The organism is Staphylococcus epidermidis (genome assembly GCF_006742205.1).
Lineage (GTDB): Bacteria > Bacillota > Bacilli > Staphylococcales > Staphylococcaceae > Staphylococcus > Staphylococcus epidermidis.
Map to the genome: position 1 here is coordinate 1 of NZ_AP019721.1, position 57671 is coordinate 57671.

The window sequence follows — 57671 nt, forward strand, 5'->3', positions numbered from 1 at the left end:
ATGTCAGAGAAAGAAATTTGGGATAAAGTTTTAGAAATTGCCCAGGAAAGAATTTCAAACACTAGTTATCAAACGTTCATAAAAGATACGCAACTCTACTCACTTAAAAATGACGAAGCCATTATATTAGTAAGTCTGCCTTTCAATGCGAGTTGGCTTAATCAGCGATATTCAGAAATTATGCAGGCTATTATTTATGATGTCATCGGTTATGAAGTGAAACCACATTTTATTTCAGAAGATGAACTTGCATCCTACAACAATGTAAATACACAAGAAGTTCAAGAACCCCAAGTACAACATTCTTCTATAGATGATAAGACTTGGGGAAAAGAACAATTTAATATGCACAATACATTCGATACATTTGTCATTGGACCTGGTAACCGTTTCCCACATGCTGCAAGTTTAGCTGTTGCAGAAGCACCGGCAGAAGCTTATAATCCATTATTTATATATGGAGGCGTAGGTCTAGGTAAAACACATTTAATGCATGCAATTGGGCATCATGTTCTTAGCAACAAACCTAATGCTAAAGTCATTTACACTTCTAGTGAGAAATTCACAAACGAATTTATTAAATCAATACGTGATAATGAAACTGAAGCATTTCGTGAAAAGTATCGTAAAATTGATGTTTTATTAATTGATGATATTCAATTCATTCAAAATAAAGAACAAACGCAAGAAGAGTTCTTCCATACTTTTAATGAATTACATCAAAATAATAAGCAAATCGTTATTTCAAGTGATCGTCCACCAAAAGAAATTGCTAAGCTGGAAGACCGTCTTCGCTCTCGTTTTGAGTGGGGACTAATAGTTGATATCACGCCACCTGATTACGAAACAAGAATGGCAATATTACAAAAGAAAATTGAAGAAGAAAATCTTGATATTCCGCCAGAAGCTTTGAATTACATCGCCAACCAAATTCAATCAAATATTCGTGAACTTGAAGGCGCATTAACTCGACTTTTAGCGTACTCCAAATTACAAGGAAAACCTATTACAACCGAACTCACTGCAGAAGCGTTAAAAGATATCATTCAGTCACCTAAGTCTAAAAAGATTACAATTCAAGATATCCAAAAGGTAGTTGGTCAGTATTATAGTGTAAGAATTGAAGATTTTAGTGCCAAAAAACGTACAAAGTCAATTGCTTACCCACGACAAATAGCTATGTATCTATCTAGAGAATTAACTGATTTTTCATTACCTAAGATAGGTGAAGAATTTGGAGGTCGCGATCATACAACAGTTATCCATGCCCATGAAAAGATTGCAAATGATATCAAGTCTGATCCTACATTTAAGCAAGAAGTAGAAAACTTAGAAAAAGAAATTAGAAATCAGTAATGGGAAATAAATCCATATTGAATAAATTGAAAATTAGCAGATTGTAAACTGTCTTTTAGGGAATAATTACTATGTAAATCAATTCCTAAACACTTAAAAAGATGGGGAGTTGTCCCTCTGAATAACAATAGCAATTGTGGATAATGTGAAAAAATAATACACAACATACACAGTTTATCCACATGTGTATAACTGTGCTATTCGTAAGTTTTTTAGACTTATCCACCAATCCACAGTGCCTACTACTATTACTATGAATTTAAAACCTATATAATTATATATAAACGACTGGAAGGAGTTTAAATTTAATGATGGAATTCACAATTAAAAGAGATTATTTTATTAATCAACTTAACGACACATTAAAGGCTATCTCACCTAGAACAACTTTACCGATTTTAACAGGTATCAAAATTGATGCTAAAGAAAATGAAGTCATTTTAACTGGGTCAGATTCAGAAATATCAATAGAAATCACTATTCCAAAACAAGTTGATGGTGAAGAAATTGTTGAAATTACAGAAACAGGATCAGTTGTACTTCCTGGTCGTTTCTTCGTTGATATTATTAAAAAACTTCCTGGAAAAGAAGTTAAATTATCAACTAATGAACAATTCCAAACGTTAATAACATCAGGTCATTCAGAATTTAACTTAAGTGGACTAGATCCTGATCAATATCCATTATTACCTGAGGTATCACGAGATGACGCTATTCAATTGTCAGTTAAGGTACTAAAAAATATCATTGCACAAACTAATTTTGCAGTGTCCACCTCAGAAACACGACCAGTACTTACTGGTGTGAACTGGCTTATACAAGATAATGAATTAATATGCACAGCAACAGATTCACACCGCTTAGCTGTAAGAAAATTACAGTTAGAAGATGAATCAGAAAATAAAAATGTCATCATTCCTGGTAAAGCTTTATCTGAATTAAACAAAATTATGAGTGACAGCGACGAAGATATTGATATTTTCTTTGCTTCTAACCAAGTGTTATTCAGAGTGGGGAATATTAATTTCATCTCACGTTTACTTGAAGGTCATTATCCAGATACGACACGTTTATTCCCAGAAAATTATGAGATTAAATTAGGAATTAACAATGGAGACTTCTATCATGCAATTGATCGTGCATCTTTATTAGCACGTGAAGGTGGAAATAATGTTATTAAATTAAGTACAGGTAATGAATTAGTTGAACTTTCATCTACTTCTCCTGAAATTGGTACTGTTAAAGAAGAAGTTAACGCTAATGATGTAGAAGGCGGAAACTTGAAAATTTCTTTCAACTCAAAATACATGATGGATGCTTTAAAAGCCATTGATAATGATGAAGTAGAAGTAGAATTCTTTGGTACAATGAAACCATTTATCTTAAAACCAAAAGATGATGATTCTGTAACGCAATTAATTCTGCCTATTAGAACATATTAATAAAAATTAAAGTTACAATCGGATTAGATTGCTAAATCTCTTATACAAAGGAGCCTGTGCATTTGTTGCATAGGCTTTTTTATATTGATATCAAATCTCATTTCAAACATTCAAAGCTTAAAATAGACAAATGAGATAATTATCGTGAATGTAGAATTAATTTTAAATGTACTGAGCGCTTTTCAAAGCAATAATAAATATATTTGAGTATTCAATTACCCTTGTGGAAAAAGTGTGCTAAAAACCACTTTAAATTTAAAATTCAGTGTAAGTTTTTAAAATGATTGTAAGTAAATTATAAAATTTGTAGCAGCTTTTGATAAAATAAAATATATATCAAAGTAAACGATTTCATTCTTTATTTTAAATGAAATTCAAAGTAAAAAACGGTATAATATATTAATGACACATATAGAAACGGAGTGAGAAATTTTGGTTCAAGAAGTTGTTGTAGAAGGAAATATCACTTTAGGTCAATTTCTTAAAACTGAAGGAATCATAGAATCAGGTGGACAAGCTAAATGGTTTCTACAGGATTTTGAGGTTTTAATTAATGGACAACGTGAAACAAGACGTGGCAAAAAATTAGAACACAACGACCGCATTGATATTACAGATATCCCTGAAGATACGGGTTCCTTTTTAATCATCCATCAAGGTGAACAATGAAACTTAATACACTCCAATTAGAGAATTATCGTAACTATGAACAGGTGACATTAGATTGTCATCCCGAAGTGAATATCCTTATTGGTGAGAACGCACAAGGAAAGACAAATTTACTTGAATCAATTTATACCTTAGCGCTTGCTAAAAGTCATCGTACGTCAAATGATAAGGAACTCATACGTTTCAAGTCTGATTATGCTAAAATAGAGGGTGAGCTAAGTTATAGACATGGTACGATGCCGCTTACGATGTTTATAACTAAAAAAGGTAAGCAAGTTAAAGTAAATCATCTTGAGCAAAGCAGACTAACTCAATATATTGGACATTTAAATGTCGTCTTATTTGCACCTGAAGATTTAAATATCGTTAAAGGTTCACCACAAATACGTCGACGATTCATAGATATGGAGTTAGGACAAATATCTGCTGTCTATTTGAATGATTTAGCTCAATATCAGCGTATTCTAAAGCAAAAGAACAATTACCTTAAACAGTTACAAATTGGGCAGAAGACAGATACAACAATGTTAGAAGTCTTAAACCAACAATTTGCTGAATATGCACTGAAGGTTACGTTACGTCGAGAGCACTTTATAAAGGAATTAGAAACACTTGCACAACCCATTCATGCAGGTATCACAAATGATCGAGAGACACTGACACTCGATTATGTTCCAAGTTTGAAGTTAAGTAATTATGAAGCCAATCAATCTGAGTTAATTGAAGAAGTATTAGCATTGTTAAATGACAATTTACAAAGAGAAAAAGAACGAGGCGTATGTCTCTATGGCCCACATCGTGATGACTTAAGTTTCAATGTAAATGGCATGGATGCTCAAACGTATGGTTCACAAGGTCAGCAACGTACCACTGCGCTGTCAATTAAGTTGGCAGAAATTGAATTAATGAATATTGAAGTAGGAGAATATCCAATCTTACTTTTAGATGATGTCTTGAGTGAGCTTGATGATTCACGTCAAACACATTTGTTAAGTACGATTCAACATAAAGTACAAACATTTGTGACAACTACGTCAGTTGAAGGAATAGATCATGAAATAATGAATAACGCTAAGTTATACCGTATTAGTCAAGGTGAAATACTAAAGTAACGAGAAAGTGATGGTGAATACATTGTCAGATGTAAACAACACAGATAATTATGGTGCTGGACAGATACAAGTTTTAGAAGGTCTCGAAGCGGTTCGTAAAAGACCGGGTATGTATATTGGTTCAACTTCAGAAAGAGGGTTGCACCATTTAGTATGGGAAATTGTTGATAATAGTATTGACGAGGCATTAGCAGGTTATGCTAGTCATATTGAAGTTGTAATTGAGAAAGACAATTGGATTAAAGTTACTGACAATGGCCGTGGTATTCCTGTTGATATTCAAGAAAAGATGGGACGCCCTGCTGTCGAAGTTATCTTAACTGTACTTCACGCTGGAGGTAAATTCGGAGGTGGCGGATACAAAGTATCTGGCGGTCTTCACGGTGTTGGATCTTCAGTTGTTAATGCACTCTCACAAGATCTTGAAGTTTATGTACATCGTAATGGCACGATTTATCATCAAGCCTATAAACAAGGTGTGCCACAATTTGATCTTAAAGAAATTGGCGATACAGATAAAACAGGTACAGCTATTCGATTCAAAGCCGATAAAGAAATCTTTACAGAGACAACAGTTTATAACTATGAAACACTTCAAAAGCGTATACGTGAGCTTGCTTTCTTAAATAAAGGTATTCAAATTACTTTAAAAGATGAAAGAGAAGAGGAAGTTAGAGAAGACTCATATCATTATGAAGGCGGGATTAAATCCTATGTAGATTTATTAAATGAGAATAAAGAACCTCTTCACGATGAACCTATATATATCCATCAGTCTAAAGACGATATTGAAGTGGAAATTGCACTTCAATATAACAGTGGATATGCAACCAACTTATTAACGTATGCGAATAATATTCATACATACGAGGGTGGTACGCATGAAGATGGCTTTAAACGTGCTTTAACACGCGTTTTAAATAGCTATGGTACGCAAAGTAAGATTATTAAAGAGGATAAAGATAGACTTTCAGGTGAAGATACACGGGAAGGTTTAACAGCAGTCGTATCAATTAAACATGGCGATCCTCAGTTTGAAGGACAAACTAAAACAAAATTAGGAAACTCTGAAGTACGTCAAGTTGTTGATAGATTATTTTCTGAACACTTTGAACGTTTCTTATATGAGAATCCATCTGTAGGACGCATTATTGTTGAAAAGGGTATTATGGCTTCACGCGCACGTGTGGCTGCCAAAAAAGCACGTGAAGTTACGCGTCGTAAATCAGCATTAGACGTTTCAAGCTTACCAGGTAAATTGGCAGATTGTTCTAGTAAGAACCCTGAAGAAAGTGAAATTTTCTTGGTAGAAGGTGACTCTGCCGGGGGGTCTACTAAATCTGGTCGTGATTCAAGAACACAAGCCATTTTACCTTTAAGAGGTAAAATTTTGAATGTGGAAAAAGCACGTTTAGATCGTATCTTAAACAATAACGAAATTCGTCAAATGATTACTGCATTTGGTACGGGTATTGGAGGAGAATTCGATATATCAAAAGCACGTTATCATAAAATCGTAATCATGACTGATGCCGATGTTGATGGTGCACATATACGTACGTTATTACTTACATTCTTCTATCGTTTCATGAGACCTTTAATTGAAGCGGGCTACGTTTATATTGCTCAGCCGCCTTTATATAAACTAACACAAGGAAAACAAAAATATTATGTATTTAACGATAGAGAACTAGACAAGTTGAAACAAGAATTAAACCCGTCACCAAAATGGTCAATTGCACGTTACAAAGGTCTTGGTGAAATGAACGCAGACCAATTATGGGAAACGACTATGAATCCTGAACATCGCTCTATGTTGCAAGTGAGACTTGAAGATGCAATTGATGCAGACCAAACATTTGAAATGTTAATGGGCGATGTAGTAGAAAATCGCAGACAATTTATCGAAGACAATGCAGTTTATGCCAACCTAGATTTCTAGACACTATGAACTGAACTTTTGAAGGAGGATCTCTTGATGGCTGAATTACCTCAATCAAGAATTAATGAACGAAATATAACCAGTGAAATGCGTGAATCATTCTTAGACTATGCTATGAGTGTTATCGTTTCTCGTGCATTACCTGATGTTAGAGACGGATTAAAGCCAGTACATCGTCGTATTCTTTATGGTTTAAATGAACAAGGTATGACGCCCGATAAACCTTATAAGAAATCTGCACGTATAGTCGGGGATGTCATGGGTAAATATCACCCTCATGGTGATTCTTCAATTTATGAAGCAATGGTAAGAATGGCCCAAGACTTTAGTTATCGTTATCCACTTGTAGATGGTCAAGGTAACTTTGGCTCTATGGATGGTGACGGGGCAGCCGCAATGCGTTATACCGAAGCACGTATGACTAAAATAACATTAGAACTTTTACGTGATATCAACAAAGACACAATTGATTTTATTGACAACTATGATGGTAATGAAAGAGAGCCGTCAGTCTTACCTGCACGTTTCCCTAACTTACTAGTAAATGGTGCGGCAGGAATTGCCGTAGGTATGGCTACAAATATTCCTCCCCACAATTTAACTGAAGTTATTGATGGTGTGCTCAGTTTAAGTAAGAATCCAGACATCACAATTAATGAGCTGATGGAAGACATCCAAGGTCCTGATTTTCCTACAGCCGGTTTAGTACTAGGGAAAAGTGGTATTCGTCGAGCTTATGAAACAGGTCGTGGGTCAATTCAAATGCGTTCTCGTGCTGAAATAGAAGAACGTGGTGGTGGCCGTCAACGTATTGTCGTAACGGAAATACCTTTCCAAGTCAATAAAGCGCGTATGATTGAAAAAATCGCAGAGTTAGTTAGAGATAAGAAAATCGACGGTATTACAGATTTACGTGATGAAACAAGTTTGCGTACAGGTGTAAGAGTAGTTATTGATGTACGTAAAGATGCAAATGCGAGTGTTATTTTAAATAATTTATATAAACAAACTCCATTACAAACATCATTTGGTGTGAATATGATTGCTTTAGTGAATGGTAGACCTAAACTAATCAATTTAAAAGAAGCACTTATCCATTACTTAGAACACCAAAAAACAGTGGTTAGACGACGTACTGAATATAATCTTAAAAAAGCAAGAGACCGTGCCCATATTCTAGAAGGTTTACGAATAGCACTAGATCATATTGATGAAATTATCACAACAATTCGTGAATCGGACACTGATAAAATTGCGATGGCAAGTTTACAAGAGCGTTTTAAACTAACTGAACGTCAAGCTCAAGCAATTTTAGATATGCGTTTAAGACGTTTAACTGGATTAGAAAGAGATAAAATAGAATCTGAGTATAATGAACTTCTAGAATATATTAAAGAGTTAGAAGAGATTTTAGCTGATGAAGAAGTACTATTACAATTAGTTCGTGATGAATTGACTGAAATTAAAGAACGTTTCGGCGATGAACGTCGCACTGAAATTCAATTAGGTGGTCTAGAAGATCTTGAAGATGAAGACTTAATCCCTGAAGAACAAATTGTTATTACATTAAGTCATAATAACTATATTAAACGTTTACCAGTATCTACATATCGTTCTCAAAATCGTGGTGGTCGTGGCATACAAGGTATGAACACGTTGGATGAGGACTTCGTTAGTCAATTGGTAACAATGAGTACACATGATCATGTTCTGTTCTTTACGAATAAAGGTCGTGTATATAAACTCAAAGGTTATGAAGTTCCTGAGTTGTCACGTCAATCCAAAGGCATACCTATTATTAATGCGATTGAACTCGAAAATGACGAAACAATAAGTACGATGATTGCAGTTAAAGACCTTGAAAGTGAAGAAGATTATCTCGTATTCGCGACAAAACAAGGTATCGTTAAACGTTCATCATTAAGTAACTTCTCCCGTATTAACAAAAACGGTAAAATTGCAATTAACTTTAAAGAAGATGATGAATTAATTGCAGTACGTCTAACAACAGGTAATGAAGATATTCTTATTGGAACTGCACATGCATCATTAATTAGATTTTCTGAATCTACATTACGCCCATTAGGCCGTACAGCAGCAGGTGTGAAAGGTATTTCTCTACGTGAAGGGGATACTGTCGTTGGTCTTGATGTTGCAGATTCAGAAAGTGAAGATGAAGTATTAGTAGTTACTGAAAATGGTTACGGTAAACGTACACCTGTTAGCGAATATCGTTTATCAAATCGTGGTGGTAAAGGAATCAAAACTGCGACAATTACCGAGCGTAATGGTAACATCGTTTGTATCACAACTGTAACCGGTGAAGAGGATTTAATGGTTGTAACTAACGCTGGTGTTATTATTCGTCTTGACGTTCATGATATTTCTCAAAATGGACGTGCAGCACAAGGTGTACGCCTTATGAAACTCGGAGATGGTCAATTTGTTTCTACTGTTGCTAAAGTAAACGAAGAAGACGATAATGAGGAAAATGCAGATGAAGCGCAACAATCTACTACTACTGAAACAGCAGATGTAGAAGAGGTAGTGGATGATCAGACACCAGGCAATGCGATTCATACAGAAGGTGATGCAGAAATGGAATCTGTAGAATCTCCTGAAAATGATGATCGTATTGATATCAGACAAGATTTTATGGATAGAGTGAATGAAGATATCGAGAGTGCTTCAGATAATGAAGAAGATAGTGATGAATAATTAAAAAGGGAGTAAGACAGAAACATAGGGTTCGTTGTTCTGCCCGTAACTCTTAATTAAACTATCTGTAGATTTTATGAACAAAAGTTTATATAGGGAAGTCGGACTAGAGTTGTAATGAGGTTATTTTCTAACTCAGTCATCGACGTCCAATACGCTAAAATGCATGAGACATAGCTATGTCTCATGCATTTTTTAATTTCTTGTTTATATTAAATTGATTTGTCCTTTATAACCTCTGTAGCACCATACATTGAGGATAAATGAATAATCATTTCCATACATTTAGACCCCCTTCAATAGAGGGTGTCTAAAATATAACTGTCTCTTTCAACAATGTTCTTTCTCAATTTACCACTACTGATAAACACAGTAATTAATTCTGATATCTGTTAACCTTCAAGTTGTTTCATCACATACGGTATTTCACTAATTAGACGTGAAGGTGGAACAACATACATTGTGTCAGATAATTTTTCACCGATAAAACTATGCATGTAAGTTGCACTTGTAACAGCTTCTTTAAAATTATCAAATTGGCCTACGAAGCTTGTAATCATGCCCGCAAGTGTATCACCCATACCACCTGTAGCCATAGCAGGTGTGCCAATAGGTAATTTATAGACATCATCATTGCAGAAATAGATTTCCGTACCATGTTGTTTTAATACTACTGTCGCGCCAATACGTTCTACCGCTTCAAGGTTACGTTCATATGTCTGTTCTTCAATAGGTATACCGCTCAAACGCTCCCATTCCTTTTGATGTGGGGTGAATATAACACGACATGTAGGAATTTGAGGTTTTAACTTACTGAATATTGTTATAGCATCTCCGTCAACAATTAAATTTTGATGTGGTTGTATATTTTGAAGTAAAAACGTGATGGCATTATTACCTTTGAAATCTACTCCAAGACCTGGACCGATAAGGATACTATCAGTTGCTTCAATCATTTTCGTAAGCATTTTAGTATCATTAATATCTATAACCATCGCCTCAGGACAACGAGAATGTAGCGCAGCATGATTATTTGGGTGTGTTGCTACAGTAATGAGCCCACTTCCACTATAAACGCAAGCGCGTGCAGCAAGCATGATTGCGCCACCCATATTGGCTGATCCACCGATTAATAAAATTTTACCATAGTCACCTTTATGTGTTTCGTCTTTTCTTATAGGAATATTAACAGAATCTAACGTTTTCATAACGATATAACCTCCCATAACATGTTATTTCTTAAAATGTTGTAAGTCTTATGTTTGCTTTTATTTCACGAATCTTTTTATTTATTTCAAACAATTGTTTACATGTGATTTTAAATCATCTCTTCTAAATACAATTAAGAATACTATACCTGTATCTGACATTCGTCAATAGTTAAATGAAACTCTATTCACATCGTCATGTATCATTCATTATTTTAGTAGACTGATAGCATAATGTAGCAGTTTTATTTATTTAATTAAAAATATTAAATGGAAATAGAACGTAAGGTGACATTACAAGCAGTTAATTATAATAATGTTGAAATTCTCCCGCCTCTCATCCGAGAAAATTTGTATGTATATCGTCACAATGTATCTACTATTACACAGAACAAAATATTTAGTTTCAACAAGTTGTAGAAGCGGGACACTAATTATTTAAAAAGTGTTGCATATAAGCTCATCTAAATATGACGTAATTGTTGCAAATTTAAAATAACTTGAAATGTGATAATGACTTTGCTATATTAAAATTAAGTTAATAAAGTATTGTTCGTAGGACAAGTAGCATAGATAGTTCGATTTCAGAGAGCTTGTGGTAAGTGAGAACAAGTAATCGACATTCATGTGAATCTACCTACTATATGTGAACAATCGGTAATAACCGTTATTTTAGTTAAGCGCAATTTGAGGTAAATGCTTTTAATTTACTTGAAATTGTTAAATAGGGTGGCAACGCGTAGACCACGTCCCTTGTCTGGGATGTGGTCTTTTTTTATTGTTTTATCACACGAAGTCATCCATAAAATTGAATATATTTTATTTGGGAAAGGATGAAGGTTACATGTTAGACATTCGTTTATTTAGAAATGAACCTGAGAAAGTGAAGAGCAAAATTGAATTAAGAGGCGACGATCCTAAAGTTGTCGACCAAGTTTTAGAATTAGATGAACAACGCCGTGAATTAATCAGTAAAACTGAAGAGATGAAGGCGAAAAGAAATAAAGTGAGCGAAGAAATAGCTCAAAAGAAACGTAATAAAGAAGACGCTGATGACGTCATTGCTGAGATGCGTCATTTAGGTGATGAAATTAAAGATATCGATAATCAACTTAATGAAGTAGATAATAAAATTAGAGATATCTTAATTCGTATTCCTAACTTAATTAATGAAGACGTACCTCAAGGTGATTCTGATGAAGAAAACGTTGAAGTTAAAAAATGGGGTACGCCACGTGATTTTGAATTTGAACCAAAAGCGCACTGGGATTTAGTTGAAGAATTAAAAATGGCTGACTTTGAACGTGCTGCTAAAGTATCTGGTGCTCGTTTCGTATACTTAACTAAAGATGGCGCATTACTTGAACGTGCTTTAATGAATTACATGTTGACAAAACATACAACGCAACATGGTTATACTGAAATGATGACACCTCAATTAGTGAATGCTGATACGATGTTTGGAACAGGTCAATTACCTAAATTTGAAGAAGATTTATTTAAAGTTGAAAAAGAAGGCTTATATACGATTCCAACTGCAGAAGTACCTTTAACAAACTTCTATAGAGATGAAATTATTCAACCAGGTGTACTACCTGAATTATTTACAGCTCAAACTGCATGTTTCCGTAGTGAAGCAGGATCAGCTGGTAGAGATACTAGAGGGTTAATTCGTTTACATCAATTTGATAAAGTTGAAATGGTTCGTATTGTACAACCTGAAGATTCTTGGAATGCTTTAGAAGAAATGACACAAAATGCTGAAGCTATTCTTGAAGAATTAGGTTTACCATACCGTCGTGTTATCTTATGTACTGGCGATATTGGTTTCAGTGCTAGTAAAACATATGATTTAGAAGTTTGGTTACCAAGTTACAATGATTATAAAGAAATCAGTTCTTGCTCTAACTGTACTGATTTCCAAGCACGTCGCGCAAATATCAGATTCAAACGTGATGCTGCTTCTAAACCAGAATTAGTACACACATTAAATGGTAGTGGTTTAGCAGTAGGTCGTACATTTGCAGCCATCGTTGAAAACTATCAAAACGAAGATGGTACATTAACAATTCCTGAAGCATTAGTACCATTTATGGGTGGCAAAACTAAAATTGAAAAACCAATCAAATAATCATATAAACTTAACTAGATGATTACAATATTAAAAAGTTATTTAACTGTCGATAAGATTCTATAAACTTATCGACAGTTTTTTAATATATAAAGGCGAAATTGGTATTTTTATATTCAATTAGGGATGGATGTCTAAAATAGTTTAAAATGATTTTCACGATTTAAAATACTGGTATAAAAGCGATTTTATAGATACGGTTGTCTGACGTCACACAAACGAATGTCTAAAAAATAGTGAATATTTATTGTCATAGATTGAGTTATAAAATCATGAAAATAGTACATGAAATAGCAAGTATTTATCTTTTAGATAACGCCTGTAAAAATATAAAATAGTGGAAATTGATTTTTTAAACGTTATCATTCATATTCAAAATATTTAACTTAGTTTGTCAAACAACGTTTATTTTTATATAACCATAAAATAATATCATAAAGAAGCTATATGAAATTCGAAGTATAATGCCAATGTTTCATATAGCTCCTATTCTAAATATTAAAATTTAATAATTAAATGTATCAATCGTCCTATTCATTTGATGCATAGCCTGAGAGTGGGTAATGATCTGAGTAATCATTGTATTTGTATGTTTTTCCCCAAGATTTCACGGACCATTCTGGTGACTTCACTCTATGTGTATCATTATGCCATGAGCTTGGTTGTGCATGGTCACGATCTAATAAAATATAATCTAAGTGTTGAGGTTCTAATTTAGGATAATTATATTTCGCAATACTATTACTGCTAGTATCCCAACTATATGCATTACCATCGAATTGAGTAGGTAATGAAACATTTAAGTTATTTGCCATTTGTTGATATTCATCTGAATCTTTAATGACATTTAAGTCACCACCGATATAGACGGGTTCATTTTTAGGGATATTCTTGTCTTTTATAAACTGTTTAATTTCACTCATTTGACTCTGTCTAATGTCTTTATCTTTTCCTTTAAAGCATGTTGGATCTTCAGCTTGTAGATGTGTTCCGATAATATGGTGGTATTTGCCATTCTTATTAATTTTAATGTAGGCAAAGCCTTTATTACCTGCCATATCAGCCCCACAACCTTTTTTATAAATATGTTGTTCTTGTTGTACGATAGGCCATTTACTCACAATACCAACGCCACCACTTACTTTTTTAATTTTTCTATAAGTACCAGAAGTATTTTGCCAACCTTCTGTACCTTTACCAACGATAGGTGTTTGATAAGGGTACTGTGAATGTAGACGTGTTGACAATCTTTTTGAAGCTTTTTTATCAAATAATTCATTTAGAATCACGACATCTTGATTTTGAATGTAATCTGCTTTTGAAATTAAATCAGCGCGCTGAGATTGTCCCCAATTAGGGTAGATAGCAGTAGGTAAGAAATACACGTTATGTGTAGTGATTTTAAGACTGTCTTTAAAATCACGTTCACTCGCATATGTGATAGTCGAAAATACTAAAAATAAACTACTTAAAACCAACAAAGTAGTTAGTATACATTTACGTTGCCAATTCAATATTGTTACACCTCGTTTCATTTGATGGTGTGATTATATCAAACAAAATTAAGTATCTTTTGAAAATTACTATTTCTAAATAAAATTTTAATAAAAAATTAAAAATCAATGATGTTTTAAAGAGTTGCAAAAGTTCAGTAACTATTATTTTTTGATAATTTTTAAAAGTAATGTTGTAAACATTTTGATTTTAAAGCTAAAAGTTAAAAAGAGGGTCTAAAAATAAGAAAGAAAATTCTGAAAAATAAAACCTTTACATATTAACTTCTTTAGACATCGGTATGTATGACGTCACACATACCGGTCTTTAAATATATTGAATAAAATAATTAAGTGTATTAGACTGATTTTATTATTTTATTGGAGAGACTGGGGATGATAATATGACTCACCTTACGTTTAAACAAGGTGTGAAAGAGTGTATTCCCACGTTACTTGGTTATGCTAGTGTAGGACTATCGTTTGGAATTGTGGCAGTCTCCCAAAATTTCAGTGTTTTAGAAATTATTTTATTGTGTCTGATTATTTATGCTGGTGCAGCCCAATTTATTATTTGTACATTAGTGATTGCAGGCACCCCTATTTCTGCAATTGTGCTTACAACACTTATCGTTAACTCTCGAATGTTCTTATTAAGTATGACTTTAACACCTAATTATAAGCAATATGGATTTTGGAATAGGGTAGGGCTTGGAACGTTATTAACAGATGAAACTTTTGGCGTTGCTATAACACCATATGTTAAAGGTGAAAAAATTAACGATCGATGGCTACACGGACTAAATATTACTGCTTACTTATTTTGGACTGTTTCCTGTGTAATCGGTGCCATTTTCGGAGAGTATATTTCAAATCCTGATGCGCTTGGCCTAGACTTTGCCATTACCGCAATGTTTATTTTTTTTATGTATATCTCAATTTGAAGGGATTAAGAAATCACGATTGAGAATATATATTGTACTCATTGTATTTGTGATTGTGATGATGCTTCTTCTAAGTTCAATTCTACCTTCATACGTAGCAATTTTAATAGCCGCAATTGTTGCTGCATTGTTAGGGGTGGTGATGGACAAATGACGACAGATTTACATACATTAGTACTTATTATTTTATGTGGCGTGGTCACATTACTCATTAGAGTTATTCCATTTGTTATGATATCGCGTGTCAACTTACTAGCAATTGTAATTAAATGGCTTTCTTTTATTCCTATCACTTTATTTACAGCTCTTATTATAGATGGTGTAATTCAACAACATGATCATGCATTTGGTTATACGCTTAATTTACCTTATATTATTGCAATCGTGCCAACTGTGATGCTCGCTATTTTCACACGTAGTCTAACAGTGACAATTCTCGTAGGTATATTTGTCATTGTTTGCTTACGTTTAATCTTTTAATCTTTGGAAATCATATCAATTCATTGAACTTACAGAAAAAGTTAGTTAAAATTAAAATAATTAGAAAATTTAGACTATTAGAGACGAAATACATTTCTACATCACAATACAATTAAATTACCTAACCTTATTTTGAGAAGCAGAGGGATTTGGCCCGTAGAAGCTTCAGCAACCGACTTTAAATAGCACGGTGCTAATACCAACGAGCAACTCGAATGATAAGTACGATAAGTGCCTTTACATCATTTGAGTAAGGCACTTTTTTAGTTGAAGGAGGTATGGAACTATTATGACGAATTACACGGTTAATACATTAGAACTAGGTGAGTTTATAACTGAATCTGGTGAAACGATTGATCATTTACGTCTACGTTATGAACATGTAGGACTTCCTGGTCAACCCCTTGTAGTTGTTTGTCATGCACTTACTGGCAATCATTTAACATACGGTACGGATGCGCAACCTGGCTGGTGGCGAGAAATCATTGATGGTGGCTACATTCCAGTTCATGATTATCAATTTCTTACATTCAATGTCATTGGAAGTCCATTTGGTTCGAGTTCTAAATTAAATGATGACAACTTCCCAGAATATTTAACATTGAGGGATATCGTTAGAGCTATTGAGTTAGGTATACAAGCATTAGAATTTAAGAAGATTAATATTCTCATTGGAGGCAGTTTAGGTGGCATGCAAGCGATGGAATTGCTTTATAATCGTCAATTCGAGGTGGAAAAAGCAATCATATTAGCCGCTACTGATAAAACGTCCTCCTATAGTCGTGCTTTTAACGAGATTGCAAGACAAGCTATACATATAGGTGGTAAAGAAGGTTTAAGTATCGCACGTCAACTCGGCTTCCTCACGTATCGATCGTCTAAAAGTTATGATCAACGTTTTACACCAGATGAAGTAGTGAGCTATCAACAACATCAAGGTGATAAGTTCAAAGAATATTTCGATTTAAATTGTTATTTAACACTGCTAGACGTCTTAGATAGTCATCATTTAGATAGAGGGAGAGATGATGTTGATGAAGTCTTTCAATCGTTGGAAACGAAAGTACTAACTATGGGCTTTATTGATGATTTACTTTATCCTGATGATCAAGTAAGAGCTTTAGGAGAACGTTTTAAATATCATCGTCATTTCTTCGTACCAGATAATGTTGGACATGATGGTTTTCTTCTAAATTTTAATGATTGGGCGCCTAATTTATATCATTTCTTAAATCTGAAACAATTCCGACGTAAATAGGAAAGTTTTATAATAGAACAAAATCCCCATGAGCACGCATAAGAAATACTAAACAGTGCAGAGTAGGTAAATTTTTCTTTGGAATAAGATAAGTATTATTTGGCATAAAAATAGTCCTACAGAAGATTATATAAGCAAAGCATATTTCATATGTCGTACTTATGCATAACCTGTCACTGGTAGTATGACTTTACTTTATTGTTAAATTTTAGCAAAGAGGTTAAAATAGGAGTTATAGTCAAAAAGTATGGGAGTGGCGTATGTGTTTTCAAAAATACAACCTAAAGCAACTATTTTAGCAATTATTTCATTATTAGTAGTCGCTTTAGTAACACATGTATTACCTGTTCTCGGCTTGATTTTATGTTTATTTGCAACGATTCCCGGTATTGTTTTATGGAATCGTTCCATACAATCATTCGGAATTAGCGCATTAGTAACAGTTGTACTTACAACATTATTAGGTAATACATTTGTCTTAAGTATGATGGTCTTAATCTTATTATTAAGTGCGATTATTGGACAATTACTTAAGGAAAGAACATCTAAAGAACGAATTCTTTATATTTCAACAGCTTCATTAAGTTTAGTTACACTTATTGGATGGATGTTATTACAAACATTCGATAAAATCCCGACGGCAGCTGTATTAATTAAGCCTTTTAAAAATGCAATGCATCAGGCTTTCTTAACAAGTGGAATCGATTCAAACTATAGACAGATTCTTGAGGAAAGTTTCCGACAAATGACGGTCCAACTCCCTAGTTTTCTAATTATAGTTATTTTCATTTTTGTCTTAATTAATCTGATTATTACATTTCCAATTTTACGCAAATTTAAAGTAGCAACACCTATTTTTAAACCTTTATTCGCATGGCAAATGAGCCGTAATTTACTATGGTTTTATCTTATAGTACTTATTTGTGTCATGATTGCAAGTGAACCAAGTACGTTCCAAAGCATCGTGTTAAACTTTGATGTTGTGTTATCATTAGTGATGTACATCCAAGGATTAAGTGTCATTCACTTCTTTGGTAAAGCTAAAAGATGGCCGAACTTCGCAACAATTCTTGTTATGGTAGTAGGGACACTTCTTACACCGGCAACGCATATTGTTGGATTACTTGGGGTAATTGATTTATGTATTAATTTAAAGAAAATAATAAAAAAATGATGATTAAAAAGTGATTAGAGGTGGAAGAATGAACCGTCAATCCACTAAAAAAGCTTTGCTCATACCGTTTATTTTAATGGTACTCACTGCCATAGCACTTGTCGTCGTGTGGTTTATTTTTAACCAATTAGTAGCAGGTATTGCTACAGCTATACTCATTGTGATGATTATTATTAGTGGCGTGTTATTGAGAAAAGCATTTCTAAAAATGGATAGTTATGTGGATGATTTAAGTGGTCACATCTCGGCAAGTAGTAACAAGGCGATTAAGCACTTGCCTATAGGGATGATTGTGTTAGATGAAGATAATCACATTGAGTGGATGAACCAATTTATGACAGATCACATTGAAACGAATGTGATTTCTGAAAATGTCAATGAAGTCTTCCCTAACATATTAAAACAACTGGAAAAAGTTCAAGAAGTAGAAATAGAAAACAACAATTATTACTATCATGTACGATATTCAGAAAACGAGCATTGTTTATACTTCTTTGATATGACTGAAACTGAACGTACAAATGAACTATATGAAGATTCCAAGCCGATTATTGCAACAATATTTTTAGATAATTACGATGAAATCACTCAAAATATGAACGATACACAACGTTCTGAAATTAACTCTATGGTGACACGTGTGATTAGTCGTTGGGCACAAGATTACAATATTTACTTCAAACGTTACAACTCAGATCAATTTGTAGCTTACTTTAACCAAAAAATATTGGCTGAACTAGAAGATTCTAATTTTGAAATCTTAAGCCAATTAAGAGAGAAGAGTGTGGGTTACCGCGCACAACTAACATTAAGTATTGGTGTAGGTGAAGGCACGGAGAACCTTATTGATTTAGGTGAATTATCACAATCTGGTTTAGACCTCGCGTTAGGTCGTGGTGGTGACCAAGTTGCAATTAAGAATATGAACGGCAATGTAAGATTCTATGGTGGTAAGACTGACCCTATGGAAAAACGTACGCGTGTACGTGCTCGTGTGATTTCACATGCCCTCAAAGATATTCTTACTGAAGGCGATAAAGTTATCGTTATGGGACATAAGCGACCAGATTTAGATGCTATAGGTGCAGCTATCGGAGTTTCGCGCTTTGCATCAATGAATAATTTAGAGGCATTTATCGTTCTTAATGATTCTGATATTGATCCGACATTACGTCGTGTTATGGATGAGATTGATAAGAAACCGGAACTAAAAGAACGCTTTGTAACATCGGATGAGGCTTGGGATATGATGACTTCTAAGACGACTGTCGTTGTTGTAGATACACATAAACCTGAAATGGTCTTAGATGAAAATGTCTTAAATAAAGCAAATCGCAAAGTAGTCATTGATCATCATAGACGTGGCGAAAGCTTTATTTCAAATCCATTACTTGTGTATATGGAACCTTACGCTAGCTCAACTGCTGAGCTCGTAACGGAATTACTAGAATATCAACCAACTGAACAGAGATTGACTCGTTTAGAATCAACTGTCATGTATGCAGGTATTATAGTAGATACAAGAAACTTTACGTTAAGAACAGGTTCCAGAACATTTGATGCCGCAAGTTATTTGCGTGCACATGGCGCTGATACAATCTTAACGCAGCATTTCTTAAAAGATGATGTCGATACGTATATCAATCGTTCAGAATTGATAAGAACAGTTAAGATACAAGATCAAGGTGTAGCCATTGCACATGGTTCAGATGATAAAATTTATCATCCTGTAACGGTTGCACAAGCTGCCGATGAGTTGTTAAGTTTAGAAGGCATTGAAGCATCTTATGTAGTAGCTAAACGTGAAGACAACCTGATTGGTATCTCAGCACGTTCTTTAGGTTCCATAAATGTTCAATTAACAATGGAAGCGTTAGGTGGCGGTGGCCATCTGACAAATGCTGCGACACAAATAAAAGGTGCGACAATAGATGAAGCAATAGAACAATTACAACAAGCAATTACAGAACAAATGAGTAGGAGTGAAGACGCATGAAAGTAATTTTCACACAAGATGTTAAAGGTAAAGGTAAAAAAGGCGAAGTTAAAGATGTACCAGTAGGTTACGCAAATAACTTCTTACTTAAAAATAAATATGCTGTAGAAGCAACTCCTGGTAACTTAAAACAATTAGAACAACAAAATAAACGTGCCGAAGCAGATAGACAACAAGAAATCGATGATGCAAAAGCACTTAAAGAACAGTTAAAAGATATCGAAGTTGAAGTATCAGCTAAAACAGGTGAAGGCGGCAAACTATTTGGTTCAATCAGTACGAAACAAATTGCCGAAGCACTAAAAAAACAACATGATATTAAAATCGACAAACGTAAAATGGACTTACCGCATGGTATTCATGCACTAGGATATACTAATGTTCCAGTGAAATTAGACAAAGAAGTCGAAGGTACAATCCGTGTGCACACTGTAGAACAATAATTTAAAGATATGACGCGAGGATAGTACATGATTACTATTATAGGTGCAATTATATAAGATGTATGACTTATACAATTTGTTAACCTCTGAAATATCTGTAGTGTATCTCGTGACAATATCAGATGACGATAAAATAAAAGATGGATTGAAATAAGAGGTGTAAGTAGATAATGGATGGAATGTATGAGCAAAATCAAATGCCACATAGCAATGAAGCTGAACAATCTGTCTTAGGTGCCATTATTATAGATCCAGAACTCATTAATACTACTCAGGAAGTCTTGCTTCCTGAGTCGTTTTATAGAGGCGCCCATCAACATATTTTTCGAGCAATGATGCACCTAAATGAGGATAATAAGGAAATTGATGTTGTCACATTGATGGATCAATTATCAAGTGAAGGTAGCTTGAACGAAGCGGGTGGCCCTCAATATCTTGCCGAACTATCGACGAGTGTACCGACAACACGAAACGTTCAGTACTATACGGATATCGTTTTTAAACATGCGTTGAAACGGAAACTTATTCAAACCGCTGATAGTATAGCGAATGATGGCTATAATGATGAATTAGAATTAGATACGATTTTAAGTGACGCCGAACGACGTATTTTAGAACTATCTTCTACTAGAGAAAGTGATGGTTTTAAAGATATTAGAGATGTCTTAGGACAGGTATATGAGACCGCAGAAGAACTCGATCAAAATAGTGGTCAAACACCAGGTATTCCAACTGGTTATCGTGACTTAGATCAAATGACTGCTGGTTTTAACCGTAATGATTTAATCATTCTAGCGGCACGTCCTTCAGTAGGTAAGACTGCCTTTGCCTTAAATATTGCGCAAAAGGTTGCCACACATGAAGATATGTATACTGTCGGTATTTTCTCACTTGAGATGGGCGCCGACCAATTAGCAACACGTATGATTTGTAGTTCTGGTAACGTTGATTCCAATCGTTTAAGAACTGGGACGATGACTGAAGAAGATTGGAGTCGCTTTACGATTGCGGTAGGTAAGCTATCACGAACTAAAATCTTCATAGACGATACGCCAGGTATCCGTATCAATGATTTACGTTCTAAATGTCGTCGGCTCAAACAAGAGCACGGTCTTGATATGATTGTGATTGATTATCTACAATTGATTCAAGGAAGCGGATCACGTTTCTCAGATAACCGTCAACAAGAAGTTTCAGAGATTTCACGTACACTTAAGGCGATTGCACGTGAATTAGAATGCCCAGTTATTGCACTGAGTCAGTTATCACGTGGCGTTGAACAGCGACAAGACAAACGTCCTATGATGAGTGATATTCGTGAATCTGGGTCTATAGAACAAGATGCCGACATTGTCGCTTTCTTATATCGTGATGATTATTATAATCGTGGTGAAGGTGATGAAGATGATGACGATGCTGGTTTTGAACCACAGACAAATGATGATAACGGTGAAATTGAAATCATCATCGCCAAGCAACGTAACGGTCCAACAGGTACTGTGAAACTTCACTTTATGAAACAATATAATAAATTTACAGACATTGATTATGCTCATGCAGATATGTCATAAAAAATATTTTTCCGTACAATAATTGTTGTAAACTGTTTATTGTACGGTTTTTATTTTGTTTTTCTCTTTTAAAAATGTTGGAAGTATGTGTATATGTTTTACTTAGATGTCCTTTGAATAACTGTCATAGAAACGTTTGAAAGTGATTTTGCACAGAAAAAATACTGAAAGATGATGCGTTATCGAACGCTAATTAATGTTCGATTTTTATTTGCAAATTCAAAATCATATTGGTAAAATACCTAGTGGTTAAACGAGAAAAACTTGGAGGTGCTCATATGTCATCAATCGTAGTAGTTGGGACACAATGGGGAGACGAAGGTAAAGGTAAAATAACAGACTTTTTAGCAGAGCAAGCAGACGTAATTGCTAGATTTTCTGGTGGTAACAATGCGGGACATACGATTCAATTCGGTGGAGAAACTTACAAATTACACTTAGTGCCATCAGGCATCTTTTATAAAGATAAATTAGCAGTAATCGGTAACGGTGTAGTTGTAGATCCAGTCGCATTATTAAAAGAACTAGATGGGTTAAATGAACGTGGTATTTCAACTGACAATCTACGCATCTCAAATCGCGCACAAGTCATTTTACCTTATCACCTAGCTCAAGACGAATATGAAGAACGTCGTCGTGGCGATAATAAAATTGGTACAACGAAAAAAGGTATCGGCCCAGCATACGTAGATAAAGCACAACGAATCGGTATTCGCATGGCAGACTTATTAGAAAAGGAAACATTCGAACGCCGACTTAAAGAAAATATTGAATATAAAAACGCATACTTTAAAGGCATGTTTAACGAAACTTGTCCAACATTCGATGAAATCTTTGACGAATATTATGCTGCAGGTCAACGTTTAAAAGACTATGTGACAGACACAGCTAAAATTTTAGACGATGCAAATGTGGCTGATGAAAAGGTATTATTCGAAGGTGCACAAGGTGTCATGTTAGATATCGACCATGGTACATATCCATTCGTTACATCTAGTAATCCAGTTGCAGGTAACGTTACAGTAGGTACAGGTGTTGGCCCTACATCAGTGTCTAAAGTGATTGGTGTATGTAAATCATATACATCTCGTGTAGGTGACGGTCCATTCCCAACTGAACTTTTTGATGAAGATGGCCACCATATTAGAGAAGTGGGTCGTGAATATGGTACAACTACTGGACGTCCACGTCGTGTAGGTTGGTTCGACTCAGTTGTATTACGTCATTCACGTCGTGTAAGTGGTATCACAGATCTTTCAATTAACTCAATCGACGTTTTAACAGGATTAGACACAGTTAAAATTTGTACTGCTTACGAATTAGATGGTGAAAAAATTACTGAATACCCAGCAAACTTAGATCAATTAAGACGTTGTAAACCTATCTTCGAAGAGCTTCCAGGTTGGACTGAAGACATTACAGGTTGTCGTAGTTTAGATGAACTTCCTGAGAATGCACGTAATTACTTAGAGCGTATTTCAGAATTATGCGGTGTCCATATTTCAATCTTCTCAGTAGGTCCAGACCGCGAACAAACGAATTTATTAGAGCAACTTTGGTAGAATAAAACGTTAAGAAAGCATGTGAGTTTTGTTTAATTAGAGCATTGAACGCATTGAACGAAATGATTAACATTATTCTTAGTGCTATATGCATGAATGTAAAAAAGCTTTTTAACTCATATCTATCAATATTTGCAGTGAATCATATTTAAACAGGCGGCCACAACTTAATGGTCGCCTGTTATTTATTTTGGAGTAGGACAATGATTCTCAATCTCCTTTTGTCCTACTCCAGTTTTATTTTAAAATAGCAATTTGAAATTAGTTTTGAATGAAATCAACGGTTTTATTCTTCTCCACAGTAAGCTTCATAGTATGATTGTGTTGGTTGATTAACGAACCAAAAATATTATTAAATTTATGTAAAAAATATCTTGTCATCAAAAGTAGAGCTATGCTATAATCTATCTTGTGCTTAAGAACGGCTCCTTGGTCAAGCGGTTAAGACACCGCCCTTTCACGGCGGTAACACGGGTTCGAGTCCCGTAGGAGTCACCATTCTAGGTCCCGTAGTGTAGCGGTTAACACGCCTGCCTGTCACGCAGGAGATCGCGGGTTCGATTCCCGTCGGGACCGTATTGCCTACCCAATAGGGTAGGCATTTTTTTATGCTTTTTTACATACAACATTGTACCTTCACTTTACTAATCTTTCTGATTCACATTACCTACTTTATTTAACATGCAATGAAAACTTAATATTCCTATACATGCTTATATTTCTATAATTAAAAATACTGTCATTACGGCACTTTTGACATATACGAAAACGATAAAATATGATGATAAACCTAAACAAAAGCGTCAAGCATATTGCAAAAGTCTAACTTATTTTGCGGAACTGTATTTCAATGGTAAAATTATAAATAATATTATTCTATAATTTTAAATACTAAAATAGAATTAACCGTTCATAAATGGTAAATTATATAATAGGTAGCTATATGTTATATAGAGAACAGAATAATAATGAAGCACTTCGAAAATTTGATATAACATTAGCAATGTAAACGAACGGAAGAACTACACTTTGAGAAAAGAGGTTTATAATATATGGCTAGAAAAGTTGTTGTAGTTGACGATGAAAAACCAATTGCTGATATTTTAGAATTTAATTTAAAAAAAGAAGGTTACGACGTATATTGCGCTTATGACGGTAATGACGCAGTAGATTTAATCTATGAAGAAGAACCAGATATCGTCTTACTTGATATCATGTTACCTGGTAGAGATGGTATGGAAGTATGTCGTGAAGTGCGTAAAAAGTATGAAATGCCGATTATCATGCTGACAGCGAAAGATTCTGAAATTGATAAAGTATTAGGCCTTGAATTAGGTGCAGATGATTACGTAACTAAACCATTTAGTACTCGTGAACTCATCGCACGTGTGAAAGCGAACTTACGCCGTCATTATTCACAACCAGCTCAAGAAGTAAGTGGTGCGACAAATGAAATTACAATTAAAGATATTGTGATTTATCCAGATGCATATTCAATTAAAAAACGTGGAGAAGACATTGAATTAACGCATCGTGAATTCGAGCTATTCCATTATCTTTCTAAACATATGGGTCAAGTCATGACACGTGAACACTTACTACAAACAGTGTGGGGTTACGATTATTTTGGTGATGTTCGTACTGTGGACGTAACAATTCGCCGTTTAAGAGAAAAAATTGAAGATGATCCATCTCATCCAGAATACATTGTGACACGTAGAGGCGTTGGATACTTCCTCCAACAACATGATTAGAGGGAGCGTCTTATGAAGTGGCTTAAACAACTACAATCCCTTCACACGAAACTCGTTATTGTTTATGTACTACTCATTATTATTGGTATGCAAATCATCGGTTTGTATTTTACGAATAGTTTAGAAAAGGAATTACTCGATAACTTCAAGAAGAACATAACACAATATGCGAAGCAATTAGACGTCAATATTGAAAAGGTTTATAAGGATAAAGATAAAGGTTCAGTCAACGCTCAAAAGGATATCCAAGACCTTTTGAATGAATATGCGAATCGTCAAGAAATAGGAGAAATACGCTTTATTGATAAAGACCAAATCATCATGGCAACAACCAAGCAGTCTAACCGTGGTCTTATCAATCAAAAGGTTAACGACGGGTCAGTTCAAAAGGCGCTCTCCTTAGGGCAAACGAATGATCATATGGTTCTTAAGGATTACGGAAGTGGTAAAGAGCGTGTTTGGGTATATAATATACCGGTTAAAGTCGATAAACAGACAATCGGTGATATATACATAGAATCGAAAATTAATGATGTATACAATCAGCTGAACAACATTAATCAGATATTCATCGTAGGGACAGCGATATCACTATTCATTACAGTGATACTAGGATTCTTCATTGCACGAACGATTACTAAGCCGATAACCGATATGCGTAACCAAACCGTCGAGATGTCTAAAGGTAACTACACGCAACGAGTGAAGATATACGGTAACGATGAAATCGGTGAGCTCGCACTTGCCTTCAATAACTTATCGAAACGTGTCCAAGAAGCACAAGCGAATACAGAAAGTGAGAAACGTCGTCTAGATTCCGTTATCACGCATATGAGCGATGGTATTCTTGCGACAGATCGCCGTGGACGTGTACGTATTGCAAACGACATGGCGCTGAAAATGCTCGGTCTCGCGAAAGAAGATGTCATCGGCTACTACATGCTTGGTGTCCTTAACTTAGAAAATGAATTCTCATTAGAGGAAATTCAAGAAAATAGTGATTCTTTCTTGTTAGATATTAACGAAGAAGAAGGCATTATTGCACGCGTAAACTTTAGTACGATTGTACAAGAAACAGGTTTCGTGACAGGTTACATTGCCGTACTACATGATGTCACTGAACAACAACAAGTCGAACGTGAACGTCGCGAATTCGTTGCGAATGTTTCACACGAATTACGTACACCACTGACATCTATGAATAGTTATATCGAAGCACTTGAAGAAGGTGCTTGGCAAGATAAAGAGCTGGCACCATCATTCCTATCTGTCACACGCGAAGAGACTGAACGTATGATTCGTTTAGTGAATGATTTACTTCAATTATCTAAAATGGATAATGAATCAGATCAAATTACGAAAGAAATTATCGACTTCAATATGTTTATCAACAAAATTATTAACCGTCATGAAATGGCAGCGAAAGATACAACATTCGTACGTGAAATTCCACAGCAAACCATCTTTGCTGAAATCGATCCAGATAAGATGACACAAGTATTTGATAATGTCATTACCAATGCAATGAAATATTCACGTGGCGAGAAACGTGTTGAGTTTCATGTGAAACAAAATGCACTTTACAATAGAATGACGATTCGTATTAAAGATAATGGTATTGGAATACCGATTAACAAAGTAGATAAAATATTTGATAGATTCTATCGTGTAGATAAAGCACGTACACGTAAGATGGGTGGTACAGGACTTGGTCTAGCTATTTCCAAAGAGATTGTCGAAGCACATAACGGTCGAATTTGGGCTAACAGTGTAGAAGGACAAGGTACGTCAATCTTTATTACACTTCCTTGCGAAATCATTGAAGACGGTGATTGGGATGAATAACAAAGAACATACTAAATCAATTATTTTAGTCCTACTCGTCTTGATGAGTATCGTTTTGACATACATGGTCTGGAACTTTTCTCCAGACCTTTCAAATATTGATAACACGGATAATAGTAAAAGTGATAAACCTAAACCACTTACTAAACCAATGACTGCAGAAATGGAAGGAACAATCACACCATTTCAAATCGTGCATTCTAGAGATGATAAATCTCAAGGAACAGTGGCATCAGGTGCAGTCTTAGACAAGATGATTCAACCTTTAAAGAATCAAGAAGTTAAATCTGTATCACATCTGAAAAGGGAACATAACCTTGTTATACCTGAACTAAGCAACGATTTTATTGTCCTAGATTTCACTTATGATTTGCCACTTTCAACATACTTAAGTCAAGTACTCGATATCGATGCGAAAGTGCCGAATAACTTTAATTTTGATCGCCTCCTTATCGATCAAGATCATAATAACCACGTCGTACTATATGCGATTAGCAAAGACCGTCATGAAGTAGTTAAACTTAAGACAACCATGAAAGGGAATAATGTTGATAAAGCTTTTAAAAGTATCGAACCTGACATGCAGCCTTATACGGAAATCATCACGAATAAAGATACAATCGACAAAGCAACACACGTGTTTGCACCAAGCAAACCGAAAGACTTAAAGACGTATCGCATGGTCTTCAATACGATTAGTGTTGAACGCATGAACTCAATACTATTTGATGATTCAACGATCGTTCGTAGCTCTCAAAGTGGTACGACAACATACAACAACAATACTGGCGTCGCCAACTACAACGATAAAGATGAAATGTATCATTATAAGAATTTATCTGAAGATGCGAAAAGTTCAAGCAACATGCAAGAAACCATCCCAGGCACATACGAGTTTATAAATAGTCATGGTGGCTTCTTAAATGAAGATTATCGCCTATTTAAGACTGATAATAGAACGGGGAAACTCACATATCAACGATTCCTCAACGGTCACCCAACGTTTAATAAACAGAACTTCAATGAAATTCAAGTCACATGGGGGGATAAAGGCGTTTACGATTATCAACGTTCGCTACTTAAGACGGACGTCACATTGAACAGTGAAGAATCTAAATCCGTGCCCACCGTTGAGTCCGTGCGTTCTGCATTAGCCAACCATCCTGATATTGATTTTGAAAAGGTAACGAACATTGCGATTGGTTATGATATGGACGACAAGGCAAATAACGAAGATATTGAAGTTCAACGTAACTGTGAATTAATACCACGTTGGTTTGTAGAATACGATGGCAATTGGTATGCCTATAAAGATGGGAGGCTTGAATAAATGAACTGGAAACTTACGAAGACACTTTTCATTTTCGTTTTTATTCTTGTGAACATCTTTTTAGTCATCGTTTATATTGATAAAGTGAATAAATCACAAGTTAATGACTCGGAAAAGGTAAACGAAGTCAACTTTCAACAAGAAGAAATTGACGTGCCCAAGGATGTCTTGAATCAAAGCGTGAAAGATACTGAACTTGAACAAATTACTGCCCGTTCAAAGAATTTCTCAAGTTATGCGAAAGATCATTCAAGCCTGCAAACGTCTGATTCCGATAAAACACTTGAAGGAGATATTGATAAAGGCGTTCAAGTGAGTGATAAGAACTTACAAGATATCAAAGAGTACATTGCAAAGAAAATCTTTAACGGTAAAGAGTATCAATTAAGTGATTTAACTAAAGACAAAGTCACTTACGAACAAACGTATAAAGATTATCCGATTATGAATAATAGTAAAGCACGCCTAACGTTTAATTTGAGCGATGGCAAGGCGACAAGCTATAAGCAGACAACGATGGATGATATACAAGTAGCTAAAGGTTCAAATAGCACGAAGAAACAAGTCATCACACCACGTAAAGCTATTGAAGCTCTTTATTACAACAGATATCTAAAACAAAATGATCAAGTGCTAGACGCACGCCTAGGCTATTATTCAGTGGTAAAGGAAACAAACGTTCAATTACTCCAACCTAACTGGGAAATTAAAGTAAAACATAAAGGCAAGGATGAAGTTCAAACCTATTATGTAGAAGCTACAAATCATAATCCGAAAGTGATTGATTATTAGAGGTTATTGATAGGTGGCGTGACGTTTGAATGAAACCGCCAAGCGATAGCATAGAAGGCTACGTTAATTTGTATTGTCTAGAGCACACTTTGGCGTACTTATGTTAGAAGTCATTTGTCGAACCAACGACATGTGATGATTCACGGATTGATTATGAAGCTATATATGATGATATAAACTAAGCCTGAGACACGATGAGTGAGCTCAGGCTTTTTTATGTATTGAAAGTGATTGAGTAATTAAATAGGGTGGAAATCAAAAATGATGTTGGTTGATATGTTAGGTCGTTTAAGAGGATGCAATGCCAGGGGTAATATCGACGTTGTTATGAAGCGGTGTTTATTTTAAATGGGCGTTAGTATCGTGTATAAACGGACTATTGGAACTCAACTTTTAAAATTGATATAGTATAATATAAAGGAAATTTAGAGGACGTGACGTTTCGATATTTGAATAACTGTATTAAGGAATATCGAAACTTTAAAATATCTACGCAATTTAGGATAAAAAGTCAACATTGAGTGAAAGCCAACTTAGTCGAAGTATCTCAATAAAGCGTAAGACACTCGAGTTCCCCCACACCCCTATAAATAAATAACTATGGTACATATGAGAAAGGATGAGTCGCTTGATACGTATGAGTGTATTAGCAAGTGGTAGTACAGGTAACGCCACTTACGTAGAAAGTGAGAAAGGTAGCCTACTCGTCGATGTAGGTTTAACTGGCAAGAAGATGGAAGAACTTTTCAGCCAAATCGACAGAAACATTAAGGACTTAAATGGAATATTAGTGACACATGAACACATTGACCATATCAAAGGTCTTGGTGTCTTAGCACGTAAATATAAACTTCCAATTTACGCGAATGAGAATACATGGAAAGCGATAGAGAAGAAAGATAGTCGCATTCCAATGGATCAGAAATTTATCTTTAATCCATATGAAACGAAATCTCTTGCAGGATTCGATATAGAATCATTTAACGTGTCACATGACGCGATTGATCCACAGTTCTACATCTTCCACAATAACTATAAGAAATTCACGATGATTACTGACACAGGTTACGTTTCAGATCGTATGAAAGGTATGATTCAAGGTAGTGATGTCTTTATGTTTGAAAGTAATCACGACGTCGATATGTTACGCATGTGTCGTTATCCATGGAAGACGAAACAACGTATTTTAAGTGATATGGGTCACGTATCCAATGAAGACGCGGGCCTTGCGATGAGTGATGTCATTACAGGTAATACAAAACGTATATACCTCTCTCATTTATCACAAGACAATAATATGAAAGACCTCGCACGCATGAGTGTTGGACAAGTGCTCAACGAACACGATATCGATACAGAGAAAGAAGTGTTGCTCTGCGATACCGATAAAGCACAAGCCACACCGATTTATACACTATAATTGAATAGAGGTAAGACAAACGACCTACTTAAGTATTGCGCTTAAGTAGGTTACTTTTTTGGAAAAGTGGTCAGGAGAAGTGCAGGGAATGATTACGTGTTATTTTAAACGGGCTTGAGCATTAGGAATTTTTTTAATGAAATGAAAATGCACCGTGTTCGAGGGCAAACGATGTCTTACACGCTTTGTGATTTATATTACACTTCCTTATATTTCCTAGTTGATAAAAATTTTTGATGTAAAAAAGTGAATAAATAAAATATTAAGAGTCTCATAAAAACTTAAATATAAAGTTAAAATTTAAAAACATTTAGAAATTGTGACAAAATAAAAATTGAAATTTAAATAATTTTTAAATATATTGTATTTATAGTTAGTGGTCATGCTATTTAATATAAAAATGAGTTTCTATGTTCAACACATGTATGATTTAAAGTAATAAATGATTTACCGCTGCTTTCATAGTTATGTTGTAACTAAAAGCATTGTCATGTGAGAGTTTATCAAGTCAATATCATCGTAGTTAATATGAATTCATTTAATTGATCACATGCTTAATTGAGGTGAAAGCGAATTACTCACATATTTGATTGAATGTCGTAGTGATGATTGATTAGACTCAGGTAGGGGTGATACATATACTGCTAGATGATAGCTCACTTACATAAAGATAATGATGATATTAATTTAGGGTTAAAAAGATGTGTGTGGAAAACTAGGATATCAATGATGATATATGTAGTAAGTGAGTCTAAAAGGTCTGAAATATAGGGAATAATTGTAAAAATAACGTTAAGACGACCGTAAAGTTATCCACTGATTAGGCAATAGTTATACAGAAATGTGTACAATACACACATAAATACCCACATTATTCACAGACTTATCCACAAATTCACAAGAAATCTCCTTGAATCTGTGTATAATTCTCAAAAAACACTAAGAAAATGTTAATTCAATTGTTATACTAAGAGGGAAATGTGTGAATAAGTGTATAACTTGTGGATAACTCGAATAAATTATGTACTTTTGGAGGATAAAATGAAGATTACTATCTTATCAGTTGGAAAACTAAAAGAAAAATATTGGAAGCAAGCCATTGCAGAATATGAAAAAAGATTAGGACCTTACACGAAAATCGAATTAATAGAAGTACCAGATGAAAAAGCACCTGAAAATATGAGCGACAAAGAAATCGAACAAGTCAAAGAAAAAGAAGGCCAACGCCTACTCAATAAGATTAAACCCCAATCCACAGTAATTACGTTGGAAATCAAAGGGAAAATGTTGTCTTCAGAAGGACTCGCTAAAGAACTACAAACACGCATGACACAAGGTCAAAGCGACTTTACATTTGTCATAGGTGGCTCCAATGGTTTACACCAAGACGTCTTACAACGCAGCAACTATGCTTTATCTTTTAGCAATATGACCTTCCCACACCAAATGATGCGCGTCATATTGATCGAACAAATTTATCGCGCATTTAAGATCATGAGAGGCGAAGCATATCATAAGTGATGCGGTTTTTATTAATTAGTTGCTAAAAAATGAAGTATGCAATATTAATTATTATTAAATTTTGATATATTTAAAGAAAGATTAAGTTTAGGGTGAATGAATGGCTTATCAAAGTGAATATGCATTAGAAAATGAAGTACTTCAACAACTTGAGGAATTGAACTATGAAAGAGTAAATATACATAATATTAAATTAGAAATTAATGAATATCTCAAAGAACTAGGAGTGTTGAAAAATGAATAAGCAGACAAATACTCCAGAACTAAGATTTCCAGAGTTTGATGAGGAATGGAAAAAAAGGAAATTAGGTGAAGTAGTAAATTATAAAAATGGTGGTTCATTTGAAAGTTTAGTGAAAAACCATGGTGTATATAAACTCATAACTCTTAAATCTGTTAATACAGAAGGAAAGTTGTGTAATTCTGGAAAATATATCGATGATAAATGTGTTGAAACATTGTGTAATGATACTTTAGTAATGATACTGAGCGAGCAAGCACCAGGACTAGTTGGAATGACTGCAATTATACCTAATAATAATGAGTATGTACTAAATCAACGAGTAGCAGCACTAGTGCCTAAACAATTTATAGATAGTCAATTTCTATCTAAGTTAATTAATAGAAACCAGAAATATTTCAGTGTGAGATCTGCTGGAACAAAAGTGAAAAATATTTCTAAAGGACATGTAGAAAACTTTAATTTTTTATCTCCTAATTACACTGAACAACAAAAAATAGGTAATTTCTTCAGCAAACTCGACCGCCAGATTGAGTTAGAAGAAGAGAAACTTGAACTCTTAGAGCAACAAAAGCGTGGATATATTCAGAAGATTTTTTCTCAAGATTTAAGATTTAAAGATGAAAATGGAAACAGTTATCCTGATTGGTCTATTAAAAAGATTGAAGATATTTCTAAAGTTAATAAAGGGTTTACTCCAAATACAAAAAATGATAAATACTGGGATGAATTAAATGAAAATTGGTTATCTATAGCAGGTATGACACAGAAATATTTGTATAAAGGAAATAAAGGAATTACTGAAAAAGGTGCATCAAAGCATGTAAAAGTAGATAAAGATACTCTAATAATGAGTTTTAAATTGACTTTAGGTAAGTTAGCTATAGTAAAAGAGCCTATCTATACAAATGAAGCTATATGCCATTTCGTATGGAAAGAAAGTAATGTTAATACTGAGTATATGTACTACTATTTAAATTCTATAAATATAAGTACTTTTGGTGCACAGGCAGTTAAAGGAGTAACATTAAATAACGATGCAATTAATAGTATTATAGTAAAGTTACCAGTGATACAAGAACAAAATAAAATAGCATACTTTTTCAATAAATTAGATAAATTAATTGAAAAACAATCTTCTAAAGTAGAATTATTAAAACAACGCAAACAAGGATTTTTACAGAAAATGTTTGTTTAATTCTTATAAAGTTCTATTATGTAAAATATTAAATAGAGATAACATTATGAAAGCGAGCCCAAGACATAAAGTTTTTGAATAAATAAAAAAGATAATTTCTATCAAATTAATATAGAAATTGTCTTTTTTATAAATTTTTTGATTATTTTTAGCTGATTGAGCTGTTACTTTTCTTATAATAAGTGCTATTAGCACAAATCCTAGTTCTCTTTTGGCTTTGTTTATTCCTCTTACGGACATTCGAGTGAAACCCATTTTAATTTTATTAGAAGTAATTTAGGTTTGAACCCACCTAAATAAATATATGAGTTATTTTTTTATGCTACAAAATATATTCAGATTTCAATAATGACATAAAATAGGCATCTTTATATTTACCTTTAGTGTAGAATTGCTCTTTGAGTAATCCTTCTGTTTTAAATCCTTGTGACTCGTATATATGCACAGCTTTTTTGTTATCTGTATCAACATATAGATAAATTTTGTGCATGTTTAATATATCGAATGCATAATTTATCGCTTTTTCGAATGCGAATTTTGCATAACCTTTACCACTGAACTCAGGTTTAATAATTATTTGTATTTCACAATTACGATGGATGTAATTAATTTCTACTAATTCAACAATACCTACGACTTGATTTTCATCTTCAACAATAAAACGTCTCTCTGATTCATCTAATAAATGCTTATCAAATAAATATTGAAGTTCCGTTAAGGATTCATATGGTTCTTCAAACCAATAAGACATAATAGAATATTCATTATTTAATTCATGAACAAAAAGTAAATCACTATACTCTAATGCTCTTAGTTTCATAATTCCACTCCCAAAATTTTCTCATATATTTGCATTATAAATATAAATAACGAATAAGTCATCATTCACTGTGAATACTCTATTTTAACAATTCACCACATACTAATTCTCATTTTCTTGTTATTCTCGATTTATTACTCTTACTATGAAACCTATAAAATTCTCACATTTGTTTGTATTAAGAATAAATACGTCGATAGTAACAATAAAAAAATAAATAATAAAGCATCCCTCACCGTAAAAGTGAAGGATGCTCTAGTTTTATTGAAATATACATTTCATTTTGTTAAATAATTATTAATAATATTTTGAAAATCATTATTACGTGAAATCTTCATAGATTTTATCAAGTATTTCTTTGCCTTCAATTGCTGTGAAGTGATGTACCAATCTATTTTTACAATCATATGTAATTTTGTGACGCTAGGTAATTAGTAATTGTTCGTCAGTCTGATTGTATAGTATCAAGTTTCATAGATAATACTCTTTGATTTTAATGTCCACTTTGACGTGCTTTAAGATTGAGTATATACATAATGTCATTGTGGAATGTTAAAAATCCTACAAATGTTTATTCATCTGCAGGATTTTTAAATCTCCAAGAATAAAAATCATCATAGGACAACTGGATTATTGTTTGGATAAATAACGTAAACAATAATTAGGTACTATTATTTATTTTTGTTTATTCTTTTTCCTAACAAAATAAAGAAAAGAATAAACGCAATTGTTAAAAATATGTGTCCTAAACCAGCAATACCAGCAATAGCAGGACTTACACTTAGATCTTTAATGGTAGAAATACCGTTCACGAATTGCATTGCCACAGTAACAAGCACACCTAAATGGTATATATAAAAGAAACTGTTAAACAGCTTTGTATGAGTTGTTAATTTGAATTGGCCCTCGATAATCATGAAAATTAAGAACATAATTGTACCTAGTACTAATAAATGTGTATGTGTAACATTTAATTGAGAAAAACCGCTAAAATCTTCCGCTTTTGTCATTTCTCTATAAAATAGACCACTTAATAACCCTAATAGTGTATAGAGCGCTGAACTATACATTAATCTTTTCATTTTAATTCCCCCTATTTTTAATTACGAGATAAGTATAGCGGTAGTTTATGAACTGAGTATGAACTTACAACAAAAAAATTAATGAAGTACTTTACAATAAACTCAATTTATTAGATGGTGGAGGGACGAAAAAGGATTTTAGAAAAATAAATTAATATATTTTTATTTTGATAAGTAATAATTAATAATATCTTGGAAATCATTGTTAAGTATTGTTGTAATACAATCGTCATTCATAAAATCTTCATAGATTTTATCAAGAATTTCTTCATCTTCGATAGATGTGAAATGATTAGCTAACCCTTTTATAATTTAAGTGTAATTTGTGAATCTAAACAACTAGCAACTGTTCGCCAATCTGATTGTGTAGTGTCATGGTTCATAGATAATCCTCCCTTTATTTTAATGTCCATTTTTGACGTGCTTTAGGGTTAAGTGGATGCATAACTTCGTTCGTTACTGGATTAATGAGTTTTTTGACTTTCTTTTTATGAGGTTTTAACATTTCCATCACTTGCTCAACACGTTCGACGACAACAGGCCGCTTCGCATAAGCTCCATAGGCTAGAATCACTGTGTCACTTTCACTAATCGCTTTCATTAAGTGAATGTCTGTGTGTTTGTCATAAGGCTCTTTAATATGTTTAAGGTTTTCAGGTGTTTTAATATTAGAGAATAGATTTACTAGATATACAGCACCGTATTGTTCAGAATTAGCTAATTGGTTGAGAATGAGAACAGTGGTAAGATCGAGTGATAATACGCCATCTAAATGTGGATACATCGTTATCACTGTACAAGAGGGTTTCTTTTCATCCCATATTTTCTTGAGTAAGTAGCGGTGTTGTTCATCGTCGCTAAATATAGCTTCTGTGTGTATCGTACTTTTGATTGTATTCATATATCGTTACCCCTTTTAATATTCTTCTGGCAAAAGCATCACATAATAAAAAGCGTCTACGTCATCTTCACGAATGACGTAGACTTTCTTAGGTAATGCATTTTGATTTTTTACATAGTTTGTATAGTGATATTCCAATTTGTATGCAGGTTGTTCTTGTTCATGTGTGATTGAGAGTATATTCTCATCTTCTTGTAGTCTAAAAATGTGTAGATAATCTGTATGAGATTGATTATCTCTTTCTTTTACCATATTCCAAAGTAGGATTTGAAGGTCTAGAGATAGTTGTTCACTTATGCCTCTTGTGATGTATCGATTGATTTTCATGTTATTTTACCTCGTCTTGAATTTCTTTCATAATGATAATTGCTTGGCTAATAATCGTAACAGATATTTGTGCCACTTTGATCCAATTATTCATGGTTATTCTCTCCTTGTTTTAGTAAATGACGTTCATCGATAATCGTATTTTTAGTATCTGTGAGGTATAGAAAGTCCATATCAAAATGATCCAAATAACCAATGCTGATGAGTTGGTCATTGGCGTACATAAGAAATGGATAGATACTTAGCTCATGTAGCTCATCATTGTAGTAGGTATAAGTGTTGAGTGTGAGATGCGCAAGTAGAGAATTATTAATAAAACGTTCCGGTAGAATATTTTCTGCTGCTTCCTCAAGTGCTTCACATTCCCATGTTTCGTTGTTAGATAGTTGGAAGAGACGAGTTATATATTGTTTGAGTTCTTGAGTGGTTGTTTTCATATCATTGCCTCCTAGATAGTGTGATAGTGATGTAGTTGATATACATCATTGGGATAATATATATTTGATTTATTATTTATTACGAATCCCGGTGGGAATAAGAGAAAATTCCATATAAAAACCCGTGATAAATGTTGGTGTAACAAGGAAATCCCGGAATCCCACTCATTTTGACGAACAATCAACTCATTATTTATAAGTATTGATGATAGGGTTGTGTCTCTGCTTCCTTATATATATTATTTATTTATAAAAAATAACGGGATTTTGGGATTGTGCTTGCACAATCCTTCTGCTTCTTCGAATCTGCAAATCCCATTCCTTTCCCGGTAAAAAATCATTGTGGGATGTTCTTTAGCAATTTCAATATAAGCATTGTGTAGTCATGAAAAAAATGACGGCAATGACTGTTTCATTAGATAAGTGTTATTGAAATTGATAAAGAGAATTCTAAAAATGGTTAGATAAAATAAGTGAAAGAATAGCAGTGTAGTTATTGTTTATTCAATAGTTATATATAAAGTTTGTGGCAAAAATAAAGACGAAGTGCTAGGGAGCACTTCGTCGAGTGGATGGTTATTAAATAGTTGTTTGATTATATCATTATTTAACTTGAGCGTAACATAAAATTGCTTCTTATGATGCTCATCTTTTCTTATGTCAATGCGATCGATGATTGTTAGATATAGTGATTTCAACTGAGATTTCTCTAATTTGTCTATATCTTTGAATATTGCTTGTAGTACATTCGCAATCATATCAGCATCATAATGTGGAGCTTCTGCTTGTTTATCTTGTTCTAGTTGATAGATTTGATTATTTATTTGATTCAATTCATCTTGGTAGCTAAGTATTGTTGGTTTTAATACGCTATCTAAGTCAGGTGAGTCTTCAATAGTTTTCGTTAATGTATGCATTTTTGCTTTTATTTCTTCACATTGTGACTGTTTATAGGCAATATCATGGTTCAAAGAAGAGACGTCTATTTGACTTTTTTCATTTACCTTTTCAACCAATTGCTTCAATACCTTTTTGCTTTTGATAATTTCCAATATCTGATCCATAACATATTTTTCTAGTACATCTGCTCTAACGCTATTGGCAGAACAAACTTTTGAACCTTTATTTCTAAAATTGCTACATGAGTAATATCTGATTCTTTTCTTAGTGCCATCTTTTAATGTATTAGTTGTATTACTTGCCGCCATTGCTGCACCACATTTCGGACATTTTACAATCCCAGTCAGTAGGTTTGTTCCTTTGCCGTGAACTTGTGGTTTCTTGCGACTCTCTTGACGTTTAAACTGTACTTTATCCCATAGGTTTCTATCAATAATAGGCGCATGTTTACCATCAGCGATAATCGGTTCCTCATTGAGTCCTTTTCGTCTTTTATCGCTCCAGTGTCTATACTTCGCAAACTGTATCTTTCCAATGTAAAAAGGGTTTGAGATGATGTAGGTAATGGACGAAATACTAAAAGGTTTCCCTTTCTTAGTCACATAACCTTTATGATTCAATGCGTTCGCAATCTTACGATAACCATGACCTTTAGCGTATGAATCAAAAATATATTTAACAATATTCGCTTCATGTTGATTGATCATGAGCTCTTTTTTACTGTCAGGTACTTTATCGTAGCCTAGAGGTAAATTACCTTGATAATAACCTTCAATAGCACGTTGTCTTTGGCCATTGTAGACATTCTCTACAATCGTATTACGTTCAAATTCTGCGAAGCTGGCTAAAATTTGGAGCATCAATTTACCTGTTGAACTGGCAATTTCTATTTTTTCAGTTAGACTAAAAAATTCGACATTAATCTTATACAATTCCTCGACAATATTTAACAAATCTGAGGTATTTCTAGCTAAACGATTTGTTTTGTAGACCATAATACAATCTAATTTACCTTCGTTGGCATCTTTTAACATACGTTGTAATTCTGGACGTTGCATTGTTTTACCTGATATACCACGATCGGTGTATTCATTGACGACTTCATAGCCTTGAAATTGACAATACTCTGTAAGTTGATTCAATTGACCTTGAATACTGTAACCATCCGTTTGCATTTCAGTCGATACACGTGCATATAATCCAATACGTTTCTTTTTGAGTTGTTTCATATTACTTCATTCCTTTCAGGAGTTATTAAATGTGATTGTTCAACGATATTGAGTGGACTGTTTTTAAAGTAGATTCCTTGTAATTGTTTAGTTTGAGTTATTTTGATGCAATCGATAAAAGGTGCTATATCCTGTAAAGTTATTTTATTTTTTATGACATATTTTAATTTGTCATCGATTTGGTAGGTTGAATAAGTAGAGTAATTCTCTTCACTTTTACAACTAGCAGATAAACGTTTGAACGTTTTTACATCAATACGATTTTGAGCTAGCTTTTCGATAAGTTGTTCTTGTGTTAGATGGGTTTCTTTATGCTTCATTTGTTGCTGTTTTAGGACTTTGAGTATTGTGTTATTCAATCGTTTATGAAACGATTGTTCTTCAAAATACTTTTTACAAGTGTCGAGCACTTCACTTTCAAGTTCTGGTGCATTGATACTTTTAAATGGGCATGTACGATAAGCGTCATTCATATTTTTAGGACAAACATAGTAACGTAGAGAATAGTTCTCTTTTTTTATCGTTAAGTTTGTTAATGTTGATTGACAGTAAGGACATTTGATTCGTCGCTTTAGCTTATTTCTAGAATTGGATCGATTGAGTTGTTTATGAATACGACGCTCTTGTGCTTCTTCAAATGTATCAATATCAATAATAGGTGGAACGATATCATTAAACGTGCCATATTTATTGATGACACGACCGCAATAGTTAGGGTTCAAGAGAATATTTCTAACTTGATAGGGCTTACGAGGAATAAGGTTAGGATTACTATCCAAATGTTGGGAAATCTTTTTGTAGCCTAGACCTTGTAAGTACCAGCGATAAACCGATTTAACTGTATACGCTTCTTCTTCTTGTACAACAAAACAACCTTTTCTATAACGATAGCCAAACGGAGCATGAGTTGTGATTAGCTTACCTTGTTTGGCTTTTTCTCTAATCCCATTTTTTGTTTGTTCGCTGATATTGTTTGATTCCATTTCCGCTAGACTCATAAGTATGTTCAAACGAAAGCAATCAAACTCTTTAGACAAATCAAAATATCCATCGTTAACACTGATGATTGTGATGTGATGCTTTTTACAAATTTCAAAGAATTGTATGGCATTTTTCAAATTACGATGTAGTCGGTTCAAGCGATAGCAACACAATACTTTACATTTTCCAGACGTAATTATTTCTACCATTTTTTGATAACCTGAACGTTTTGTATGTCGACCTGTTTTCTTATCATCATAAAACGCCACATTAGACCATCCATATTGCTTAGCGGTATCCATAATGAGCGATTTTTGAGTAGCTAAGCTTTGTTGTTTGAGTGTACTTTGACGTACATAAGCAATCGCTTCTTCCATGTTATACACCTCCAAAAAGATAATATATATTTGTGAGTAAATTAGAATGAAAGGTCCAACGTGCTTTTAACACGTTGGACCGTCGTGATTAGTTATCGTTCTGTAGCTCTTCAACGACTAAATCAGCTAGTAATTCAATCAATTCATCCATTTTATCTACTCCTGTACGATTTCATCTTTAAGTTATTAAAAATCAATTAAATCATCGTTCTGTTTTTTCCATGATTCAAGTATCTTTTTGTTATCCAAGTTAATTTCAGCTTTAATAGGTTCAGCATCTTTAGTTAGACCAAAAATAGACGCATATTTTGAATCTAGCTTTAAATGGTAAAAGACAAGTGACTGTTTCTTGCCATAGTCATCTTTAACTGCTCTTTTCGTAGTTATTCGATCACGGTCAGATTCGATAAATCCTTTATCCCTTAGTGCATTCACAACATTGTTGACATCTTGGAAATGATGCTCTATCAACATATTCTTAAATACAGATGCAATGATTTTAACTTCGATATAATCATCTTTTAAGGCAATTAGTCCATAGTTCTCAATCATATTCTTTAATGCTGTATCATCAGAAAACTTACCACGGTTTTGTGCTACAAATTGCGTAATGACTTCAATCGCTTTATCAGCCAGTGATCGTTCAGAGACTGTATGAGCATGATAATCAATAAAGTAGTCTCTTATTTTAGCGATATCAATATCTGTAGATAAAACATGACTAAGAATCTTGGCCGAAGTAGTGATAGCCGCATAGCGCTTAAACATACGAATACCAGTATTATTTGTTTCATCCTTCAATTTATCTTTAAACCAATGATGTAATTCAAAAACGGATCAAAAAACAAAAGGCCCTAGAAACTAGGAGCACACTTACACAAGAACAATTGATAGATAAATTAGCTAAAGGAGCCATCGATGCAGAAACGTTCAGAAAACAATCTCAATCGTTACTTCAACAATCAAAACCAACACTATCAATAAATGAGCAACAAATTCAAAGGTCTTTTGAAAATGTAATTCAACAACACTTCACGTTAAGCATGTTATACCGATATATTGATGAAATTCATATTTCTAAAAACAAAAGCCTTGTGGGAATCTATTTCAAAAATGAACCGCTAAACATTGTAAACCAAGCTACGCAATCATCGATTGCTTAATTAATGAAAGGATGAAAAATATGAAAGAAATGAAAAGAAAATCTGTAGGATGTTATGTTAGAGTTTCAACAATTTCTCAAGACATTGATAAATTTAGTATTAATGGTCAAATTACACAAATAAAGGAATATTGCCAACAGGGAAATTATGAATTGCTATACTGATAATTAAAAGTACCCCCGATCGAACGAAAATATCTTTTTGATGACTATTAGTGATAATTGTAATTTTATCCATTAATAGATGAATGGATTGGAATAATACTAAGCCTATTGCTATTCCACCGAGTAAAATTACCCACCCGCCTAATTCAATACTTTCCGGAATCATTTCAAAAAATAATAAGCCAATTATAAGGCCTGCACATAATGAATAAATAAAGCCATGACCACTTTGAAAACCTTCCATTATCCAAGCGAGTCCACCGCCAACACCAATTCCAAGTGCGGAAGCTAACGCCCGATCATCCATACTGCACTCATCCCACTATTCTTAAAAAGGCTTTGTTTATTTTACTCTAAAAAATCAAAACAAAATATATGAATTCATATTAAATATTATTTGACTCTTTATTCAGATGGTTATATCATATATATGAACATATATTAATACATGTAGATAAATAGTGATTATTATATATAAGGTTTTGAATTGAAACCTAAAGTGAGGGAAGGATAATGGAAGAAAAAAAGGAATTAGAGGAAGTAAATAATAAGGACTTAGATGATGAAACATTATTTGTCGTATCGCAAACATTTAAAGCGTTAGGTGATCCTACGAGAATCCGGATTCTCCATTTGCTCTTTTATAAGGAGTATTCGGTAAACGGTATTGCTGAAACGCTACATCTTAGACAATCAACAGTTTCCCATCAATTGCGGTTCTTGAAAAATTTACGGTTAGTAAAATTCCGAAGGGAAGGCACAACATTGTTTTATTCCCATGATGATGAACATACTATGAATATGCTAAAACAGGCGATCGATCACGCCTGTCATCACTAGTATTCCGTAAACCAGTAATGAGTGTTAATAATAATTCACGTCATTAATATTGTTATATGATCATATAAAAATATTATAGGCATATGAAAAGGGGGTTTTGCAATGGATATGGAAAACAAAAAAACAGAATGGAAAGCGTTGTATGATATCTCGAAGGAAAGTGAGATGGGTGTAGCAGAGAGGGTTAGTGAATACGGTTGATAAATTCATAGGATGTATTATTGGATACAAAAAGTTTGGATGTGGTCAATTAACGTCCTGGTTTAGTAAAGCTTACTGCGAATATATTGGAACCCGATATATCATATTTATTTAGAAAGGTGATAGAAATGAAAAATATTCAAGAGCAACAAGCACACGAAAGTCATAGCCACGATCATAGTCATGATCATGATCACGGAAAAATGCCAATTATTTCATATTTTATTGGCTTAGTGTTGGCTATAATTGGGCTTTTTTTAAGTGATGCAAATTTATTAATACAAAACATCTTATTTTCAATTGCCACAATCACAGCCGGCTACCATGTAATTATTCTCGAAGGAATTGGAGAGACAGTTGAAAATACTAAATTAAAGGGAAAATTCACTCCTAATTCTCATATTCTAATGGGATTAGCTGCAATCGGGGCTTCTCTGATAGGGAGTTTTTGGGAAGGAACCCTTTTGATACTTATTTTTTCCGGCGCTCATTTTCTTGAAGATTACGCTGAAGGAAAAAGTAAAAGAGAAATTACTAAGCTACTCGAAATGAACCCAACGACAGCTAAATTAATCCTACCTGATGGAAACACAAAAATTGTTGATGTCAGTGAATTAAAAGTTGGAGATCAACTCCAAGTGCTGAACGGTGATCAAGTTCCAATTGATGGGATTATTTTATCCGGTACTACCTCAATTGATGAATCTTCTATTAATGGAGAAAGTATACCGAAAGAGAAGTCTAAGGGTGACGAAGTTTTTGGAAGTACGATTAATGGAACAGGTACTTTTACTATGGAAGTCACTAAGGAAAACAAGGATACTGTATTCTCTAAAATTTTACAATTAGTTAGTCAAAACCAAGATAATCAAACAAAAGCTGCCAGTATCATTCAAAAATTCGAGCCTAAATATGTTAATATAGTTTTAATCGCAATACCATTAGTAATGTTACTTGCTCCTTTTCTATTTGATTGGACATGGTCGCAAAGTGTATACAGGGGATTAGTGCTTTTAGTCGCAGCTTCACCGTGTGCTTTGGCAGCAGCTACTGTATCTGTAACATTGTCTACAACATCTAACCTAGCTAAAAAAGGCGTGCTTTCAAAAGGAAGTACTTACCTATCACAATTAGCGGATATAGATGCAATTGCCTTCGATAAAACAGGAACCCTTACGAACGGAGAACCTAAAGTAACAAATTACTATTTCACTCATTCTGTGAACGAAGAAAATATTATTGATATTATAGTCGCCCTTGAAAAGGAATCCAATCACCCACTCGCTAATGCTATTTTAGAAAAATTTGAAGTTAAAAATAAAATAGACATCGAAGTTACTAATCAAATTGGAAAAGGTCTGACAGGAGATTATAATGGAAAAAATTATCGTATTGGTAAGCCTACTTCTTTTGAAAGTGCTTCTGAAGAGTATACCCAGTTCAATCATGATTGGGCATCAGAAGGAAAGACGGTTGTATACGTAGCAGAAAATGAAGAAGTTATTGGGATTATAGCTCTAATGGATATTCCGAATGAGCATGCTAAAGAAACAATTAATTACTTTAAGAAACTTGGTATCCACACGACTTTAATTACTGGTGATTCGGAAATGACGGGAAAAGCTGTAGGCGAACAATTGGGAATAGACGAAGTTATCGCTAATGTAATGCCTGAAGATAAATCCAGAATTATAGAAGAACAAAAAGAAAAATTTGGAGTTACTGCCATGGTTGGAGATGGTGTGAACGATGCACCGGCCCTTGTTAATGCTGATGTTGGTATAGCTATGGGGGGCGGTACTGATGTGGCAGTAGAAGTATCTGATTTGGTTTTAATGCAGAACAATTTATCTAAATTAGTACAGTCTCATAAAATTTCCTCAAATATGGGTCGTGTTATTAGGCAAAATATTATTTTTTCAATGGCAGTTGTTGCCTTTTTAGTTGTCGTTAGTTTGTTAGGATTAACTGATATTACAATCAGTGTAATTGTTCATGAAGGAAGTACTTTAGTTGTTATACTAAATGGACTTCGATTATTAAGATCTAAATAATGAACGAATCGATTGACATGAATGAACTTTGAAGTGTGGATTCTACAATGTTCCCATAACATTGGACACTAAAAAACAGAGCAATCTAATAAAGATGTTATGAGTAAAAACAATGCCTTGCATACCGTTTTTATCATACGGGCGGTCAAATAAGCAATTAAAGAGCATGGGAAGCATAAAATCATAAACAGTGACTTAAGGCAGCCAGTTTACATTCAAAAGTTAAATTGACTGTATTAAAAGTTTCGAAACGATTAATATCCGTATGGGGGCAAGCGTCGAGCCAAAGATAATGCCAGGACAGAGCGTCTTTTTCCGTTCTTTTAAGTGGGAAAGGTTTTACCTTCTCTATGCCAAGACAGTCCCAGAGCTAAAAGGGCCAGTTGCTCTTTTTGGGCGTTTGTGAACGGTAATCGCAGGAAGGGGATTTTCCCAACCGCACCTGGTTTTCCATCACAATAAAGTTGGCGGCATTTGTTCTGATATTCTTGGGAATACTTACACTATGAATGGCCGTATTAAGTGATACAGGAGCTGCTATTATTGTAATACTGAATGCTCTCCGCCTTTTGAGGGTAAAAGAATAAAAGTAAGGATAACTAGGTAAAGCTGTTCAATCAAAAATTGAACAGCTTATTTTTCATCAAAATCAAAAACGTTTATTATAATACCTACACTTGTTCTGTTAAATGTACCGATTTTTTAACCTTATTGTATCAGTAATATCTTGAAACGAAGTAAGCGACTAAAATTTCTCTTTTATCATACGTTTATAAAAATACACTTTTAAGAACGGTTTGAAAATTTTTGAAATAGATCAAAATAATCTTCTGGTTAAAAAACCTGTAGATATGATTTCTCTCTTAAATTTTTGTTTGATTAGATTAGACCCTAATAAGACGCATTCAATATGTCTACACGTGAATTTAGTCTTTGAAAATGTAAGGACCATTATTATTATAAAAACCCCAGTATAAAACGATACGCTGAAGCGTACCACAAATAAAACTAAAAAAATGAATATTATAATGATATATTAACAATTAAAAGTTTGAACTTTTTTGGCAATGATGTTAAGGCAAAAATGTATTGAAGAAAGTTAAGAGTTTGGGACATAAAGTTCTAGGATAAGTGAAAAAAGACAATTTCTATTGAAGTAATATAAAAATTGTCTTTTTTATAATTTTTTTGATTATTTTCAGATCGTTGAGCTGTTACATTTCTTATATTAAGTGCCATCAGCACAAATTCTAGTTCTCTTTTGTCTTTTTTATTCCTCGAACGGACATTCGAGTGAAATCCAAAATGGCCTTAATAAATCCAAAAAACAGGCTCCACATCAACTTTTTTTGACTGTAGATGGTTTTTGTTTTTGATTTGAAGTTTATACTTTATACATTGGTGTTTCAGAGGACATTCTGAACAATCATCACATTCATATAATTTAAAGTCTCGTTTAAAAACTATATTTATCATGGCTATAGGCATATCTTTTAAATCCTAGTCTTTTATTATTCGGACAAGTGAATTCATCGTTAATTTCGTCATAATCCCCATTTTGAGTATTAAGAAATGTCACTTTTATATTTTTTAGTTTTATCTTTTATAAACATTTCATAAGTTATGAGTGGCATTCGATTAAAATGATAGAATGCTTTAGAGTCTTTATTCATCCTTGACTCAGGTTTTGAATACTATTTTTCCATACAAATGTATATCGATTGGCATTTGCCTCAACTTTCGTATCATCAATAAAAATGGCTTGATCATCTCTAAGATTTTACTTCAAACACTGAATATGAAATTGAATAAATAACGTTTCTAATAAAGCATCACTTTGGGATTTACTCTAAATCGATTAATCGTTTTATAAGAATGCTTTAGATTTTGTGACAGCCACACCATTCGGATTCTATCATTGAGCAATTTTTCTATCTTACGTCCTGAAAACACAGATTGTGTGTAGGTATATAGAACTACTTTTAACATCATTTTTGGATAGTATGATGTTGCACCATGATAATGTCTGAATTCATCGAATTCAGTCTCGGGAATTGTTTCTACAATATCATTTGGGGTGAGTATTATTTGATGAAAGCTGAAGATAAAAGTTAGAATAAAATTACTAAATATAGATTTGACATCTTTATAAATTAAGAATTTGTCAAAATAAAGGGAGGCATTCTATAGATAATGGTGAATGATGATTTTACGAATGAGTTATATCAACTTATAGTTCCTATGGATGATAAAATAAAAGAAAACATTGATGAAGTATTATCTTTCTACAATATTAATTTCAAAAAATATTTATTTAGTATCTCTTCGTTAGTAACCTTTGAAAAGTGTAATAAATTACGAGGAAGAATTGCTAAATATCCTATTTTTACAATTTTATATGAAAAAGTAGAATATGATGAAAAAGGGATTAAGATTATAATTAATAGTAAAATTCTTAATGACATACAAACGCATGTGAGTCATATTCCTAATACTACTGAAATTTATTTGGTTAACTTTAATAACCTAAACATTTCTGAAAAAACAAAGAAAGAATTGGTTAAAGAATTAAATAAAATGTTTAACGACCAGAAAAAAAGAAAGTTAGCCCATCAAGTTGTAAATATTATAGAGATAATAAAATTGGATAGTCATGGTAAGTCTCTAATTGATATCGGCTATTTCTATTTAGGTGCTAAAAATAGTGCTTTAAAGTTTCAAAAAATACATATTCAAGAAAAAATGGACTATCGGGGAAAGTAATTTCAAATCGATTTGAATTATTAAGAGATATCTATGATATAGACATGAATCAATTTCAACCCTATTTTGATAAGAAAGATAGTAAAACAAAAAGATCAAATTATGAATTTGATATGGAGCAATTCGAATCTATAAGTACATTAGTAGATTTGTTAGAGAATTACCCACTTCCTAAAAGTGAAAATAATATTAAACATTTAGAAAGTATTAAGAAAAATATATTTAGTGATAACGCAGATGAATACGAAAAGTATTTTAATGAAGGTATAGATAAACTTAAAGAAGGTGCATTTGAATTACAAAAGCAATTATATAACCAGTATCCATTTCAATTACTTATGCGATTTCAGTATGAATTAACTGAATTAATTAAGCATATTAGTATGTATTTTAAACAAGTAAATCAGTCAAATATATATGAAGCTACGACTTTATACGAAAAATTAAACAATTTTATTTTAAGAAGTCTACTTGAGAATAACTCAGAAAAAGTTAATTTTAAAAACTTTTTGAATGGAGTAAAATTTGAAGAATCAACAATCAATGCAGATGAGGAAATAATTGTTAAAAAATACAATGATTTTGTAGATAATATTGAGTTTAATAAAGATGATTTTGATAAACTATATGATCAATATGAGGTGTTTAATAGTATAACTAAATTAGTTACATTAAATGAAGATGAAATAAAATGGGATCATATATTTGTATATAAATATAAATTAAAAACCCCTTTCATTGATAAAATAATCATTGATAACTTGAAAAACATTAAAAGTCAATATATTGATAGTAAAACTATGTTGGAAAGAGAATACAATAAAAATGGTAATTTTATTTTTGATTTTTTAAATTTAGCAAAATGTAAAGATGAGAATGAATTAGATGAGGAAATAGATGAGTTACTCTTCAATCTTGATAATATAGGTAACAGATTACTAAAGAAAGTTGTATTAGGTCACTCTAAAAATATAAAATATTCAAACGCACTATTAAAAGAAATTCGGAGAATGATAAAGGTTTTAAATTTATATTCTTCACAAAAAAATCAATCCAACATGGTTGTCACTTACCATCAATTGCAAAAGAGCGATAATGAATTTGATAATAGAATTAATTTACTTACAAAGGAATTAGTTTATCTAAGAGTAAAGAAAGAACTTTTTAATAACAGTAAATATACTCATAATGATGATAGATAGACATTTAATTTGAATAATGAATAAGTTTAAGCTAACTCAATTGAGTTAGCTTTTTTGGCTTCCCCCTCTTTAATGAATTTTGGGGAAGCTAACGATTAGTTCTAAAAATGTTGATAAAGTATATCTTGTAACGTTACTAATAAAGATTTCCCGAGCAATCAAACTTGGGGGTGAGTTTAAAAATGGAAAGCAAAGTAGTTGTAAAAGTAGAACATGATAACGATAAATTACGAGTTGAGCTAAACGTTTCGAAAAGAGATGACTTTAACTATCAAATGCACTTTGCAATAAGTGAACGTGCATATGCATTACTAACTGTAATGATTGGTAGAGCGTTAATGTTACCAAGAGGGACAGTATTCTCATGCTATGAAATATTGGAACTCATTGGTGATGATGTATATGCAGACATCTACGATGATGAAGTTGGTTCTGTTGCAAAGTTGAATTTATAGTATAATTTTAACAAAAAGGAGTCTTCTGTATGAACTATTTCAGATATAAACAATTTAACAAGGATGTTATCACTGTAGCCGTTGGCTACTATCTAAGATATGCATTGAGTTATCGTAATATATCTGAAATATTAAGGGAACGTGGTGTAAACGTTCATCATTCAACGGTCTACCGTTGGGTTCAAGAATATGCCCCAATTTTATATCGAATTTGGAAGAAAAAGCATAAAAAAGCTTATTACAAATGGCGTATTGATGAGACGTACATCAAAATAAAAGGAAAATGGAGCTATTTATATCGTGCCATTGATGCAGAGGGACATACATTAGATATTTGGTTGCGTAAGCAACGAGATAATCATTCAGCATATGCGTTTATCAAACGTCTCATTAAACAATTTGGTAAACCTCAAAAGGTAATTACAGATCAGGCGCCTTCAACGAAGGTAGCAATGGCTAAAGTAATTAAAGCTTTTAAACTTAAACCTGACTGTCATTGTACATCGAAATATCTGAATAACCTCATTGAGCAAGATCACCGTCATATTAAAGTAAGAAAGACAAGGTATCAAAGTATCAATACAGCAAAGAATACTTTAAAAGGTATTGAATGTATTTACGCTCTATATAAAAAGAACCGCAGGTCTCTTCAGATCTACGGATTTTCGCCATGCCACGAAATTAGCATCATGCTAGCAAGTTAAGCGAACACTGACATGATAAATTAGTGGTTAGCTATATTTTTTACTTTGCAACAGAACCTCCAATATCATTAAAGCAACACCAGAAACTATGAAAACATCAGCGAGATTAAAGATAGGATAATCAATGAGCCGAAAATCAAGGCTATCTATTACTTCTCCTCTAATCAAGCGGTCAAAAAAGTTCCCTAATGCTCCACCTAGCAACAGTGATAAGGCAAAAGAGATTCGTCGGTTATTCCTTCCTTCTGTTTGTAAATAATAAATGATACCCAGTACAACAATTAACGTTACAATAATAAAAAACCAGCGTTGACCTTGCAAAATTCCAAATGCTGCTCCTTTATTTCGAAGAGAAGTAATATGGAATACTCCTTCCCATAAAGGAATGGTTTGACCTATTTCCATCCATTTGACAATCGCAGATTTCCATAGTTGATCAATGATTAAAACGATGACTGCAATGATATAGTAGATCCTGATTCTCCTCCTCCAATATTCATTATTTTAAAGTATACCATGATATAACGAAAAAATGTATATTTTATTGTTGCAATAAAACGTTATATTATTTATACTTATATATATACAAATAATAATTTGAATGTTATTTTATACACTAATTACAGAGGAGGGGTTGTTTTGAGTATTACTTCCATAAATAAAAAAGAACATGATTTAGATGGTATAAAATCAAGGGGAAAAGATGCTTGTGAGACATTTATATTTGACCCAGAAAAGGTTGAGCGCCGTCAGCAGGAAGTCGGTCAAACGGATGGCTTATCACAATTGTTTAAAGTTTTTGCGGATGATACACGGTTGAAAATTGTTTATGCACTTACGCAAGAAGATGAAATGTGTGTCTGTGATGTAGCAACGATTATTGGTTCTACGAATGCTACTGCTTCACACCACCTACGTATGTTACGTAATATGGGGTTTGCCGAGTACCGTAAAAAAGGGAAGATAGTTTTTTATAGGCTAGTAAGTAATCATGTGCATCACCTTATGCAAGAAGCACTACAGTTGAAGGAAAAGAAGTAAATGTGATGAGTGTTGGGAAAAATTAGTTAAAATGTTACAAACAACTCAGTCCTCCGTTTTACATGATGGAATGCAGTTGCTCAAAAATAAACCATAAAAATTACCTAAGAAAAGACCAGTAGATAAAAAATCATCTCAGGAGATTTAAGGCCTGGTATCCACTAGGGCTTAAATCTTGTTTTTTCTCTGAATTGTACCCTGATGGTCCAAATTATTTGTGAAATGGAATGAATTAAAGTAAGGAGAGTTTGTAATGTTCTCATGGACTGTAGTATCTCTTGTGTTACTCACAAGTATAGCTAATCTTGTTGGAGGACTTATTGTCGTGAGAAAAGAATGGTCCCCCAAAGCTCTTACATATTTAATGGCTTTTAGTGCAGGTTTTCTTTTATCCATAGGTATTCTTGATCTAATGCCAGAAGGATTAGAAAATTCACCTGAAAATGGAATCTATATATTAATAGGATTTTTAGTATTATTTTCCTTTCAAAGAATCCTCACAACTCATTTTCATTTCGGCTATGAAACACATGAGGATAAACTCAGTAAAAAAACGGGCGGTTTAGGTGCCTTTATCGGAATGACCATTCATAGTTTCTTTGATGGGGTCTCCATTGTTGCGGGATTCGAAGTAAGCAGTGAATTAGGTTTCCTTGTGTTTGTTGCTGTATTACTTCATAAAATACCAGATGGCTTAACCATTTCTTCGATTGTTCTTGTAGTATTTAATGACAGGAAAAAGGCGTTTATTGCCTCTGCAGTACTGGCTTTGGCTACTATATTTGGAGGAGCTTTAGTATGGCTACTCAGTGACACAGAATTTGCAGCTGAAGTACTTGGCGATTCTTTTGCAAGAATTGCTTTGTCCTTTTCAGCAGGTGTTTTTCTATATGTTGCAGCAACGGACTTACTTCCAGTTGTTAATCAATCTGAAAATCGAAAAACTGGTCTTTACGTTTTGCTTGGTGTAGCCGTTTTCTATATAGCTTCTTGGATCATAGGAGTTGTTGGGTTGGAATGAAAATATTAAAGGAATAGCCTTGAATAATCAGTTGAGGAAATTAAACAGAAAAGTTGAGTTTAGTCTTAGCAAAAAAAGAAATAAAATACAATCAAATAATCATTTGACTATCTATATGTGTGGATATATAATAACAACAGAACATAACGTAATATTCAAATGAATATCATAATGAGAGATGGCCAAGAATATAGGAATTCCACATGCATTGATTGATAAAAGATACATTGGTTAATTAAGAAGGAGGTTATTAAATATGAGTGAAGCAACGAAGCCATTAGAGGAGAAATATGTCTATCGTGTTGATGGATTTTCATGCGCAAACTGTGCAGGAAAGTTTGAAAGAAATGTTAAAAAAATTCCGGGAGTAGAGGATGCAAAAGTAAATTTTGGAGCATCCAAAATTTCCGTTTACGGAGAAGCAACGGTTGAAGAATTAGAAAAAGCAGGTGCCTTTGAGAACCTTAAAGTGGCTCCAGAAAAACCTAGGCGGCAGGCTCCGCAAGAGGTTAAAAAAGACAAAAATATATATCGTGTTGAAGGGTTTTCATGCGCAAACTGTGCAGGAAAGTTTGAAAGAAATGTTAAAAAAATTCCGGGAGTAGAGGATGCAAAAGTAAATTTTGGAGCATCCAAAATTTCCGTTTACGGAGAAGCAACGATTGAAGAATTAGAAAAAGCAGGTGCTTTTGAGAATCTTAAAGTGGCCTCTGAAAAACCTGTACGGCAAGCTACACAAGAGATTAACCAGGAAAAAGAGGATGAAAAAGAAGAAAAAGTGCCATTCTATAAAAAGCACAGTACTTTACTCTATTCGACCTTATTGATTGTTTTCGGATATCTTTCAGTCTTTGTTAATGGGGATGAGAACATTGTTACTACATTATTATTTGTAGCATCGATGTTAATAGGAGGATTATCGCTTTTTAAAGTTGGTTTCCAAAACTTGTTACGCTTTGAATTTGACATGAAAACACTTATGACTGTTGCAGTTATAGGTGGTGCGATTATAGGAGAATGGGCAGAAGTTTCTGTTGTTGTCATACTCTTTGCAATTAGTGAAGCTCTAGAACGATTTTCTATGGATAAAGCGAGACAATCAATTCGATCATTAATGGATATTGCACCTAAAGAGGCACTTGTTAGACGAAAAGGTCAAGAAATGATGGTTCATGTAGATGATATTGCAGTTGGAGATATTATGATTGTCAAACCTGGTCAAAAGATTGCCATGGACGGGATGGTTGTAAGTGGGTACTCTGCTGTTAATCAAGCTGCCATTACAGGTGAGTCAGTCCCTGTTGAAAAAGCGGTTGATGATGAAGTATTTGCAGGTACTCTAAATGAAGAAGGATTACTTGAAGTAGAAATAACTAAATTAGTAGAAGATACAACCATTTCAAAAATTATTCATCTTGTAGAGGAAGCACAGGGAGAACGAGCACCATCTCAAGCCTTTGTAGAAAAATTTGCGAAATATTATACTCCGATCATCATGATCATAGCTGCGTTAGTTGCTGTAGTTCCACCATTATTCTTTGGGGCTAGTTGGGAAACATGGGTTTATCAAGGTTTAGCTGTTTTAGTCGTTGGTTGTCCATGTGCGTTGGTTATTTCCACCCCGATTTCGATTGTTTCAGCAATTGGAAATGCAGCGAAAAAGGGTGTCCTAATAAAAGGTGGCGTTTATTTAGAAGAAATGGGTGCCTTAAAGGCCATTGCTTTCGATAAAACAGGTACTTTGACAAAAGGTGTCCCTGTTGTAACTGACTTCAATGTGTTGAACAAACAGGTAGATGAAAATGAAATGCTATCCATCATTACTGCATTAGAGTATCGTTCTCAGCACCCTCTTGCATCAGCAATCATGAAAAGAGCAGAAGAGGCGAATATTTCTTATTCAGATGTTGTGATAGATGACTTCTCTTCCATTACAGGAAAAGGAATTAAGGGTACTGTAGACGGAACGACCTATTATATTGGAAGTCCAAAACTATTTAAGGAACTGTCAAACTCTAGTTTTGATAAGAATTTAGAGAAAAAAGTTGCAACTCTTCAAAATCAAGGGAAAACTGCTATGGTTGTTGGAACTGACAAAGAAATACTAGCTATTATTGCAGTAGCAGATGAAGTACGTGAATCAAGTAAAGAAGTCATTCAAAAACTACATCAACTTGGCATCAAAAATACAATTATGCTTACCGGTGATAATAAAGGTACTGCGAATGCCATTGGAAGTCATGTCGGAGTAAAAGAAGTTCAGGCTGAATTAATGCCTCAGGATAAATTGGATTATATTAAACAATTGAAATCGGAATACAACAACGTAGCTATGATTGGCGATGGTGTCAATGATGCACCTGCATTGGCAGCTTCCACTGTTGGAATTGCAATGGGTGGAGCTGGTACTGATACAGCATTAGAAACGGCGGACGTTGCACTAATGGGAGATGATTTAAGAAAACTTCCGTTTACGGTAAAACTAAGTCGAAAAGCGCTAAACATAATAAAAGCTAACATTACTTTTGCAATTGCTATTAAATTTATTGCCTTATTATTGGTTATTCCAGGTTGGTTAACACTCTGGATTGCGATTCTTTCAGATATGGGTGCAACTCTTCTTGTAGCGTTGAACAGTTTACGACTTATGCGAGTGAAAGATTAAGAGTAAAAAGAGTGTGGGACATAAAGTCCCAGGATAAGTAAAAAAAGACAATTTCTATTGAAATAATATAGAAATTGTCTTTTTTATTATTTTTTTGATTATTTTCAGCTCGTTGAGCTGTTACTTTTCTTATATTAAGTGCCATTAGCACAAATCCTAATTCTCTTTTGGCTTTATCTATCCCTCGAACGGACATTCTAGTGAAACCCAAAATAGCCTTCATAAATCCAAAAACAGGCTCCACATCAATTTTTCTTTGACTGTAGATGGTTTTTGTTTTTGGTTCTGAAAGCTTTTTATTAATTTGGGCTTTAAAATATTCCCAATTATAATTTTTCATTATTTTTTTATTTGTTTTTGAATTGAAGTTCATACATTGTTGTTTCAGAGGGCATTCTGAACAATCATCACATTCATATAATTTAAAGTCTCGTTTAAAACCATATTTATCATGACGATAGGCATATCTTTTAAATCCTAGTCTTTTATTATTCGGACAAATGAATTCATCGTTAATTTCGTCATAATCCCAATTTTGAGTATTAAAGATGTCACTTTTATATTTTTTAGTTTTATCTTTTATAAACATTCCATAAGTTATGAGTGGCGTTCGATTAAAATTATCTATAATTGCCATATAATTGGCTTCGCTACCATAACCTGCGTCAGCTACAATATATTCAGGTAAATGACCGTAGGTCTCTTGTATTGTATTTAAAAAAGGTATCATTGTTCTTGTATCAGTCGGATTTTGATACACATCATAAAATAAAACAAATTGAGAATTTGTCGCTATTTGTAAATTATACCCCGGTTTAAGTTGTCCATTTTTCATATGATCTTCTTTCATTCTCATAAATGTGGCATCGTGATCTGTTTTAGAATAACTATTTCTATCCTTTAAAATAGATTTTTGGACTTCGTATTTATGCTTTCGCTGAGAGTAATCATTAATTTGCTTTTTGTATTTTTTAATTTTAGTTCTTTTGAGCCGTATTTGTTTTCTTATTTTAGTACATTTTTCATTATCGATATGTTGGTTTAAATCTTCGATTTCTTTATCTAAATGACTACCAATCAAATCTATTTCTTCTTTTGTTAAGTCATTATCATGATCTTTTTTAATCTCAGGTATGATTTTATTTATCACCAATTCATGATAGAGTGCTTTAGAGTTTTCATTCATTCTTGACTCATGGTTTTGAATACTCTTTTTCCATACAAATGTATATCGATTGGCATTTGCCTCAACTTTCGTACCATCAATAAAAATGGCCTGATCATCAATAAGATTTTGTTTCAAACACTGACTATGAAATTGAATAAATAATGATTCTAATAAAGCGTCTACTTTGGGATTTACTCTAAATCGATTAATCGTTTTATAAGAAGGCTTTTGATTTTGTGATAGCCACATCATTCGGATACTATCATTGAGTAATTTTTCTATCTTACGTCCTGAAAACACAGATTGGGTGTAGGCATATAAAACTACTTTTAACATCATTTTTGGATGGTATGATGTTGCACCTCGATGATGTCTGAATTCATCGAATTCAGTCTCGGGAATTGTTTCTACAATATCATTTACATGTCGTGAAATATCATTTGTGGGGATAAGAACTGAAGTTTCCATTGGTAGAGTAAGTTGAGTCATGTTATAATCTTTATACATAAGGCACCTCGTTAATTTAGTTTAGTGATGTTTATTAAATTATACGAAAGGGCCTTATTTTTTTAAAGTATTTTAATGTAAAATTACATATGAATACAAAGTATTTTGGCGAGACTCTTGAGGGAACAGGACAAGCTGAAGACTACAGGCTGAAGCTGTCCCCTAAGAAAGCGAGCCAACAATACGAAGTATTGTAAATAAAGAAGCCAGTAAATGAATTTATGAAAACTCATTTACTGGCTATTTTGATAGGAATTATGTCCCAGGCTCTTTTAATCAAAATGTAGATTATTTTTTATAAATTGTCTAATAAGAGAAGAAAAATAGGTGAAAATAAGAAAAAGGTTAGATACATATTACACAACTATATTCTTGAGTACAAATAGTAATTATAGTTACTTATCAAAGGAGGAATCTAGGATGACTGGAGAAGTGAAAAAATATGTAGACCTTTTAGTGATAGGAGCAGGGTCTGGAGGTTATGTGGCGGCAATACGTGCTGCCCAGTTAGGAAAAAAGGTGGTACTGGTTGATAAGGCGGAGTTAGGAGGAGTTTGCCTTAATCGAGGGTGTATCCCTTCAAAAGCTCTTATTAGTGCATCTGAACGAGTCAAACACATTAAACATGCCAATACAATGGGGCTTAAGGTTTCGGGTGAGGTTCAAGTTGATATGCCAGAAGTAGTAAAGTGGAAGGACGGAATCGTGAACAAGCTAACAGATGGGATTCGCACCTTGTTAAAAGGAAATGGTGTAGAGGTCATCAGTGGGGAAGCCTATCTCACTGAAGCACATATTGCAAAAATAAAAATAGAGGACGAGGAACAGATTTTTTCCTACAAAGATTTAATTCTTGCAATAGGTTCTTTGCCAGTCGAGTTAAAAAGTATGCCATTTGATCAAAAAAGAATCATTTCTTCAACGGAGGCATTGCAACTACAGGAAGTACCCAATCATTTAGTTGTGGTAGGTGGTGGTTATATCGGTTTAGAGTTAGGTACTGCTTATGCAAAGTTTGGGGCAAAAGTGACCATCCTTGAGGGATCGGATACAATTTTGTCCGGGACAG

At 33.5% G+C, this 57671-nt stretch carries 44 protein-coding genes, 2 tRNA genes, 6 pseudogenes, 1 riboswitch and 1 other annotated feature (1 of these 54 running past the window's edge); of the genes and pseudogenes, 36 read left to right on the plus strand and 16 right to left on the minus strand.

The window, feature by feature from the left end:
* From dnaA to gyrA, 6 genes are all read left to right on the plus strand, one after another.
* A complete protein-coding gene (gene dnaA, locus FNL83_RS00005) occupies positions 1–1356 on the plus strand; it encodes a chromosomal replication initiator protein DnaA (RefSeq protein ID WP_002455927.1) in 1356 nt (451 codons plus the stop codon).
* Positions 1357–1664: 308 nt separating this feature from the next.
* Entirely contained in the window at positions 1665–2798 is a 1134-nt protein-coding gene (gene dnaN / locus FNL83_RS00010; RefSeq protein ID WP_001831813.1) for a DNA polymerase III subunit beta, read from the plus strand.
* A gap of 432 nt (positions 2799–3230) precedes the next feature.
* Positions 3231–3467 (plus strand): S4 domain-containing protein YaaA, encoded by a 237-nt coding sequence (gene yaaA / locus FNL83_RS00015; RefSeq protein ID WP_001831806.1) that lies wholly within the window; start codon positions 3231–3233, stop codon positions 3465–3467.
* On the plus strand, positions 3464–4579 hold the full coding sequence (gene recF, locus FNL83_RS00020; protein WP_002437307.1) for a DNA replication/repair protein RecF: 1116 nt from the start codon (positions 3464–3466) through the stop codon (positions 4577–4579). Before yaaA ends, recF begins: the two co-directional genes overlap by 4 nt.
* Before the next feature lie 10 nt (positions 4580–4589).
* Positions 4590–6521 carry a DNA topoisomerase (ATP-hydrolyzing) subunit B gene (gene gyrB / locus FNL83_RS00025; protein ID WP_001831817.1) on the plus strand — a complete coding sequence of 644 codons (1932 nt, stop codon included), beginning with the start codon at positions 4590–4592 and terminating at the stop codon, positions 6519–6521.
* A 36-nt stretch (positions 6522–6557) separates the two neighbouring features.
* Positions 6558–9239 (plus strand): DNA gyrase subunit A, encoded by a 2682-nt coding sequence (gyrA, locus tag FNL83_RS00030; protein ID WP_001831812.1) that lies wholly within the window; start codon positions 6558–6560, stop codon positions 9237–9239.
* Positions 9240–9631: 392 nt separating this feature from the next.
* On the opposite strand, the gene FNL83_RS00035 is transcribed toward gyrA, so the two are convergent.
* A complete protein-coding gene (locus FNL83_RS00035) occupies positions 9632–10447 on the minus strand; it encodes an NAD(P)H-hydrate dehydratase (protein WP_001831762.1) in 816 nt (271 codons plus the stop codon).
* 541 nt (positions 10448–10988) lie between these two features.
* Positions 10989–11204 (plus strand) — a binding site (T-box leader).
* A gap of 87 nt (positions 11205–11291) precedes the next feature.
* Between FNL83_RS00035 and serS the strand changes: the two genes are divergently transcribed.
* Positions 11292–12578, plus strand: coding sequence for a serine--tRNA ligase (serS, locus tag FNL83_RS00040; RefSeq protein ID WP_002455928.1), 1287 nt, complete (start codon positions 11292–11294; stop codon positions 12576–12578).
* 530 nt (positions 12579–13108) lie between these two features.
* On the opposite strand, the gene sph is transcribed toward serS, so the two are convergent.
* Positions 13109–14092: a sphingomyelin phosphodiesterase gene (gene sph / locus FNL83_RS00045; RefSeq protein WP_002455929.1), complete on the minus strand. Its 984-nt coding sequence runs from the start codon at positions 14090–14092 to the stop codon at positions 13109–13111.
* A gap of 383 nt (positions 14093–14475) precedes the next feature.
* Between sph and FNL83_RS00050 the strand changes: the two are divergent.
* The 18 genes and pseudogenes from FNL83_RS00050 to FNL83_RS00140 all read left to right on the plus strand — a co-directional run bounded on the left by FNL83_RS00050 (position 14476) and on the right by FNL83_RS00140 (position 33600).
* Positions 14476–15169, plus strand: a pseudogene (locus tag FNL83_RS00050) (AzlC family ABC transporter permease).
* On the plus strand, positions 15166–15495 hold the full coding sequence (locus FNL83_RS00055; protein WP_002437317.1) for an AzlD domain-containing protein: 330 nt from the start codon (positions 15166–15168) through the stop codon (positions 15493–15495). Before FNL83_RS00050 ends, FNL83_RS00055 begins: the two are co-directional and overlap by 4 nt.
* A gap of 124 nt (positions 15496–15619) precedes the next feature.
* Positions 15620–15720: riboswitch (SAM riboswitch) on the plus strand.
* Positions 15721–15784: 64 nt separating this feature from the next.
* Positions 15785–16753, plus strand: a complete 969-nt coding sequence (gene metX / locus FNL83_RS00060; protein ID WP_002437318.1) for a homoserine O-acetyltransferase MetX — start codon at positions 15785–15787, stop codon at positions 16751–16753.
* Between the two features lie 247 nt (positions 16754–17000).
* A complete protein-coding gene (locus tag FNL83_RS00065; RefSeq protein WP_002437319.1) occupies positions 17001–17927 on the plus strand; it encodes a YybS family protein in 927 nt (308 codons plus the stop codon).
* A gap of 28 nt (positions 17928–17955) precedes the next feature.
* Positions 17956–19923 (plus strand): DHH family phosphoesterase, encoded by a 1968-nt coding sequence (locus FNL83_RS00070; RefSeq protein ID WP_001832525.1) that lies wholly within the window; start codon positions 17956–17958, stop codon positions 19921–19923.
* Positions 19920–20366, plus strand: a complete 447-nt coding sequence (rplI, locus tag FNL83_RS00075; protein ID WP_001831811.1) for a 50S ribosomal protein L9 — start codon at positions 19920–19922, stop codon at positions 20364–20366. The genes FNL83_RS00070 and rplI overlap by 4 nt, the downstream gene beginning before the upstream one ends.
* Positions 20367–20536: 170 nt before the next feature.
* Positions 20537–21937: a replicative DNA helicase gene (dnaB, locus tag FNL83_RS00080; protein WP_001831779.1), complete on the plus strand. Its 1401-nt coding sequence runs from the start codon at positions 20537–20539 to the stop codon at positions 21935–21937.
* Between the two features lie 278 nt (positions 21938–22215).
* A complete protein-coding gene (locus FNL83_RS00085) occupies positions 22216–23499 on the plus strand; it encodes an adenylosuccinate synthase (protein ID WP_002455931.1) in 1284 nt (427 codons plus the stop codon).
* A 423-nt stretch (positions 23500–23922) separates the two neighbouring features.
* A tRNA-Glu gene (locus FNL83_RS00090) sits at positions 23923–23997 on the plus strand.
* 5 nt (positions 23998–24002) lie between these two features.
* Positions 24003–24075, plus strand: a tRNA-Asp gene (locus FNL83_RS00095).
* A 476-nt stretch (positions 24076–24551) separates the two neighbouring features.
* A complete protein-coding gene (gene yycF / locus FNL83_RS00105; protein WP_001831816.1) occupies positions 24552–25253 on the plus strand; it encodes a response regulator YycF in 702 nt (233 codons plus the stop codon).
* A 12-nt stretch (positions 25254–25265) separates the two neighbouring features.
* Complete coding sequence (walK, locus tag FNL83_RS00110) at positions 25266–27098, plus strand: cell wall metabolism sensor histidine kinase WalK (RefSeq protein ID WP_002437327.1); 1833 nt, start codon at positions 25266–25268, stop codon at positions 27096–27098.
* Positions 27091–28428 (plus strand): YycH family regulatory protein, encoded by a 1338-nt coding sequence (locus tag FNL83_RS00115; RefSeq protein ID WP_001831744.1) that lies wholly within the window; start codon positions 27091–27093, stop codon positions 28426–28428. The genes walK and FNL83_RS00115 overlap by 8 nt, the downstream gene beginning before the upstream one ends.
* On the plus strand, positions 28429–29220 hold the full coding sequence (locus FNL83_RS00120) for a two-component system regulatory protein YycI (protein WP_001831750.1): 792 nt from the start codon (positions 28429–28431) through the stop codon (positions 29218–29220).
* 619 nt (positions 29221–29839) lie between these two features.
* Positions 29840–30640: an MBL fold metallo-hydrolase gene (locus tag FNL83_RS00125; RefSeq protein WP_002447628.1), complete on the plus strand. Its 801-nt coding sequence runs from the start codon at positions 29840–29842 to the stop codon at positions 30638–30640.
* A 1041-nt stretch (positions 30641–31681) separates the two neighbouring features.
* The gene (rlmH, locus tag FNL83_RS00130; RefSeq protein ID WP_002458513.1) at positions 31682–32161 is read left to right on the plus strand and encodes a 23S rRNA (pseudouridine(1915)-N(3))-methyltransferase RlmH; all 480 of its coding nucleotides are present in this window, start codon (positions 31682–31684) and stop codon (positions 32159–32161) included.
* Positions 32162–32261: 100 nt separating this feature from the next.
* Entirely contained in the window at positions 32262–32405 is a 144-nt protein-coding gene (locus FNL83_RS00135) for a restriction endonuclease subunit R (protein WP_001631028.1), read from the plus strand.
* Complete coding sequence (locus FNL83_RS00140; RefSeq protein WP_001631029.1) at positions 32398–33600, plus strand: restriction endonuclease subunit S; 1203 nt, start codon at positions 32398–32400, stop codon at positions 33598–33600. The genes FNL83_RS00135 and FNL83_RS00140 overlap by 8 nt, the downstream gene beginning before the upstream one ends.
* Before the next feature lie 3 nt (positions 33601–33603).
* Here FNL83_RS00140 and FNL83_RS00145 read toward each other — a convergent pair.
* From FNL83_RS00145 to FNL83_RS00195, 10 genes and pseudogenes are all read right to left on the minus strand, one after another.
* Positions 33604–33864: pseudogene (locus FNL83_RS00145) on the minus strand (IS5/IS1182 family transposase); the annotation flags it as partial.
* 58 nt (positions 33865–33922) lie between these two features.
* The gene (locus FNL83_RS00150) at positions 33923–34420 is read right to left on the minus strand and encodes a GNAT family N-acetyltransferase (protein ID WP_001631030.1); all 498 of its coding nucleotides are present in this window, start codon (positions 34418–34420) and stop codon (positions 33923–33925) included.
* A gap of 671 nt (positions 34421–35091) precedes the next feature.
* Positions 35092–35502, minus strand: coding sequence for a DUF2871 domain-containing protein (locus FNL83_RS00160; RefSeq protein ID WP_001631031.1), 411 nt, complete (start codon positions 35500–35502; stop codon positions 35092–35094).
* Between the two features lie 162 nt (positions 35503–35664).
* Positions 35665–35885: pseudogene (locus tag FNL83_RS11970) on the minus strand (hypothetical protein).
* A gap of 14 nt (positions 35886–35899) precedes the next feature.
* Positions 35900–36403 (minus strand): DUF1643 domain-containing protein, encoded by a 504-nt coding sequence (locus FNL83_RS00170; protein ID WP_001631032.1) that lies wholly within the window; start codon positions 36401–36403, stop codon positions 35900–35902.
* A 15-nt stretch (positions 36404–36418) separates the two neighbouring features.
* Positions 36419–36730 carry a DUF960 domain-containing protein gene (locus FNL83_RS00175; RefSeq protein WP_001631033.1) on the minus strand — a complete coding sequence of 104 codons (312 nt, stop codon included), beginning with the start codon at positions 36728–36730 and terminating at the stop codon, positions 36419–36421.
* Between the two features lie 86 nt (positions 36731–36816).
* Positions 36817–37167, minus strand: coding sequence for an SAUGI family uracil-DNA glycosylase inhibitor (locus FNL83_RS00180; RefSeq protein WP_001631034.1), 351 nt, complete (start codon positions 37165–37167; stop codon positions 36817–36819).
* Between the two features lie 500 nt (positions 37168–37667).
* Entirely contained in the window at positions 37668–39296 is a 1629-nt protein-coding gene (gene ccrB, locus FNL83_RS00185) for a cassette chromosome recombinase CcrB (RefSeq protein WP_001631035.1), read from the minus strand.
* Positions 39293–40654 (minus strand): cassette chromosome recombinase CcrA, encoded by a 1362-nt coding sequence (gene ccrA / locus FNL83_RS00190; protein WP_001631036.1) that lies wholly within the window; start codon positions 40652–40654, stop codon positions 39293–39295. Before ccrA ends, ccrB begins: the two co-directional genes overlap by 4 nt.
* Before the next feature lie 186 nt (positions 40655–40840).
* Positions 40841–41470: pseudogene (locus FNL83_RS00195) on the minus strand (cassette chromosome replicative helicase); the annotation flags it as partial.
* Between the two features lie 8 nt (positions 41471–41478).
* Between FNL83_RS00195 and FNL83_RS11975 the strand changes: the two are divergent.
* Positions 41479–41817, plus strand: a pseudogene (locus FNL83_RS11975) (cassette chromosome recombinase CcrA); the annotation flags it as partial.
* Between the two features lie 111 nt (positions 41818–41928).
* Here FNL83_RS11975 and FNL83_RS00205 read toward each other — a convergent pair.
* Positions 41929–42288, minus strand: coding sequence for a ZIP family metal transporter (locus FNL83_RS00205; RefSeq protein ID WP_001631039.1), 360 nt, complete (start codon positions 42286–42288; stop codon positions 41929–41931).
* Positions 42289–42494: 206 nt separating this feature from the next.
* Between FNL83_RS00205 and FNL83_RS00210 the strand changes: the two genes are divergently transcribed.
* Both FNL83_RS00210 and FNL83_RS00220 read left to right on the plus strand, forming a co-directional pair.
* A complete protein-coding gene (locus FNL83_RS00210; RefSeq protein WP_000391495.1) occupies positions 42495–42821 on the plus strand; it encodes an ArsR/SmtB family transcription factor in 327 nt (108 codons plus the stop codon).
* Positions 42822–43150: 329 nt separating this feature from the next.
* Positions 43151–45076 (plus strand): heavy metal translocating P-type ATPase, encoded by a 1926-nt coding sequence (locus tag FNL83_RS00220; protein ID WP_002485723.1) that lies wholly within the window; start codon positions 43151–43153, stop codon positions 45074–45076.
* A gap of 1167 nt (positions 45077–46243) precedes the next feature.
* On the opposite strand, the pseudogene FNL83_RS00225 reads toward FNL83_RS00220, so the two are convergent.
* Positions 46244–47149 (minus strand): annotated as a pseudogene (locus FNL83_RS00225) (transposase); the annotation flags it as partial.
* A gap of 120 nt (positions 47150–47269) precedes the next feature.
* Here FNL83_RS00225 and FNL83_RS00230 point away from each other — a divergent pair.
* From FNL83_RS00230 to FNL83_RS00245, 4 genes are all read left to right on the plus strand, one after another.
* The gene (locus FNL83_RS00230; RefSeq protein WP_002470562.1) at positions 47270–47839 is read left to right on the plus strand and encodes a hypothetical protein; all 570 of its coding nucleotides are present in this window, start codon (positions 47270–47272) and stop codon (positions 47837–47839) included.
* 44 nt (positions 47840–47883) lie between these two features.
* A complete protein-coding gene (locus FNL83_RS00235; protein WP_002485721.1) occupies positions 47884–49041 on the plus strand; it encodes a hypothetical protein in 1158 nt (385 codons plus the stop codon).
* A 182-nt stretch (positions 49042–49223) separates the two neighbouring features.
* Complete coding sequence (locus FNL83_RS00240; RefSeq protein WP_002501902.1) at positions 49224–49496, plus strand: hypothetical protein; 273 nt, start codon at positions 49224–49226, stop codon at positions 49494–49496.
* 29 nt (positions 49497–49525) lie between these two features.
* Positions 49526–50200, plus strand: coding sequence for an IS6-like element IS257 family transposase (locus tag FNL83_RS00245; protein ID WP_134943505.1), 675 nt, complete (start codon positions 49526–49528; stop codon positions 50198–50200).
* A 27-nt stretch (positions 50201–50227) separates the two neighbouring features.
* Here the strand turns inward: FNL83_RS00245 and lspA are convergent, their stop codons facing one another.
* Positions 50228–50680, minus strand: a complete 453-nt coding sequence (lspA, locus tag FNL83_RS00250; RefSeq protein ID WP_164071529.1) for a signal peptidase II — start codon at positions 50678–50680, stop codon at positions 50228–50230.
* Between the two features lie 159 nt (positions 50681–50839).
* On the opposite strand from lspA, the gene FNL83_RS00255 reads away from it, so the two are divergent.
* The 3 genes from FNL83_RS00255 to FNL83_RS00265 all read left to right on the plus strand — a co-directional run bounded on the left by FNL83_RS00255 (position 50840) and on the right by FNL83_RS00265 (position 54927).
* On the plus strand, positions 50840–51241 hold the full coding sequence (locus tag FNL83_RS00255) for an ArsR/SmtB family transcription factor (RefSeq protein ID WP_057504659.1): 402 nt from the start codon (positions 50840–50842) through the stop codon (positions 51239–51241).
* A 253-nt stretch (positions 51242–51494) separates the two neighbouring features.
* The gene (locus FNL83_RS00260) at positions 51495–52262 is read left to right on the plus strand and encodes a ZIP family metal transporter (protein ID WP_057504658.1); all 768 of its coding nucleotides are present in this window, start codon (positions 51495–51497) and stop codon (positions 52260–52262) included.
* Positions 52263–52518: 256 nt separating this feature from the next.
* A complete protein-coding gene (locus FNL83_RS00265) occupies positions 52519–54927 on the plus strand; it encodes a heavy metal translocating P-type ATPase (RefSeq protein WP_002485759.1) in 2409 nt (802 codons plus the stop codon).
* Here the strand turns inward: FNL83_RS00265 and FNL83_RS00270 are convergent.
* Positions 54908–56602: an IS1182-like element ISSep1 family transposase gene (locus FNL83_RS00270; RefSeq protein WP_142191172.1), complete on the minus strand. Its 1695-nt coding sequence runs from the start codon at positions 56600–56602 to the stop codon at positions 54908–54910. The two genes, FNL83_RS00265 and FNL83_RS00270, sit on opposite strands and share 20 nt — an antisense overlap.
* Before the next feature lie 420 nt (positions 56603–57022).
* On the opposite strand from FNL83_RS00270, the gene lpdA reads away from it, so the two are divergent.
* On the plus strand, positions 57023–57671 hold the start of the coding sequence (lpdA, locus tag FNL83_RS00275; RefSeq protein ID WP_049374229.1) for a dihydrolipoyl dehydrogenase. Its footprint extends 773 nt past the window's final position; the window shows 649 of its 1422 coding nt (coding positions 1–649); it begins with the start codon at positions 57023–57025; its stop codon lies beyond the right edge, outside the window.

Coding starts and splice junctions, on each gene's coding strand:
- FNL83_RS00150 (WP_001631030.1), bottom strand. CDS start 34,420: ATGAAACTAAGAGCATTAGAGTATAGTGATTTACTTTTTGTTCATGAA.
- FNL83_RS00135 (WP_001631028.1), top strand. CDS start 32,262: ATGGCTTATCAAAGTGAATATGCATTAGAAAATGAAGTACTTCAACAA.
- gyrA (WP_001831812.1), top strand. CDS start 6,558: ATGGCTGAATTACCTCAATCAAGAATTAATGAACGAAATATAACCAGT.
- serS (WP_002455928.1), top strand. CDS start 11,292: ATGTTAGACATTCGTTTATTTAGAAATGAACCTGAGAAAGTGAAGAGC.
- walK (WP_002437327.1), top strand. CDS start 25,266: ATGAAGTGGCTTAAACAACTACAATCCCTTCACACGAAACTCGTTATT.
- FNL83_RS00170 (WP_001631032.1), bottom strand. CDS start 36,403: ATGAATACAATCAAAAGTACGATACACACAGAAGCTATATTTAGCGAC.
- FNL83_RS00065 (WP_002437319.1), top strand. CDS start 17,001: ATGGGAGTGGCGTATGTGTTTTCAAAAATACAACCTAAAGCAACTATT.
- yycF (WP_001831816.1), top strand. CDS start 24,552: ATGGCTAGAAAAGTTGTTGTAGTTGACGATGAAAAACCAATTGCTGAT.
- rplI (WP_001831811.1), top strand. CDS start 19,920: ATGAAAGTAATTTTCACACAAGATGTTAAAGGTAAAGGTAAAAAAGGC.
- FNL83_RS00240 (WP_002501902.1), top strand. CDS start 49,224: ATGGAAAGCAAAGTAGTTGTAAAAGTAGAACATGATAACGATAAATTA.
- FNL83_RS00160 (WP_001631031.1), bottom strand. CDS start 35,502: ATGAAAAGATTAATGTATAGTTCAGCGCTCTATACACTATTAGGGTTA.
- gyrB (WP_001831817.1), top strand. CDS start 4,590: ATGGTGAATACATTGTCAGATGTAAACAACACAGATAATTATGGTGCT.
- FNL83_RS00205 (WP_001631039.1), bottom strand. CDS start 42,288: ATGGATGATCGGGCGTTAGCTTCCGCACTTGGAATTGGTGTTGGCGGT.
- FNL83_RS00220 (WP_002485723.1), top strand. CDS start 43,151: ATGAAAAATATTCAAGAGCAACAAGCACACGAAAGTCATAGCCACGAT.
- FNL83_RS00245 (WP_134943505.1), top strand. CDS start 49,526: ATGAACTATTTCAGATATAAACAATTTAACAAGGATGTTATCACTGTA.
- FNL83_RS00265 (WP_002485759.1), top strand. CDS start 52,519: ATGAGTGAAGCAACGAAGCCATTAGAGGAGAAATATGTCTATCGTGTT.
- FNL83_RS00235 (WP_002485721.1), top strand. CDS start 47,884: ATGAATCAATTTCAACCCTATTTTGATAAGAAAGATAGTAAAACAAAA.
- FNL83_RS00125 (WP_002447628.1), top strand. CDS start 29,840: ATGAGTCGCTTGATACGTATGAGTGTATTAGCAAGTGGTAGTACAGGT.
- FNL83_RS00260 (WP_057504658.1), top strand. CDS start 51,495: ATGTTCTCATGGACTGTAGTATCTCTTGTGTTACTCACAAGTATAGCT.
- FNL83_RS00230 (WP_002470562.1), top strand. CDS start 47,270: ATGGTGAATGATGATTTTACGAATGAGTTATATCAACTTATAGTTCCT.
- dnaA (WP_002455927.1), top strand. CDS start 1: ATGTCAGAGAAAGAAATTTGGGATAAAGTTTTAGAAATTGCCCAGGAA.
- FNL83_RS00120 (WP_001831750.1), top strand. CDS start 28,429: ATGAACTGGAAACTTACGAAGACACTTTTCATTTTCGTTTTTATTCTT.
- recF (WP_002437307.1), top strand. CDS start 3,464: ATGAAACTTAATACACTCCAATTAGAGAATTATCGTAACTATGAACAG.
- dnaB (WP_001831779.1), top strand. CDS start 20,537: ATGGATGGAATGTATGAGCAAAATCAAATGCCACATAGCAATGAAGCT.
- FNL83_RS00055 (WP_002437317.1), top strand. CDS start 15,166: ATGACGACAGATTTACATACATTAGTACTTATTATTTTATGTGGCGTG.
- ccrB (WP_001631035.1), bottom strand. CDS start 39,296: ATGAAACAACTCAAAAAGAAACGTATTGGATTATATGCACGTGTATCG.
- metX (WP_002437318.1), top strand. CDS start 15,785: ATGACGAATTACACGGTTAATACATTAGAACTAGGTGAGTTTATAACT.
- rlmH (WP_002458513.1), top strand. CDS start 31,682: ATGAAGATTACTATCTTATCAGTTGGAAAACTAAAAGAAAAATATTGG.
- FNL83_RS00270 (WP_142191172.1), bottom strand. CDS start 56,602: ATGTATAAAGATTATAACATGACTCAACTTACTCTACCAATGGAAACT.
- dnaN (WP_001831813.1), top strand. CDS start 1,665: ATGATGGAATTCACAATTAAAAGAGATTATTTTATTAATCAACTTAAC.
- FNL83_RS00070 (WP_001832525.1), top strand. CDS start 17,956: ATGAACCGTCAATCCACTAAAAAAGCTTTGCTCATACCGTTTATTTTA.
- FNL83_RS00035 (WP_001831762.1), bottom strand. CDS start 10,447: ATGAAAACGTTAGATTCTGTTAATATTCCTATAAGAAAAGACGAAACA.
- FNL83_RS00180 (WP_001631034.1), bottom strand. CDS start 37,167: ATGAAAACAACCACTCAAGAACTCAAACAATATATAACTCGTCTCTTC.
- FNL83_RS00085 (WP_002455931.1), top strand. CDS start 22,216: ATGTCATCAATCGTAGTAGTTGGGACACAATGGGGAGACGAAGGTAAA.
- FNL83_RS00140 (WP_001631029.1), top strand. CDS start 32,398: ATGAATAAGCAGACAAATACTCCAGAACTAAGATTTCCAGAGTTTGAT.
- FNL83_RS00210 (WP_000391495.1), top strand. CDS start 42,495: ATGGAAGAAAAAAAGGAATTAGAGGAAGTAAATAATAAGGACTTAGAT.
- FNL83_RS00115 (WP_001831744.1), top strand. CDS start 27,091: ATGAATAACAAAGAACATACTAAATCAATTATTTTAGTCCTACTCGTC.
- FNL83_RS00175 (WP_001631033.1), bottom strand. CDS start 36,730: ATGAAAATCAATCGATACATCACAAGAGGCATAAGTGAACAACTATCT.
- ccrA (WP_001631036.1), bottom strand. CDS start 40,654: ATGGAAGAAGCGATTGCTTATGTACGTCAAAGTACACTCAAACAACAA.